Below are 44,175 nucleotides of genomic sequence, written 5' to 3'. Positions count from 1 at the left end.
TGCCGGGCGTCTATCTGTTGACGCAGGCCGCGTTGGACGCGGCCCGAACCACAAAGAAGGTTGCATAGGGCGAGCCATAACAGCACCAGACAAACGCCGGGGCCCCCCGGCGTTTTTTATGGCCGCGGAAAAAGCCGGAACGCCGACAGCGCCGAATCCTATACTCCAGATCACCGGCGTGGTGCGCGAAAGCGAATTGCGCACCGAAACCGTGCCGGAAGGGGGGCATAGCTCGGGCATATTTATTGCTCGATCTCGACACAGCAATCTGCGGAGAAGCATATGGTCGAGAGCTATAACGAGATGGCGAGCGTCACGGGCGCGACGCGTTCGCACTACCGGCGATTTGACGACTGGCTGAAGTGCCAGTCCGACGATGTCTTGCACCATAAGCGCGCCGAAGCCGATCTGGCGTTTCGCCGGGTGGGGATCACCTTTGCCGTGTATGGGAATGATGCGGGGACCGAGCGACTGATTCCCTTCGACCTGATCCCGAGAATCATTCCCGCACATGAGTGGCAGACCCTGCAGACCGGCTTGCGCCAGCGAGTCGAGGCATTGAATCGGTTCGTCCACGACGTCTACCACGAACAGGAGATATTGCGAGCCGGCGTGATTCCGCCCGAGCAGGTGCTCATGAACGCGCAGTATCGCCCCGAGATGCAGGGCGTGGACGTGCCCGGCGGCATATACGCGCACATCGCCGGCGTGGATGTCGTCAGAGCGGGAACCGGCGACGACGGTGCCTTCTACGTGCTGGAGGACAACCTGCGTGTTCCGTCCGGCGTCTCGTACATGCTCGAGAACCGAAAGATGATGATGCGCCTGTTCCCCGAGCTGTTCGCGAGGAACCGCATTGCGCCGGTCGAGCATTACCCCGATCTACTGCTCGACAGCTTGCGCGCGGTCGCCCCGACGGGCGTTGACGACCCCACCGTCGTCGTCATGACGCCGGGCATCTACAACTCCGCGTACTTCGAGCACGCCTTCCTCGCCCAGCAAATGGGGATCGAACTGGTCGAGGGGCAGGACCTGTTCGTCGAGGATAACCTCGTCTACATGCGAACCACCAACGGCCCCAAACGCGTCGACGTCATCTACCGGCGCATCGACGACGACTTCCTCGATCCGCTCGCATTCCGCGCCGACTCCACGCTGGGCGTGCCCGGCCTGCTGAGCGTGTACCGGGCCGGACGCGTCACGCTGGCCAACGCCATTGGCACCGGCGTGGCGGACGACAAGTCCATCTACCCGTTCGTGCCCGACATGATCGAGTTCTACCTCGGCGAAAAGCCGATCCTGAACAACGTTCCGACCTACCAATGCCGCCGTGCGGACGACCTCGCATATACGCTCGAGCATCTCGGCGAACTCGTCGTCAAGGAAGTCCACGGCGCGGGCGGATACGGCATGCTTGTCGGCCCGGCGTCCACCCGGGCGGAAATCGAGGCCTTCCGCGAACGGCTCATCGCGAAGCCGGACGGTTACATCGCGCAGCCCACGCTGGCGCTGTCCGCCTGCCCGACTTTCGTCGAAGCCGGGATCGCGCCGCGGCACATCGACCTGAGGCCGTTCGTGCTGTCGTCGGGCAAGAGCGTGACCATGGTGCCCGGCGGCCTCACGCGGGTGGCGTTGACCGAAGGTTCGCTCGTCGTCAACTCGTCGCAGGGCGGGGGCACGAAAGACACCTGGGTGCTCGAAAAGTAATCGCGAGAACACACCGACCAAAGCCGATCGACCAAAGCCGATCGACCAAAGCAACGCTCCGAAAGCAGCCAACGGAAGGCAGCCAGCGGAATGAAGCAGCCATCGGAAGGCAGCCCGTACTGACAAGACCGAATACCCCTCGGAAATCCATCATGCTCAGCCGCACCGCCGATCACCTGTTCTGGATGGCCCGCTACATGGAGCGGGCAGAAAACACGGCACGTCTTCTGGACGTCAATCTACAGAATCTGCTGCTGCCGCAGGATGCCATCGACGACGAAGACGACACCGAGCCGCCCGTGCCCACGAGCGCCTTCGACGACGAAGCCGGCTGGCGCGCCACGCTGCGCATCTCCGAGCTCGAGCCTGCATTCAACCGCAAACACTCGCGCGCCACGCGGGCCAACGTGCTCGACTTTGTCGTGCGTGACCGCGACAATCCCTCGAGTATTGCCTGCTGCCTCGCGGCAGCCCGCGAAAACGCGCGCGCCGTGCGCGGCACCCTGACCACCGAACTGTGGGAAACCGTCAACAGCACCTGGCTCGAGTTTCCCAGAATGCTCGACCTGCTCGAACACGATCCTGCCCACCTGTTCGAATGGGTCAAAGTGCGCTCCCACCTTTCGCGCGGCGTGAGCTTCGGCACCTTGTTCCAGGACGACGCGTTCTACTTCACGCGCCTCGGCCTTTTTCTCGAACGCGCCGACAACACCGCGCGGATTCTCGACGTGCGCTTTCATGAGGCCGTGCGCGCCGACCGGGCCGGTCCCCATGCGTCGCATCCCACCGACTTCTACTACTGGTCTGCCGTGCTGCGCAGCGTGTCCGGGTTCGAGATCTACCGAAAGGTCTATCGCGACGTCATTACCCCCGAGCGTGTCGTGGAACTCCTCATGCTCAATCCCCACATGCCGCGCTCGCTGCTCGCGTCCCTCAACGGCGTGTGCGAGAACCTGGCCACGCTCTCCAACGCCCAGTCTGGCGACGTCGAGCGATATGCCGGCAAACTGCAAGCCGAACTCAAGTACACCGATATCCGGCAAATCCAGCAACAGGGACTGCACGCCGTACTCACCGAGTTTCTCGAACGCGTGTCCGTGCTCGGCAACAAGATCAGCCAGACCTTCCTGATTCCGCTCGCCGCCTGACACCATGCGCCTGACCATCCGTCACGAAACCACCTACCGCTACGACTCGCCGGTGCGCTACACCATCCAGCAGTTGCGGCTCACGCCTGCGGCCTCAGGCGGGCAGCGCATAGTGCAATGGCGGCTGAGCGCGCCTGGCAAACTCACTGCTGCCCGAGACGCCTATGGCAACGACATGCACACCCTCGTGCTGCACCAGCCGCACAGCGAGATCCGCCTGCTTGCCGAGGGAGAGGTGGAAACCACGCCGCTCGTCGACGGCAGGCTCGGCGAGACGACTCATGCCGTTCCAGTGTTATCCTTCGCCAGCCCGACGCCGCTCACCGCGCGCAGCGAAGCCATCGATGCGCTGGCAGGGGCCGCGGGCGTGGCGACCGTTGACGACTTGCTCGCGCTTGCCGCCGCTATTTGTGACGCCGTCGACTACGAGTCCGGCATTACCGCGGTGACCAGTACCGCGGCGCAGGCGCTGGCGCTGGGGCGCGGCGTCTGCCAGGACCACGCGCACCTCATGCTTGCCGTGTGCCGGGCGCGTGGGGTGCCGGCGCGTTACGTCAGCGGATACATCGATCCCGGCGACGTACCGCACGCCGCCAGCCACGCGTGGGTCGACGTCTGGGTCGACGGCGCGGGTTGGGTCAGCATCGACGTGACGCACGCCTGCTTTGCCAGCGGCAACTACTGCCGGCTGGCCGTCGGGCGCGATTACGAATCGGCCGCGCCCGTGCGAGGCATGCGCAGCGGCGGGGCGACGGAGGCGCTGCACGTGAACGTCATCGTCGACGCCGCGCCGATCGATCGACAACAATAGACTTTCGTGCGACGCTGCCGACGCTTCGCAAGATTCGCAAGACAGGAACGACATGACGTACTGCGTGGCCATGAAGCTCGACGCCGGGCTGGTCTTTCTCTCCGATACCCGCACCAATGCGGGCGTCGATCACGTGAGCACCTTCCGCAAGATGCTCGTGTTCGAGCAGGCGGGCGAGCGCGTGCTCGTACTGCTCTCGGCGGGCAACCTTGCGGTGACGCAGGCCGTGCGCCAGCAACTCATCGACGCACGCGACACCGATACGCTGTGGAACGCCAAATCCATGACCGATGTCGCGCGCGTCGTCGGCCAGGCCATCCGCGACGTCTACGCGCGAGACGCCAAGGCGCTCGAGACCTTCGGCGTCGACTTCAACTGCAGCTTCCTGCTCGGCGGACAGATCGCCGGCGCGCCGAGCCGCCTGTTCCAACTGTACTCCGCAGGCAACTTCATCGAAGCATCCTCCGTCAATCCGTACTTCCAGATCGGCGAGTCGAAGTACGGCAAGCCCATCATCGACCGGCTCGTGACGCCGGCCACGTCGCTCGACGACGGAGCGAAATGCGCGTTGATCTCCATGGATTCCACGCTGCGCTCCAATGTCTCGGTAGGCCTGCCGCTCGACCTGCTCGTGTACGAGGAAAATTCGCTGCGGGTGACGCGCTTTGCATCGCTGGACGACGAGAACGTGTACTACCGGATGATTCACGACACGTGGGGGGCGCGTTTGCGCCAGGTGTTCAACGAACTGCCCGAGCCCCAATGGGCTGCGGTGACGCCGGGCGCCCCGACGGCCTTGCCGCCGTTCGCCGCGCCGCCCGAAGGCATTCCGGGCGCCGCGCAGCCGGGCAGCGTGCAGTCGCTCGCGCAGACCTTCTCGCTGAAGATACCGTCCTGAGCGGCCTCGGGAACGGTAGCGGAAACGGAAACGGAAACGAAAATGGCAACGGAAACGGCGTGACCGTCGGGCCGCGCCGTTTCTTCGTTGAACCGCGCCGCTCAGCGCATCGCCGCAGCGGGCAACAACTTCTCGCCGCGTGCATGGCGCCAGTAGAGCCAGACGCTGACGGCGAGCGTCACTGTTTCCGTGATCAGCAGCGTGTACCAGATGGCTTCGCCGCCGAGCCATGCGTCGAGCCACCACAGCATACCGAGCAGCAGCACCCAACTGCGCAGCATTGCAATGACCGCGGACGGGCCCGGTGCTTCCACCGCCGTCAGGAAGCCGGCCACGATCAGGTTGCCGGCCGCCGGCAGGAAGGCGAGGGCGTACCACAGCACCGCGTGTTCGAGAATCGACCACGCCTGTCCGCCCGACGGCAGGAACGCGAACGTCAGCGGACGCGCCAGCGTTGCCATCGCGATGGCCACCGCCAGCGAGAAGCCCAGTACCGCCATCACGCCGAGCCGGAACGACCCGCGCAGCGATCGCGTGTCGCGGGCGCCGCGATAGAAACTGATCATCGGCTGCATGCTCTGCACGAGGGCGACCATCGTGACAGTGGCGCCGAGCGTCATGTATTCCAGGATGGCATACGCCGCGAGACCCGGCTCGCCGAAATTCGCCAGGATCACGCGATTGAAGGCGAATACTGTTACCGCGGGGGCGATCGCGCCGAGAAACTCGGACGCACCGTTGTACATGGCGCGCCAGACGTGGACCGTGCCGCCGCCAAACGCCTGCGCCGCGGGCACGACCTTGCGCGCGAGCCACAGGTGATAGGCGAACATTGCGCTGCTCGAGACCATCATCGAGATACCCGTTGCCAGCGACGCGCCGTACATCCCCATACCGCGCACGACAATCAGCCAGTAGTCCAGCGCCACGTTGGCGAGCGCGCCGAGGAACATCGCGTAGAGGCCGAAGCGCGCGGCGCGCGCGCCCTCCACGCGAAGAAACAGCTCCATGGCGTACAGACCATTGGCGAACAGCACGAACCATCCCCAGCCCGAGAGATAGGCCACCACGTCGTTCGTGATGGCGCCTTGCGCGCCGAGCGCGGCAGCGATCTCGTGCCTGAACGCCAGTAGGCCGGCGCTCATCGCGATGCCGGAGGCGAACATCACCCAGAGCACCTGTGAGAACGCCCGACGCGCATCGGCGTGTCGCTGCTCGCCAAGCAGACGAGCGATCAGTGTGGCGCCGCCCACGCCGACCATCACGCTGATCGCGTAGGGGACGTAGAGCAGCGGTACGACCAGATTCAATGCGGCCAACGCCTGTTGGCCGACGTGACGGCCGATGAAAATGCCGTCGATCAGCGTGTAGACGGTGTAGACCCAGCCCGACAGGATCGTCGGAACCGCGAGCGACGTGAACTGCTTGAGCAGGGACGTCCTCGCGCCCTGTAGCGTGTTGGAAGCGTTGGAATGCGTGGATAGAGACATGGTCCCCCCGATGACAAATCGCCGCGTCGTGTCGGGACGCGGCTCACCGTGGCTTGCACATCGAAAAATGCCGAGAATTCGAAGCGATGGATCGCCACCCACGCGCAAGCGACGGCGTGGGCGCGCTGCCCGTAACGAACGTGCGCACGGACAGGCCGGCGGGCGTGCGCTGGCGAGCCGCGCACAAAGGCCCGCTAGCGTGGCCCGGAGAGGGACGGCGGAAACATCGCCTGGTGCAGATGCAACCAGACAACGCCTTGCCGTGAAGCGGAAAAAAGAAGAAAGCTCATGGAGTCTCGTGACGTGACGTGGACGTGGCCTGCCGGTCATCTGACGTCATGGGAGGGTTGGCCGATGCCGCCGCTGCCCCAAAACACCACGCCCGGACTGCCGGACGCGTGATAGAGACCTCTGTCCCCGAGACGAAGTTCCCGGGGGCTCGTTTCCGTGAGCCCCCCGCCGCACGCGACATCGGCCTCACGCGGGACGAGGGCGCCGCGTAGCGCACATAAAAAAGGGGCGCCGAAGCGCCCCAACATGGGTCCAGCAAGAAGGACGGTCCGGCCGCTATTGTTGCGCGCCGCCGTTGAACCAGGCGGCGATCTTCTGGCGTTCGTCGTCGGTCATCTGGGTCACGTTGCCCAGCGGCATCGACTTGAGCGCCACGGCCTGCTGATAAATGCGCTGCGCGTTCTGAGAGATCTCCGCCGGCGTGTCGAGCATCACGCCTGCCGGTGCGCTGCCCATCATCGTCGGTTTGGCCGAGTGGCAGGTGGCGCACCGTTGCGTGACGATCGGCTGGATCTCCGAGAGCTTCACCGCGGGGGCGGCGGCTTCACCGTGCGCGCCAGCGGCGGGAGCGGGCGCCGGGCGCGGCGCGGCGAACACCGCCACGCCGGCGAGCAGGGCGGCGCCCGCGACCGGCAGCGCATACAGATTCTTGCCTGCGTGACGCAGCACGAAGAACTGACGAATCATCGCGCCCGCAGCCATGATGATCGTGAGGATCACCCAGTTGTACGGATTGCTGTACGTGAACGCGTAGTGGTTGCTGATCATGATGAACACGACCGGCAGCGTGAAATACGTGTTGTGCACCGAGCGTTGCTTGCCGAGCTTGCCCCAGATCGGGTTCGGAACTTCCCCCTTCGAGAGCGCGGCCACACTCTTGCGCTGCCCCGGAATGATCCAGAAGAACACATTGGCCGACATCGAGGTGGCCATCATCGCCCCCACGATCAGGAATGCGGCGCGGCCGGCGAAGATGTGCGTCGTCGCGTATGTTGCGGCGATCACGAACAGCGCCACGGCAACACCGAGCACGCGCTCGTTCTTGCCCAGCATGCGGCACAGGAAGTCATAGACGAACCAGCCGCCGATCAGAAACGCCACCGCGAGGCCCACGGCCTGACCCGGTTGCAGATCCATCACGTTCTTGTCGATGAGATACGTCTGCGGCTGCAGCAGGTACAGCACACAGAACAGGGCGAAGCCCGAGAGCCATGTGGTATACGACTTCCACTTCGACCAGTGCAGGTCTTCCGGCATCTGCGGCGGCGAATTCAGGTATTTCTGCGCGTGATAGAAACCGCCGCCGTGCACCGACCACATCTCGCCGAACACGCCTTTTTGCTTGTCTTCGGCGGCCTTGGGCGGCTTCAGGCCGTTGTCCAGCATCACGAAATAGAACGACTCGCCAATCCATGCGATCGCCGCCACCACATGCAGCCAGCGCAGCAACAGATTGACCCAGTCGGTAATAAACGCTTCCATCTTATGTTCTCCTCAACTGCCTGACGTTCACGCTCGCGCTTGTCTTAGCTGCCGCGATACGTGGAAAAGCTCCACGGCGACACCAGAAGGGGCACGTGGTAATGCTGCGAAGGCTCCGCAATGCCGAAGCGCAACACGACGCGATCGACGAAGCGCGGCGTGGGCACTTCCACGCCCTGGGCGGCGAAGTAGTCGCCCGCGTGAAATACCAGCTCGTATTCGCCGGCGACGAACTCCTCGCCTTCGAGCAGCGGCTTGTCGCAACGGCCGTCGTGATTGGTCTGCACGTCACGCAGCGAACGGCGCTCGCCGTCCACGCGCCAGAGCTCCACACGAATGCCCGCGCCCGGCTTGCCGTGCGATGTATCAAGTACGTGGGTAGTCAGTCGTCCCATGATGTCTCCTGTGATGGATGGCTGCATTGTAGGGAGATGGCAGCCGGACAACGCGCGCAATACCAAAGATAAAAACGCGCACATACCCCGCCAAGTCGGACAGAAAGATGACAGGCCTCAATATGCCGGCAAGCGATCTCGAATGGAGGCCCGATGCACAGAACCGGGGATTTTCGTCACCCTTATTTGATTCTGTTATCCAGCTTATAACGCTTGGCGCATGAGGCGTTTTCACGGTGGGAGACCACCCGCCCGGAAAGCCCAATGCCTGCGTGCATGCTTGGGGAAAACCCGCAACGCATGATAAGCATTCATGCATACGTTCTATGAAAAAAACACTATAGCCGGCGCCGGTCTTGCCGCAAAAGGCGTCGGCCTGCACCATTGAGCCACCCCAAAAATATCAATCAAACAGCCCCCCTGGGACGGAGACGCAATGAGTGTGACAACCAAAGCCGTGGTGGATCCGGTCGACGAGCGACTGCCGATCGGAAAACTGTTCATGCTGGGCCTGCAACACGTGCTGGTGATGTATGCGGGCGCGGTAGCCGTGCCGCTCATCATCGGCGGCGCCCTTGGCTTGCCCAAGGACCAGATCGCCTTCCTCATTTCCGCCGACCTGATGTGCTGCGGCATCGCAACCCTCCTGCAGAGCGTGGGGGTGGGCCGCTTCGGCATCCGCATGCCGGTCATCATGGCCGTGACGTTCGCGGCCGTCGGACCGATGCTCGCCATTGGCACCAATCCGTCGCTCGGCCTGCCCGGCATCTTCGGGGCGACCATCGCCTCGGGCGTCATCGGCACGCTCGTGGCGCCCGTCGTCGGCAAGCTGTTGCGCTTCTTCCCGCCGATCGTCACCGGCATCGTGATCACGTCCATCGGTCTGACCATCATCGGCGTGGGCATCAACTGGGCGGCCGGCGGCGTGGGCAACCCCGATTACGGTGATCCGGTCTACCTTGGCGTGTCGTTCGCGGTGCTCGTCTTCATTCTGCTGGTCACGCGTTTCGTGAAGGGCTTCTTCTCGAACATCGCCGTGCTGCTGGGCATTCTGTTCGGCTTCGTGATCGCGTTGCTGCTGCACAAGGTGAACTTCGACGGTCTCGATCAGGTGAAGTGGTTCGACATCGTGCTGCCGTTTCACTTCGGCATGCCGGTCTTCGATCCGTGGGCGATCCTCACGCTCACCATCGTGATCCTGATCACGTTCATCGAATCGACGGGCATGTTCCTCGCGCTCGGCGAAATCGTCGGCAAGCCCGTCGACGAGAAGACGCTCGTGGCCGGCCTGCGCGTGGACGGCGTGGCCACCGTGATCGGCGGCGTGTTCAACACGTTCCCGCACACGTCGTTCTCGCAGAACATCGGTCTGGTTGGCGTGACGGGGGTGAAGAGCCGCTGGGTCTGCGCGGCCGCGGGCGTCATCCTCCTCGTGTTCGGCCTGATTCCCAAGATGTCGGTGGTCGTCGCCTCGATTCCGCAATTCGTGCTCGGCGGCGCGGGCGTGGTGATGTTCGGCATGGTGCTCGCCACGGGCATCAAGATCCTGTCGAAGGTCGACTACTCGAACAACCGCTACAACCTGTATATCGTGGCGATCAGCATCGGCATGGCCATGATTCCGGTCGCGTCGAACAAGTTTTTCGCCAAGATGCCCGAGCAGTTGGCCCCGTTGCTCCATAGTGGCATTCTGCTCGCGACGCTCTCGGCCGTGATCCTCAACGCTTACTTCAACGGCTTCAAGGCGCCGGTGGCCAACGGCCACGGCAAGCCCAACGGCGCGGGCATGGGGCTCGAGGCGCACTGAGCGCGGCGCCCCGTTCGTTCACAGGTCATCGATTCCACGTCACTACACCATGACAACCCGTTCTCAAACCAGCAAAACACTGCTCGTCAAGAATGCCGACGTCCTCGTCACGATGGATGCCGGCCGTCGCGAGATCGCCCGCGGCGGGCTTTACGTGGAAGACAACCGAATCGTGGCCGTCGGCACCAGCGACACGCTGCCGGCCACCGCCGACGAAGTGCTCGACCTGAGCGGGCACGTCGTCATCCCGGGCCTCGTGAACACGCATCACCACATGTACCAGAGCCTCACGCGCGCCATTCCGGCCGCGCAGGACGGCGAGCTGTTCAACTGGCTGACGAACCTCTACCCGGTGTGGGCGAACCTCACGCCGGAGATGATCCGCGTCTCGACGCAGACGGCCATGGCCGAGTTGCTGCTCTCGGGCTGCACGACGTCGAGCGATCATCTCTATATCTACCCGAACGGCTGCAAGCTCGACGACAGCATCGAGGCGGCCGCCGAGATCGGCATGCGTTTTCACGCGAGCCGCGGCAGCATGAGCGTGGGGCAGAGCCAGGGCGGCCTGCCGCCCGACCGCGTGGTCGAGCGTGAAGCGGACATCCTCGCGGACACGCAGCGACTCATCGAGACGTATCACGACGCGGGCCGCTACGCGATGTTGCGCGTGGTCGTGGCGCCGTGCTCGCCGTTCTCCGTCAGTCGCGACCTCATGCGCGAGTCGGCGGCGATGGCGCGCCACTATGGCGTGTCGCTGCACACGCACCTGGCGGAGAACGTCAACGATATTGCATACAGCCGCGAGAAGTTCGGCATGACGCCGGCCGAGTATGCGCAGGACCTGGGCTGGGTCGGGCACGACGTATGGCACGCCCACTGCGTGCAGCTCGACGACGCCGGCATCGCGCTTTTCGCGAAGACGGGCACCGGTGTGGCGCATTGCCCGTGCTCGAACATGCGGCTCGCCTCGGGCATCGCGCCGATCCGCCGCATGCGCGACGCCGGCGTGCCGGTCGGTCTCGGCGTGGACGGCTCGGCGTCCAACGATGCGGGACACATGATCAACGAGGCGCGTCAGGCCTTGCTGTTGCAGCGCGTCGGCTTCGGCCCGAACGCGATGACGGCGCGCGAAGCGCTGGAGATTGCGACCGTGGGCGGCGCGCGCGTGCTCGGGCGCGACGACATCGGCGTGCTCGCCGCGGGCATGGCGGCCGACTTCGTGGCGTTCGACACGCGCGGCGTCGGCATGGCCGGCGGCCTGCACGATCCGGTCGCGGCGCTGGTCTTCTGTAATCCCGGACAAGCCGCGTACAGCGTGGTGAACGGACGCGTGGTGGTGCGCGAAGGGCGTCTGACGACGCTCGACCTGCCGTCGCTCGTCACGCGTCACAACGCGCTGGCGCGGCAACTGGCCGAGGCTTCCCGGTGAAGCGTTGCCATGCCGGCCGCATATTCATGGTGTGCGGCCGAGCGTGGCAATGGGCAAGCGGGAAGTCGGGGGCGGGGTTCCTGTGCATGGGGAACGCCGCCATGCGGTTCGGCGGAGCGGTGGGGGCCGCTCCGCCGGTAAAACCGGTGCGCGGCCACGCGTGGGGCGCCGCACCGCGTGCCGACCGGCGAGCGCCCCGGCACTTCGGCGATCAGGGTTGCGCCCGGGCGTCGAGCAGCGTGCGCGTGGCGTCGGAGATCACGCTGCGCAGCCAGCGCACTTCGTCCGAGTAGTGGGTGCGCTCATGCCAGAGCTGGTAGTACTGCATCGGCGGAAAGTCGATCGGCGTCTCGAGCACGGTCAGCGGCAGAAATTCCGCGTAGTGATCGGCGAACAGCCGTGTCGTCGTGAAGATGAGATCGGACTTGAGCAGCACGTAGGGCGCGAGGTTGAAGTACGGGATCGTGACGACGACGTTGCGCTTCAGACGCTCGCGCGCCAGATGCATGTCGATGGCGCCGCGTTGCGCGACGGAGTAGGGCGTGGGCGCGAGATGCGGGCTGGCGAGATACTGGTCGAGCGTGAGGCCGCGCTTGGCATACGGGTGCGTGTTGCGCACGAGGCAGACGATCTGGTCGACGAAGAGATTCGAGAGGTGGAGTTGCTCGGGCGGTTCGGGCCAGTTGCCGATGACGATGTCGACCTTGCCGTCTTCGAGCGCATGCTCGTAGTCGAAGGCCGGGCCGAGCGAGTGCAGTTCGAGCTGGGCGTTGGGCGCCTGCTGCCGGAAACGTTCGACGACGGTCGGCACGAACAGCGTATTGAGATAGTCGGGCGAGCCGATCCGAAACGTGCGCACCGTGGTGGCGGGATCGAAATTCGACTGCTGAACCGTGATGCGCTCGATTTCGCGCAGCGCGTTCTGCGTCGGCTCCAGCAGCGACTGACCGTACTCGGTGGGCACCATGCCGGACTTGCCGCGCACGAGCAGGGGATCGCCCGTGATGTCTCGCAGACGCCGCAAGGCCGCACTGATCGCCGGCTGCGACTGGTTCAGCTTGACAGCCGCGCGCGTGACGCTGCGCTCGATCAGCAAGGTGTGCAGCACGCGCAGCAAATAAGTGTCGATCGGTTCACGGTTTTGGCTCATAGAAATATAACAATCCGAATATGTCGGACCCAGTAGTGCATAAGTAAATCATTATGAGGCACAAGGGCGGCCGACTCCATAGCGGAAAGTCCCTATCACCAAAACAGACGGCTGTCGCGCGCAATGAGACCGGGGATGCCATCTTATTGACACACGCTCGACAATTGCCCGCGAATTGGGTATTTTCGTCCCGCCCAAGCCCAGGACTCAGAATTTTCCCAGTGACATCCCATCCCGAACCGACCCCACGCCTGGCGCTCTCGGGCATTACCAAGCGCTACCCGAGCGTGCTGGCCAACGACGACGTCGCGTTGCGCGTGCTGCCCGGCGAGATCCACGCGGTGCTGGGCGAGAATGGCGCTGGCAAGAGCACCCTGATGAAGATCATCTATGGGGCGGTGCGTCCCGACGCCGGCGAAATTCGCTGGGAGGGCGAGCCGGTGCGCATCGACAGCCCGGCCGCGGCCCGCAGGCTGGGGATCGGCATGGTGTTCCAGCATTTCTCGTTGTTCGAGACGCTCACCGTTGCGGAGAACATTTCGCTCGCGCTCGACGGCGCCGGTCACGACCTGAAGGCGCTGGCCGAGCGCATCCGGGAGGTGTCGGCGCAATACGGGCTCGAAGTCGACCCCGTGCGTCACGTGCACAGCCTGTCCGTCGGTGAACGGCAGCGCGTCGAAATCGTGCGCTGCCTGCTGCAGAACCCGCGCTTGCTGATCATGGACGAGCCCACTTCGGTGCTCACGCCGCAGGCGGTCCAGAAGCTCTTTGCGACGCTGCGTCGCCTGGCGGCCGAAGGCTGCAGCATCGTCTACATCAGTCACAAGCTCGACGAAATCCGCGAATTGTGCGATCGCGCGACCGTGCTGCGCGCCGGCCGCGTGTCGGGGCATGCGATCCCGCGCGAGGAAACGGCCGATACGCTGGCGCAGATGATGATCGGCCGCGCGCTGCCGCAGATCGAGCGCCGCGCGCATCAACCGGGCGAGGTGCTGCTCTCGCTGCGTCAACTCACGATGGCGAGCGACGATCCGTTCGGCACTTCGCTGCGCGACGTGAATCTCGACGTGCATGCGGGCGAAATCGTCGGTATCGCCGGCGTGTCCGGCAACGGCCAGGCGGAACTGCTGGCCGCGCTGTCCGGAGAGGCGCGCGCGCCGCACGCCGGCGCCATTACCCTGAACTCGCGCGCCGTTGGCCGCATGGGCCCCGCCGCTCGCCGCCGCCTCGGACTGGCTTACGTGCCGGAGGAGCGGCTGGGGCGCGGCGCCGTGCCCAGCATGTCGCTCGCCGACAACGCGCTGCTGGGCGCGGCCGGCACGCCCCATCTCGGGCTGCTGCGCGGCGGATGGATCCGTCGCAAGGCGCTGCGCCGCTTTGCGGCACAATGCATCGAGCGCTTCAACGTCAAGGCCGGCGGGCCGCAGGCCGCAGCGCAGAGCCTGTCCGGCGGCAACCTCCAGAAGTTCATCGTCGGCCGGGAGATCCTGCAGGAGCCGCGCGTGCTCGTGGTGGCGCAGCCGACCTGGGGCGTGGACGTTGGCGCGGCGAGCTTCATCCGTCAACAGTTGCTCGACTTGTCGGCGCGCGGGGTGGCGGTGCTCGTGCTCTCCGAGGAGCTCGACGAGTTGTTCGAGATCTGCGATCGGATCACGGTGCTCGCGCAGGGGCGGCTCTCGCCGGTGCGCAAGCCGGAGCAGACGGACGCGCGCGAGATCGGTCTGTGGATGGCGGGGATGTTCCCCGGCGGTCCGGGCGAGCGTGCGGCGTGAGGCAGTGGGCGAGGCGCGCGCCGGCAGCGCCCGGCGCTTGGCCGCTGGCACCGTATGACGGCGGCACAACGGTATGCGGCGACGAGGCGGCACTGTCGCGGCGGCCGGCGTGTATTCATCGGTTTTCATCGATTCCCAGACAACATGTTCGATTTCACGCTTGAGCCGCGGCCAAGTCCCTCGCACGCCATGCGGCTTGTCATGCCGCTCGCGGCCACGCTCGTCACGCTGGCCGGCGGGGTGCTCGTCTTCAGTCTGCTCGGGAAGAACCCGGCGCAGGCCATGGCCGCTTTCTTCCTCGCGCCGGTCAGCAGTCTGAACGGCTGGTCCGAGCTACTGCTCAAGGCCTCGCCGCTGTGTCTCATTGCGCTGGGCCTCGCCATTGGCTACCGTGCAAACGTATGGAACATCGGCGCGGAAGGGCAACTGCTGCTCGGCGGCATCTTCGCGTCGGGCGTCGCCATTCATTTCGACGGTCGCGGCGGCGCGTGGCTCCTGCCGCTGATGATGGCCGCGGGCGCGCTCGGCGGCATGTTGTGGGCCGCGATCCCCGCGCTGCTGCGCGTGCGGTTCAACGCCAACGAGATTCTCGTGAGCCTGATGCTGACCTACGTCGCCACGCAACTGCTCATTTATCTGGTGAGCGGGCCGTGGCAGGACCCGCATGGGATGAACTTCCCGCAGTCCATCAACTTTGGCCGCGACGCGCTGTTCCCGCGGTTTTTCGGCGACTGGCACTGGGCGCCGTGGCGCGGTACGCGTCTGAACGCGTCGATCTTCATGGCGGTGGCCGCGGCGCCGGCCGCGTGGTTCTTCATGCGCAAGAGCTTTGCCGGCTACCGCATGGAAGTGGGTGGCCTCGCGCCGCTCGCCGCGCGCTATGCCGGCTACTCCGAGCCGCGCGCGGTCTGGCTTGCCTTGCTCATCGGCGGGGCGGCGGCAGGGCTCGCCGGCACCGGGGAGGTTGCCGGCCCGGTCGGGCAACTGCAGGCGACGTGGGCGCCCGGTTATGGTTTTACCGCCATCATCGTGGCGTTCGTCGGACGACTGCATCCGGTCGGCATCGTGCTCGCGAGCCTGCTCATGGCGCTGCTATATCTCGGCGGTGAAGCGGTGCAGACGTCGCTGCAACTGCCCAAGGCCATCAGCGGCGTTTTCCAGGGGCTGCTGCTCTTCAGCCTGCTGGGGTGCGACGTCTTCGTGAATTACCGCCTGCGCCGCCGCACCCGGGCGGTGGCGGGCCAGACCTGAGGAGCGCGCCGTGAACTGGATCCATCTGCTCACACCGCTCGCCGCGAGCGCCGTGATTGCCGCCATCCCGCTCATGCTCGCCGCGCTCGGCGAGCTCGTTACCGAGAAGTCGGGCGTGCTCAACCTCGGGGTGGAAGGCATGATGCTCATGGGCGCCATCGGCGCCTTCGCCGTCACCGTGCAGACGGGCAGCCTCTGGCTCGGCGTGCTCGCCGGGGTCGCCGCCGGGGTGGCGATGTCCGCCGTCTTCGCCTGGCTCACGCTCTCGCTGATGGCCAATCAGGTCGCCACGGGGCTTGCGTTGACCATCTTCGGCGTCGGGCTCTCGGCGTATGTCGGGCGTCCCTACACCGACGCCACGATCCCGATGCTGCGCGACGTGCCGATCCCGGGCCTCTCGGCGATCCCCGTGCTCGGCCCGTCGATCTTTTCACTCAACCCGCTTGGCTATCTCGCCGTGGCGCTGCTGGCGGCGATCGCGGGGTTCCTCTATCGCACGCGCGCGGGACTGGTGCTGCGCTCGATCGGCGAAGCCCCGTCCGTCGCCCACGCCATCGGCTACCCGGTCGTGCGCATCCGTTATCTCGCCACGCTCTTCGGCGGAGCCATGTCCGGGCTCGCGGGCGCATATTACTCGGTCGGCTATCTGCGGCTGTGGCAGGAAAATCTGACCGCGGGCCGCGGCTGGATCGCGCTGGCGCTGGTGGTGTTCGCCACCTGGCGGCCCGGGCGCACGGTGCTCGGCGCGCTGCTCTTCGGCGTGGTGATGGCGCTGCAGTTCCAGGCGCAGGCCATGGGCATGCGTATTCCGTCTCAGGCGCTGGCGAGCCTGCCGTATCTCGCGACGATCGTGGTGCTGGTGATCATCTCGCACAACCGTCAGACGATCCGGCTCAATGCGCCGGCGTCGCTGGGCAAGCCGTTCTTCGCGGGGTCATGAGCCGGCGCACCGTCACTGTGTCGCGCCTTGCCGGCGCACTTCAAAAAACACCCACCTGAAACAAATCGATGACGAGGAGAGAATCGATGCGACGTAAAGTCCTGATCACGATGGCGAGCCTGGCGGCCGCCATGCTGATGTCCGCCTGCGGCAAGCAGGAAAGCAGCACGGCCGGCGCCCCGGGCGCGGCGTCCGACGCGCAGGCCGCGTCGGCAGCGCCAGCAGCCAAGGGGCCGATGGGCGTGGCATTCGTCTACATCGGCAACCCCGGCGATGCGGGCTGGACCTACGCGCACGAGCAGGGTGCGAAGGCGGTCGAAGCGAAGTTCGGCGACAAGGTCACCGTGACGCGCGTGGAGAACGTGCCCGAAGGCGCCGACTCGGAGCGCGTGTTCCGCGATCTGGCGAGCAAGGGCAACAAGCTCGTCTTCGGTACGTCGTTCGGCTACATGGATTCGATGGTCAAGACCGCGGCCGACTTCCCCGACGTGACGTTCGAGCACGCCACCGGCTTCAAGACGGCGCCGAACCTCGGCACGTATGACGTGCGCACTTACGAAGGTGCCCACCTGGCCGGCGTCGTGGGCGGTCATGTGACGAAGACGAACGTCATCGGCTATGTGGCCTCGGTGCCGATTCCCGAAGTCATCCGCAACATCGACGCCTTTACGCTTGCCGCGCGTGAAGTGAACCCGAAGGTCAAGGTGAAGGTCGTCTGGATCAATAGCTGGTTCGACCCGGGCAAGGAACGTCAGGCGGCGGAGTCGCTCGTCGGCCAGGGCGCGGACGTGCTCATGCAGAACGTCGACTCGGCCGTGGTGATGCAAGTGGCCGAAGAGAAGAAGATTCATGCCTTCGGCTGGGATTCGGACATGAGCAAGTTCGGCCCCAATGCGCACCTGGCCTCGGCGGCCATCGACTGGAGCAAGTACTACATTCGCACCGTCGACGAAGTGATGCAGGGCACCTGGAAGAACACACCGGTCTGGGGCGGCATCAAGGAAGACGAGATCAACCTCGTCGCGATCAACGACAAGGCCGTGCCCGAGGCGGCGCGCAAGGCGGTGGCCCAGCGCCACGATGCCATCCGCGACGGCAAGTACGACCCGTTCACCGGTCCGATCAAGGGCCAGGACGGCAAGGAGATCGTGCCGCCCGGCAAGACGCTCAACGATGACGAGAAGCATCAGATCAACTGGTTCGTCGAGGGCGTGGAAGGCTCGCTGCCCAAGCAGTAAGGCGGCTCGCCCCGGCGCGGCTGGGCGCGCGCGCCTGTCGCGCAGCAACCGCCGGCGCCCCCGGCGGTTTTTTTCGCCGAGCGCACGCCTGCCGCCATGGGAAGGGCTGGGCGGGCAGGCGCCGGCAAGGGCACGCGTGACACGCATCGGTGCTAAAATGTCGGGTTTCGTGGCGCAATTTCGTGCCACCGCACCTCATCTCCCGGATACCGCCTGTGCTGTCTACCGCCAATATCACGATGCAATTCGGCGCCAAGCCGCTTTTCGAGAACATCTCCGTCAAGTTCGGCGGGGGCAACCGCTATGGCCTGATCGGCGCGAACGGTTGCGGCAAGTCGACGTTCATGAAAATCCTCGGCGGCGACCTGGAGCCGAGCTCGGGCAACGTCATGCTCGAACCGAACGTGCGTCTCGGCAAGCTCAAGCAGGACCAGTTCGCCTACGAAGACATGCGCGTGCTCGACGTCGTGATGATGGGCCACACGGAAATGTGGGCCGCCATGAGCGAGCGCGACGCGATCTACGCCAATCCGGAAGCGACGGACGACGACTACATGCACGCCGCTGAACTCGAGGCGAAGTTCGCCGAGTATGACGGGTACACGGCCGAAGCGCGCGCCGGCGAACTGCTGCTCGGCGTGGGCATTCCGACGGAGCAGCACCAGGGGCCGATGAGCAACGTGGCGCCGGGCTGGAAGCTGCGCGTGCTGCTCGCGCAGGCGCTGTTCTCGAATCCGGACGTGCTGCTGCTCGACGAGCCGACCAACAACCTGGACATCAACACGATCCGCTGGCTGGAAGACGTGCTCAACGAGCGCAACTCCACCATGATCATCATTTCGCACGACCGCCACTTCCTGAACGCCGTGTGCACGCACATGGCCGACATGGACTACGGCACGCTCACCATCTACCCGGGCAACTACGACGACTACATGCTGGCGTCGGCGCAGGCGCGCGAGCGCCAGATGGCGGCGAACACGAAGGCGAAGGAGCGCATCTCCGACCTGCAGGACTTCGTGCGCCGCTTCTCGGCGAACAAGTCGAAGGCGCGTCAGGCGACCAGCCGTCTGAAGCAAATCGAAAAGATCAAGGTGGAGGACGTCAAGCCGTCGTCGCGCCAGAACCCGTTCATCCGCTTCGAATTCGAGAAGAAGCTGCACAACCTCGCGTTCGAATTCGAGGGCATTGCGAAATCGTTCGACCGCCAGATCTTCAAGGATTACTCGGGTGCGGTGCGCGCTGGCGAGCGCGTGGCGATCATTGGCGAGAACGGCGCGGGCAAGACCACGCTGCTGCGCTGCCTGATGGCGGATCTGCCGGTCGACGCCGGCCACGTGAAGTGGGCCGAGAACGCCAACATCGGCTATATGCCGCAGGACACCTCCGAGGCGTTCCCGGAAGACGTGACGCTGACCGACTGGATGTCGCAGTGGGCCAAGGAAGGTGACGACGACCAGGTGATCCGCGGCTCGCTGGGGCGATTGCTGTTCGGCGGCGACGACGTGCGCAAGTCGGTGCGCGTGCTCTCGGGCGGCGAGAAGGGCCGCATGATCTGGGGCAAGCTGATGCTCGGGCGCCACAACGTGCTGATGATGGACGAGCCGACCAACCACATGGATATGGAGTCGATCGAATCGCTGCAGATCGCGCTCGACAAGTATCCGGGCACGCTGATTTTCGTGTCGCATGACCGCGAGTTCGTGTCGGGGCTGGCCACGCGCATCATCGAAGTGAAGAGCGACGGCACGCTTGTCGACTACCAGGGCACCTACGACGAATACCTGGCGAGCCAGGGCGTGGAAGTCTGACACCGGGCTTCTCCGGCATTGGCGGTCCCATGCAGGGCGCTTGCGTTGCAGGCGCCCTGTTTGCGTATACGGGCGCTGCGACACCAAAGCGAACGCGCAAGCGCACTACAATGACACGTTCGTGTCCTAACTCGTGTCCTAACTCGTGTCCTAATGGCATCAGGAGGCAATGCATGATCACGCACGACAAGTTCTATATCGACGGAAAGTGGGTCGCCCCGGTGGGGCAGGGCACGCTCGAGGTGTTTCACTCCGCTGACGCGACGCTCATGGGGCGGATTCCCGAAGGCGCCGTGCAGGACGCCGAAGCAGCCGTTGCGGCTGCCCGCCGGGCGCGCGACAGCTGGGCCGCCACGACGCCGGCCGAACGGGCGGGCTACCTGCGCAAGATCGCGGCGGGACTGAAGGCGCGCGGCGACGATCTGGCGCAGGCCATGACGGGTGAGACGGGCATGCCCATCAAGCTCGTGCGCGCCATCCAGGTGGGCGGCCCGATCTATCACTGGAACAAGTACGCCGAGCTCGTCGAGTCGTTCGAGTTCGAGGCGCGCGTGGGCAACTCGCTCGTCGTGCGCGAACCGGTAGGAGTCGTAGGGGCAATCACGCCCTGGAACTACCCGCTAAATCAAATCACGCTGAAGGTCGCGCCGGCGTTGGCGGCGGGCTGCACGGTGGTGCTCAAGCCGTCCGAAGTGGCGCCGTTCAATGCGTTCATTCTCGCCGAGGTGATCGCCGAGGCCGGCTTGCCGGCGGGCGTCTTCAACCTGGTGACGGGACTGGGCCCGGTCGTCGGTGAGGTGCTGGCGCGACATCCGGACGTCGACATGGTGTCGTTTACCGGATCGACGCGGGCGGGCAAGCGAGTGTCGGAAGTGGCATCGCAGACCGTCAAGCGCGTGGCGCTCGAGCTGGGGGGCAAGTCGGCGTCCGTGGTGCTTGACGACGCGGACCTGGCCGCTGCGGTCAAGGGCACGCTCAACGCCTGCTACCTGAACTCCGGACAGACCTGCTCGGCACACACGCGCATGCTGGTGCCGGCGTCGCGCTACGAGGAAGTGAAGACGCTGGTGAAGGAGGCGGTCGCGCGCTTTACGCTGGGCGATCCGCGCGAGGAGTCGACGCGTCTGGGGCCGTTGGCGTCAGCCGCCCAGCGCGAGCGCGTGCTGAACTACATCCGCAAGGGGCTGGCCGAAGGCGCCGAGCTGATCGCCGGCGGCGAGACGGTGCCCGAGGGCTTCGAGACGGGCTTCTTCGTGCAGCCGACGGTGCTCGGCCGGGTGGCGCCGGATGCCACCGTTGCGCAAGAGGAGATCTTCGGTCCAGTGCTCTCGATCATCACATACGAGGACGAAGCCGACGCCGTGCGCATTGCCAACGACTCGATTTATGGGCTGGGCGGCGGCGTGTGGTCCGGCGACGAGGCGCGGGCCGTGCGCGTTGCGCGTCAGATCCGCACCGGACAGGTGGACATCAATGGCGGGGAGTTCAACGTACAGGCCCCGTTCGGCGGCTTCAAGCAGTCGGGCCACGGGCGGGAGAACGGCGTGTACGGCTTCGAGGAGTTTCTCGAGTACAAGTCGTTGCAGTTCAAGGTTGCGAAGTCGTAGTGCCGTTCGCAGTGCTGTTTTCACAGAAGCGCATTGCCTTGCCTTCCCGGGCAATGCGCGCCCACACGGCCGCCTTTTCCTCTTCGGAGAAGAAGACCCAGTTCGAGACTTCGTAGGCAGTGCGCCCGCAACCCTTGCAGACCTCGTCGAAGAGGGTCGAGCAAACGCCAATGCAAGGGCTGTCGGGGCGGTCGTGCAATTCGGACATAGGGGCGGGCGGCTGGGTGAGGCAGTCAAACAGAAGGTGCCATTATCGCACCGATGGCGGCGCCGGCCCGGATTCCCCCACGGCCGACGCTAGGTATGGACTTTCGTCCGTGTTTCTGGTGTTTACCGGCAGATCGCTGCCGATATGAAGGAATTCCATGCTGCGCAGCTGGCAACTTTTCGCGCTGGGCTCGGCGTTCTTCGCCGCGCTGACGGCGGTGTTAGGCAAACTCGGCGTGGCGCACGTCAATTCGAACATGGCCACGCTGATCCGTGCGGTCATCATCTTCGCGGTGACGCTCGCTATCGTTGCCATGCGCGGCGAATGGCAGCGCCCCGCCAGCCTGAGCGCCAGCACCTGGCTGTTCCTGGTGCTCTCCGGGGTGGCGACCGGCCTGTCGTGGCTGTGCTATTTCCGGGCGCTGCAACTCGGGCCCGTATCGGGAGTGGCGCCGCTCGACAAGCTGAGCGTGGCGATGGCGATCCTGATCGGTTGGATCGTGCTGGGCGAACCGCTGACGCTCAAGACGGCGATCGGCGGCGCGCTGATCGTCGGCGGAGCGCTGGTGCTGGTGCTGTGAGCGCGCCGCCGCGTTGTCGTGCTACCAGCGGAAAACGCTGTACCCGATGCGCACCTGCGACGGCGAATGGCGGTTGTAGTCGAGCATGTCTTCACCGTAACCCGTGAAGTAGCCCAGCCAGATATAGCCGCCGGTGCCCGGAATGAGCTTGCCGAGCGGATAGGTCACCTGCACGTCCACGCTGCCGTAATTGCGTTTCATGCCCTTGCGCAGCGTGGCGCCGATCTGCCACCCGTTGGGTTTGCCCCACAGCACGAGCAGGTCCATGTAGCCGCGGTAGTCCTGGATGTCGCTGTTGTCCTTCTTTTCCAGATAGGCGTAGAGCTTCGGCGCGACCGTCCAGTGATAGTCGGACGGGTTGCCGAACGTGAGGATCGGCTTGACGAAGACGGTGTTGATGCTGCGCGAGTCGTCGCCGGCCTTGCCGTTGGATTCGTGCTCGATGCCTGCGGCCACTCCGAGCGACGTGAACCAGCCGGCGCGCACGCCGGTGTCGGGCACATAGTAAAAAAGGCTCGGGCGGTAGTTGGAGTCGCGAAACGGCGCTGACTCCGCTTCCAGGTCCCAGACGGACAACTGCGTGTAGCCGAAGTAGAGGTTGTCCAGGAAAGCCTTGGACGACGGATTGTCCGGCTTGAGGATGTGGAACTTGAAGCTGAGCTGAAAACGCGCGTTGGTGTCCCCGTTCTTGCCGAACGCGATGTACATCGGCTCGTTGGAGGAGATGCGCGCGAACTCGGTGTCGCTCGTGGGAGCGATCGCGTCAGGCGGCACGCTGCCCGCCGCGCCGGTCGCCGATGCGCTGGTGGCCGATGCGCTGGTGGCCGATGGGGGCGCCGCCGCTGCCGCCGACGTGGACGACGCGACTTCAGCGCCCGCAGCGGACGCCCGGGAGGCGGGCGCCGCGGCCACCATCGGCTCGGCAGGCGCGGCGCGATCGAGCACGATGGTCGTGGTCGAGGCGTCCCAGTCCAGCGGCTCGACGCGCACCGTGCCGCGCAACTCGGCGGGAAGCGCGGCGGCGTAGGCGACGCGCCGGAACTGTCCGTTCGAGAGCGTGAGCTGCGCCGGGGTGACGGCCGCGCGCTTCAGACGCAGCAGCGTCGGCTTGAAATCGTCGTTCGAGATGCGAACGACGATCTCGTCGGGCAGCGTGATGGTCTTGCGCCCCGGCGAGTCCTGTGTGGCGAGCAGTGTCAACTGCAGCGGGGCGCCGCCCGTGAGCGAGCGTGGCGGCTGCAAGAGGGACAGGTCGGCGTGTGCGGCGTTGCTGAGCGCCAGACAGAGGGCTGCGGCGGCCTGCAGGACGCGCAATGGCGATGGGGCGAATGTCGCGAGATTCGTCTTGGGCATCGGTCCGGTCTGGGTTGGCGACCTCGGGCCGGTGAGCCCGAAGTCCGTTACGACCCTGCCCGGGAGAGCACCCGGAGGTCGGATTCGCGGGCGCAGCGGTCGCGTCCGCGAGATTTGGCAAGGTACAGCGCTGCGTCGGCGCGTTGCAGCCACGCATTGTCGTCGTCGCCGGCATGCCACTCGGCAACGCCGGCACTGATGGTGAACTGCAGCGTGCGTGCGTCGACGACGATGCGAGCACTCCGAACGGCCTCGCGCAGTCGCTCTGCGGCCTCGAAGGCGCGCGCCTCGTTGGCGCCACTCAAGATAATAGCGAATTCTTCGCCGCCCAAACGTCCACAAATGTCATCTTCGCGTAACGATTCGTGACAAAGCCGGACGAACGTGGCCAACACCGTGTCGCCAAGGGCATGGCCCCAGGTGTCGTTGATCTGCTTGAAATGGTCGAGGTCGACGAGGATGATGCTCGTCGGCACCTCGGTCGCGCTGGCCTGCATGAGCTCCGCGCGCAGGCGCTTGAGGAAGTGCCCGCGCGAGAGTGCGCCCGTCAGCGCGTCGTATTTGACTTCGTGTTCGAGGGCGGCATTCTTGGCCAGCGTGTCGGTGAGCTGGAGCTTTTCCCGGCGCAGGTAGCGGATGAGCATGAACAGGGCGCCCGCCGAACTCAGCAGGAGCGCGAACACCAGCACGGCATAGCGGCGACGCTCGACGAACAGACTGCCCAGCGTGGGCACCTCGCTCATGGTGTAGATCACCAGTTCGCTGTCGAGTGCCGCGTCGGCTTCGAGCAGATAGGGTTGGTCGTCGGGTCTCACGCGCACGAGCCGCGGGTCGCGCACGCCGTCTTCGACGTCTTCGTTCTCCAGAAACGCCGGGGTGGCCGGCGAGAGGTCGTAGTTCTCGATGGGAACGACGGTGAAGTCTTCCTGCTGATAGATGCGTCGCCGCTCGGCCGGTGTGAGCTTGAACACGCCTGCGCCGGGCACCGCCATGCCCGTGAAGGTCGGGTCGTTGGCCAGCACGATGACGCCGTTCTTGTCGGTCACGAACGACAGGCCGGAGTCGACCCAGTGCGCGAGCCGGCGCAGCCCGAGCTTGACGACTGCCACGCCGACGAGTCGACCGTCCTGGTAGACCGGCGCGGTGAAGTAGATGCCCGGCAAACGCGTCTTGCGGCCAATCACGTATTGCTGCCCGTTGCCGCCAAGCACGGCGATGCGGAAATACTCGCGGTCGCCGTAGTTCTCGCCCACGAGCGGGTCGGCCGTGTGGGCGTCGCTCGAGGCGATCGTCGTGCCGTCGGGTGTCGCGAGCCAGACGAGGTCGGCGCCGAAGTAAAGCTGCGTCGCATGCAGCAGTTCGTTGACCGGCTTGAGCGTCGCGTTGGCCAGCAATGCCTCGCGGGCCTTCGCGGGCGGCAGTCCGGCGACCGGGTGATCGTCGATTTGCTCGGCGGCTGCCTGGATCTGCTCGATTTGCGCGAGCACCTGCGGAATGCCGCGAATCAGGATCAGGTCCTGATTGACCGTGTGGACAGTGCCATGCGCCAGCCGGCTCGCGACGCTGCGCTCTTCATAGAGCAGGCGTGCGGAGCGGTTCGCCACGAGCTGGTCGGCCGCAAAGCGGGCCAGCCCCCAGGCAATGACGACGCACGCGAGAGCGACCAGTCCGGCAACGAGGACGGGAGCGGCGCGACGGCGATTGAACAGAACGTTGGTCAATGGCTGAAGCGGTTGCAGACGCGTTTACAGGCGCCCGTGCCAATCACGAATGAACGTTTCGATATGACCGGGCGGCAGGGGACGCGTGCAATGATACCCCTGCCACGCATGACAGCCGAGCGAGGCGAGGGCATCGCGCTGGGCGCTCGTCTCGACGCCTTCGGCGACGGTCTCGATCTCCAGCTTGCGGGCAATCGCGATAATGGCGCGTATGAGTTCGGTATCGTAGCCGCCGAGCAGCACGCCGGCCACGAACTGATAATCGATCTTGACCGTGCCGAACGGCCAGCGCTTGAGGCGCACGAAGCTCGAGTAGCCGGTGCCGAAGTCGTCGAGCGACAGACGCACGCCCATCGCCACGAGCTCGTTCATCAACGTGGCGGCTTCGTCGAGATGCGAGATCAGCGACGACTCGGTGATCTCGATTTCGAGCTTGTCAGGCGGCACGCGATGATGCCGCAGTGCGTAGCGCACCGTCTCGAGCGTCTGTACCCGCATCTGCTGGGCCGACAGGTTGACCGCCACGCGCGGGTATTCTTCGCCCTCCTTGTGCCACTGATCGAGCTGGCGGCAGGCCTCGTGCAGGGTCCAGTCGCCGATCGGGCCGATCACGTCGCAACGCTCCGCGGCCGGGATGAATTCACCCGGCATGATCAGTTCGTCGTCGCGCTGCCACCGGATGAGCGCCTCCAGGCCAGTGAGCCGGTGCGTGCGCATGTCGATCTGGGGCTGGTAGTGCAGGCGGAATTCCGACTCGGACAGGGCGCGGCCGATGGCGCTGCGCCAATAGTGTTCGTTGCCCGCTTCGTCGGGCGGCTGAACGCCTTCGGTCGGCGCTAATGGCGCCTCGGTCACCAGAAAACGCGACGCACTCTCGCGGATGGCCTGGTCGGCCACGTCCGAGGTGTGTTCGAGCAACGTGGCCGGCCAGACGGGCACCTGCGGCAGATGCGTGATGCCAGCCGAGAGAATCGGGTAGAGCAGGCCGTTGCCGCACGGCACGGGCGACTCGCCGGCGCGGATGAAACGGCGGGTGACCTGCACGGCGGCCTCGCGGCTGCCCAGGTCGCGCAGCAGGATGGCGATCTGCTGATCGGAGACGCGCCCGATCAGGTCGCGGCGGCGAATGCGTGAACCGATGCGAAACGCGATGGTCGCCAGCAGATCGGCGTCCGAGATGGCCGCCTGGCTCGTTGCCGTGCGCTGGCCGCGCCCGACATGCAGAACGACGAGCGCGCTGTGGCTGCCGGCCGGGCTCGGCGTGCGCAGCTTGAGACTCAGGGCGCGCAACAGCCGCTGACGATCCAGCAGCAGATCGGCGAGCACGACTTGCCGGCGCAGCGCGTTTGTATCGTTCATCTCGGCAGGCAGGCGAACGTCGCCCGAACGGTTGAACGGTGGTCAGTGCCGCGTGTAATACCGCAAGGCTGGGCAAGCCTGCGCGTCGAACAGGTCGTGCCGCCGGAAAACCCTTGAATCATGTTCTGCATAAGACGCGTAAATGTGTCGGCCGGTGACAGGCAGGCGGCGCTCATCTCCCGGTGCGCCGCGCCTGCGTCCCCGGCAGACCGCGCGCAAGGCGTGGCCCGACAAGAAGCTCGTGCCCGGTCGCGAAACCGGGTCCTTTGACCTTTAACGGCACCCGTCCATGAAAATTGAGTTGGGGTTTCACCTATGGTCGGAGCGGCTCGGTTGCGCCAGCCATTCGCGTCCACGCAACATGAAATCCCAGTACACCTTCGGCAGCACGTACTTCTTGAGCATCCACGCGAAGCGGTTGGGGCGTGTGCCGTCGATCGGGAACGTGGGCAGCAGCCTGCCGCCGTAGCCGAATTCGGCCAGCACGATCTTGCCGTGCTCGACCGTGAGCGGGCACGCCCCATAGCCGTCGTACTGCAGGGGCAACGCGCGGCCGTCCATTGCCGCGAGCAGGTTTTCGGCGACCACTACCGCCTGTTTGCGCGCGGCGGCCGCTGTCTTGGCGTTGGGCGCCGAGATGGCGTCGCCCAGCCCGAACACGTTGACGTAACGCGCGTGGCGCAACGTCGCCGGATCGACCTCGCACCAACCCGCGGCATCGGCGAGTGGACTGGTGCGCAGCACGTCGGGCGCGCTTTGCGGCGGCACCACATGCAGGAAATCGAAAGACTTGTCGACAAACTGCGATTGGCCGTCGGCATCGAAAATCTCGAAGCGCGCCACGCGGCGCTCACCGTCGACCGCACGCAGGTGCGAGAGGTGATTGAGCGAGATGTTGTAACGCTTCACGTACTCCATGAGCGCCGGAATGTAGTCCTTCACGCCGAAAAGCGCAGGGGCCACCAGGTGGAATTCGATCCGGGTCTTGTCGAGCACGCCGTTCTGCCGCCATGTGTCGGCCGACAGATACATCGCCTTTTGCGGGGCGCCGGCGCACTTGATCGGCATGGGGGGCTGGGTGAAGAGCGCGTTGCCGCCCTTGAACTCGCGCACCAGCGACCATGTGTAGGGGGCGAGATCGAAGCGATAGTTCGACGTGACGCCGTTGCGCCCGAGCGTATCGGTCAGGCCGTCGATCGCTTCCCAGTTCAGTTGCAGACCGGGGGCGACGATCAGATAGCGATACGCGATGCGGCGGCCATCCGAGAGCAGCACCTGCTGGTGTTCCGGCACGAATGCGGTGACGGCGGCCTGCACCCAGTTCACGCCTTCGGGGATCACGCTCGACATGGGCCGCGCCGTTCGCGCCGCGTCGAACTCGCCGGCGCCGACGAGCGTCCATGCCGGCTGGTAGTAGTGCGTATCGGCCGGATCGATGATCGTGATCGAGACCGACGGGCGGCGCCGGCGCAGACTGGCGGCCACGGAAATGCCAGCCGCGCCCGCGCCCATGATGACGATGTCGGCACTGCTTTGCGTCGCAGGAGTCGGCGTTGCGGATACGTCGCTGGACATAAAGTCTCCGGCAAATAAACGAGTGTTGAGACGGATGGCGATCTATCGGCGCGCCCCCGGGCGTTGCGCGATCGCCGTTCGCAGACTCGAATGCGGCGCGGCACGACGCGTGCGGGACATTGTATAGAAACTGGGCCGATTTGCCCCTGCTTGCGCGGGAAAACACGCAATTCATCACATTTGTGATGCGATGGCGTGCGGCGATGCAACGAAAGACGTCAAACGGCCCGCGCTTCTGACGCCGGCTCGTAGGCAATGTCGTGGCGCATTGCTTCGGTGTACGCTGTGCGAGGAAAAATTTGCCTACGCATGATTACGCACGACTGCGCAAGATTACGCGGAGCCGCCCCGACGTGACGGCGATCCGGTATGCCGATGCGTATGCCCGGATGCGGGGTGAGAGGCGGGGGTGAGGGCGTGATCGCAAGCCACGCCGATTGGATCGGTGTCGTTGTGGCAGGCGCAGGCTTCGCCGTTGGCGCCTTGCATGAGGGCGCGCAGGATGCCGCAGTCGCTGGTGTCGTGGCGGCTCTGGCATTGCGCCTGCAGGTGCAGCAACTGCTGCTCGAGCGCCTGCAATTCGTGAATGCGTGCATGGACGCGCGCGAGGTGCGTTTCGATCAGCCGATTGGCGTCTTCGCATGTCACGCTCGTGTCGTGAGCGAGCTCGCCGAGGCGTTTGGCGTCGGCAAGGGGCATGTCGAGCGAGCGGCAGTGACGAATGAAGCGCAACGCTTCCAGGTGATCTTCGCCATAAGTGCGGTAACCCGAATCGGTGCGCGGCGGCGGCGGCAACAGGCCGGCGCGTTCGTAATAACGGATCGTTTCGACGTCGGTGCCCGCCGCCCGGGCCAGTTCTCCGATCTTCATGCTTGACTCCGTAGTCACTACAGGGTTTTGAATGGAGGGTAACACGAATCGGTCAACCAGGAGTGAGCATGTCCAACCCCTCGAAGCCGGCCCGCGTGACGCCCCCGATTGCGCAGCCAATGACGGGTTCGATCGCGGACCCGATGACAGCGGATTCCTCGATGCCCCGTCGCGGCGCGGTCGGCGGCGCGGTCCATCGCCACGACGCGGCACAGACGCCCCATCATGCGCACCCGCATGGTCACGAGCACGAGCACGAGCACGACCATGCCCACGCGCACGCCTCACCGGCACCCGCCGGGCACTCGCACGCCGACGGCGCGTGCTGTGCGGGAGTTGCGCGGGTCGCGGCGACCGCGCCGATTCCCGACACCGGTGCGCCGCAGGCGCGCTTTCGGATCGACCAGATGGACTGCCCGACCGAAGAGCGTCTGATTCGCGATCAGCTCGAGCGCCAACCCGGCGTCGACGCTCTCTATTTCAATCTTCTCAAGCGTGAGCTGACCGTCGTTTTCGAGGCGCGCATGTCGGCGCGCGACGCCGCTCGCCACAGCGAGTCCGTCGCCGGAACGCTTCGCAAGCTAGGCATGACGCCGGTGCCGCTCGGCGGCGCCACCGACGCGGTGCCACCGGCTCCCCAGGCGCGCCCGCGCGAGGCGTGGCGTCTGGCAGCGGGCGGCGTGCTCGCCGCCGCCAGCGAAGTCGCCGTCTGGTCGGGCGTGCCGGAGCACAGTCCATGGGTGGGCGCCATCGTGGTGGCGGCGATCCTGTCGTGCGGCCTGCCGACGTTGAAGAAAGGCTGGATCGCGCTGCGCCACTTCACCTTGAACATTCATTTCCTGATGTCGCTCGCCGTGATTGGCGCAATGTGCATCGGGCAGTGGCCGGAAGCGGCGATGGTCATTGTGCTGTTCGCCTTGTCCGAGCGGCTCGAGGCCGCATCGCTCACGCGAGCGCGCCGCGCGGTCGAGGCGCTGATGCGCCTCGCGCCCGATCAGGCTTCCGTGGAACAGTCCGACGGAAGCTGGATCGACGTACCCGCCGCCACGTTGCCGGTCGGCTCGCGGGTTCGCGCGCGTCCAGGCGAGCGCATCGCGATCGACGGCGTAATCGAGCAAGGCAGCTCGGCGCTCAATCAGGCGTCGATCACGGGCGAAAGCGTACCCGTCGACAAGACGGTCGGCGACGACGTCTACGCGGGCAGCATCAACGAGAGCGGCCTCATCGTGTATCGCACGACGGTTGCGCCGGGCGACACGACGCTCGCCCGTATCGTGCGCATCGTGGAGACCGCGCAGCAGCAGCGCTCGCCCACGCAGCGCTTCGTCGACAGGTTCTCGCGCATCTACACGCCAGTGGTGGTGCTGTGTGCGCTGCTCGTCGCGCTGGTGCCGCCGCTTGCGTTCGGTCTGGCGTGGGTGCCCTGGATCTACAAGGCGCTCGTGATGCTCGTCATCGCTTGCCCGTGCGCGCTCGTGATCTCGACGCCGGTGACGGTCGTGAGCGGTCTGACGGCAGCGGCGCGCGCCGGCATTCTGATCAAGGGCGGCGCGTTCCTGGAAAACGGGCGCCTGATTCGCGCCGTGGCGCTCGACAAGACCGGCACGCTCACGCGCGGCGAGCCGCGTCTGACGGATGTCGTGCCGCTGGGCGAGACCTCGCGTGACGGTGCGCTCGCGCTCGCCGCGGCGCTCGATGCCCAGACGACCCACCCGATCGCCCGTGCCGTCGTCGACGGGCATCGCGACGCCGGGCTGGGTCCGCTTGCACCAGTGACCGACTTCGAGGCGCTGCCCGGCATGGGGGTGAAGGGCCGCGTGGGGCAGACGCTGTACTACCTTGGCAATCACCGTCTGGTCGAGTCTCTCGGCGTGTGCCATGCGGGCGTGGAGGCCGAGTTGACGCGTCTCGAGTCGCAAGCGCGCACCGCCATCGTGCTGGCGAGCGAAACGCAGGCGATTGCCGTGCTTGCCGTCGCCGACACGTTGCGCGAGGAGAGCCGAGCCGCGGTGGCGCGGCTTTCCCAAATGGGCGTGCGCACGGTCATGCTCACGGGCGACAACCGGGCGACGGCGCAGGTGATCGGCGAGCAGGCCGGCGTGAGCGACGTGCGCGCCGAGATGCTGCCCGAAGACAAGTGGCGTGCGGTGTCGGCATTGCGCGAGCAGTCCGGGCACGTGGCAATGGTGGGCGACGGCATCAACGACGCTCCGGCGCTCGCGGCCGCCGACGTTGGTTTCGCGATGGGCGTGAGCGGCACGGACAGCGCGCTGGAGACGGCTGACGTCACCCTCGTGGACGACGACCTGCGCAAGCTGCCCGCGTTCATCGATCTGTCGAAACGGTCGGCCGCGGTGCTCAAACAGAACATTGCCGTCGCGCTGGGCATCAAGGGGGTGTTCTTCGCCCTGGCGGCCGTGGGACTGGCCTCGCTGTGGATGGCCGTGTTCGCAGACGTCGGCGCGAGTCTCCTGGTCATCGCCAACGGGATGCGCCTGCTGAGGACCAGGGTGGTGTAAGGCTCACGGGCGAGGCGCGGCGCATGAGCGAGGGGGAGCCCGAGAGACCGACAGCGCGAAAGGGGGCGGCCTGGCCGCCCTCTGTGCTTTTCGTCGTGGCCGTGGTGACGAAAGTCAGGCCTTGCGCAGGCCGCGCTCGAGCGTCTGCGCATCGGGCAGATGGCAAAGCACGTGCGCGGCGCGGCTCGTGGCGTTGACGATGATCGTATCGAGCCGGCCCGTCAGCACGGCGCGCTGCTCGGCGCTTATCGGCAAGTCTTCGCACAAGCGCTGGGCAACGACGGCGTCGTTGAGTTGCCCGAGCAAGGCCTGCGCGGCGCGAAGCGTGTCCTGATACGGCGCGCGCATCGATCTGCGCAGCCACGGCGCGAGCAATTCGGCGCTGTAGCGCGCATGCTTGATTCGCACGCGCAGGGCGTGCAACTGCCCGGTGTCGAGCATTGCCAAACGTCGGCAATCCGGGAACAAGGCGATGTAGCGCTCCCGAACCACGTTATGGACGTGCCTGGCCAGCGTGCGAGGCCGCTTGCCCGGCGTGCGCGATGCGCGTCGCAGCGCCTTCGCGTTGCGGACGTCGGCGCGGCCGTCTTCCGCAACGCCAAATGCCTGGCGTAACAACCCGTACAGCGCGACCCGACGTTCGCTGCTCAGCGCTCGCGCGGCTTGCGCCTGTGCGTCACCGCGCAGCCTGGCGACGTGTGCGTCGAGCGCGGGCCATTCGATGTCGGGATGCTCGATGCGCAACGCGGGCAGGGTCGTGGTGGCCAGCACGTCGGCATCGCGCATGGGGCCCATCTCGAGGCGGAGCCAACGGAGTTCGTCGTTCAGACGCCGCCGCCAGCGGGGCTTCAGCCAGGCGGAGAAGACGTCGATCAGCGCGCGCAGGCGCCGCGTGGCAATGCGAAGCTGATGAACGGTCTCCGGCTCGATCGCGCCGGCGGGGTCGGTATGGCCGGCCGAATCGGGTTGCGGCGGCCAGTCGGCGATCACCGCGGCGGCGAGCATCACCAGCACACGCGGGGCCGACAGACGACGCGCCTGGGCGGCGTCGGGCAGTGCGGCTGCGACGGCCGTGTCGCCAGCGTGCGAAACCTCGGGGGAGGCGGCAGTCGCCGCAGTCGTCGCGCGTGTCATGTCACGCAACATAGCACAGTTGCCGCGGCGAAAAATTGTGCCGGACGATGCGAAAAAGGGGGCGCAACCAGAGGGCGCAACGAGAGGGCGCAACCAGAGGACGCAACGAGAGGGCGCAACGGGGGTACAACCAGACGGTGCAATGCGACTGGCGAAACGGAAGCGACGAGACGCGCAAGGAGCGAGAAAGCGCGAACGTGAGGAAACGTGAGGGAAGAAAGGCGAGCGAAGAAAGGGGGGAGCGGGTGACGACGCCAGGCGGTGGGGGCTTTCGTCGCGGGCGCCCGGTCTCCGAAGGGATCGGTGTGCGGGACACCCGCGAGGCACGCGGCGTCACATCAGTCGTGGACCTCGCGAGAGGATGACGTGACGCTCATCCGTTTGCCGCATGTCGCAAAGCGATGGCGCGAGCAAAAAAGATAGGCCGGCACGGAGGCCGGCCTGCGCGCAACTGGTTTTACTTCTTGTTGACGGCGTCCTTGAACGCCTTGCCAGCCGTGAACTTCACGGTCTTGGCGGCCGGGATCTTGATCGCTTCGCCGGTCTTCGGGTTACGGCCGGTACGCGCAGCGCGCTTGCCCGAACCGAACGAACCAAAGCCGATCAACTGAACCGAGTCACCCTTGGCGACAGCCTTCTTGACGACCTCGAGCACAGCGTCGATGGTTTCGCCAGTTTGAGCCTTGCTTGCACCCGTAACACCGGCGACGGCGTCGATCAGTTCCTGTTTGTTCATGTGTGTTTCCCTTGAGAGGTGGTGAATACCGGCGACAACTCTAACACTTTCGTCATTTGACGAGTGTCGGTGTTGTATCCGCGCCATAAGGCACGCGGCACACGCCAGAGGTTCGCCTTCGCGACGCGTCATGCAGGCGCGATCCGCGGATCTGCCCCGTCACGCATCGAGAGGGCGCCGGCACTGGCCGGGCAGGCGCATTATAGAGCCTTCGACGGGCTGTGGGCCAGTCCTGACAACGGTTTGCGGCGATTTTGTTATGGCATGCCGCGTACTTTCTCGTTTTTGATTGCAAAATCCCGGTATCTCCGGCCATCTCCGGGCATGCCTGCGCGCAATCCCTTGCCAGGCGGGCTTTGGGGGTTTCCCTAGCCTTCCGGGGGCTTGCGCACGAAGACGACTTTTGGTTGGCATCGGCGCGCTCCGTGCTGGCCCCACGTGACGTCATCGCGGCGTCATTCGTGCCGGCTAGCGTGACGCCGCCCGGCGCACGCCGCATCTTTTCGAGGAATTGCCCCATGCTGCTATGTCAGATCACCGATCTTCATGTCACTCGTCCCAACACGCTGGCGTGCGCACGCGTCGATACGGCACGCGCGCTGCGTCAGGCGATCGCTGCCATTGAGCGTCTCTCGCCGCGCCCGGACGCCGTCATCGCCACCGGCGATCTGGTCGACACGCCGTATCCGTCGGAATACGAAGTACTGCGCGAATGCCTGGCCGGATTGTCCATTCCGCTGTATCTCGTCGTCGGCAACCACGACCATCGCGAGTGGCTGCGCGAGGCGTTTCCCGACCACGCCTATTTACGGACGGGCGGCGAGTTCGTGCAGTACCGCGTCGACCTCGGGCCTCTGACCGTGCTCGCCCTCGACACGCAGAACCCACCGCGGCCCGGCGGCCGTCTATGCGAGACGAGACTCGCCTGGCTCGACGAGCAGCTGCATGCCTGCGCGGCGCGACCGACCGTCGTGGCGATGCATCACCCGCCGTTTGACACGGGGATTCACTGGATGGACGGCATGGGCCTTTGCGCGCAGAGCCGCGAAGGTTTCGCTCGCGTGATGTCACGCCATCGTCATGTCGAGCGCGTCATCTGCGGCCATCTGCATCGCAGCATTCACGCAAGCGTGCAAGGCGCGCCGGGCGTCCTGGCGAGCACATGCGTATCGACGGCGCATCAGATCACGCTCGACCTCGCGGCCGACGCCCCGGAGTCCATCATGCTCGAGCCCCCCGGTTTTGCGCTGCACCTGTGGCAGCCGGGAGCGGGCCTGCGCACGCACATGGCCTGCGTCGGGCGGTACGACGGTCCGTACACGTTCGAAGGCGAGCCGGTCTCCTGAAGGAAGGCCGTGGGTTTTCGCACGATGAAAATGGGGACGAAAGTAGGACCGGCCGTGTGTAAAGTGCGGTCCCATCAAACCTGGGAGACCAGTTCGGATCAGCAGTGACAGGGCATGACACGTCGTCCCGGCCTGTGCCGGGAAGGGCGGATCTGCGATCCACTGCCGCCCCTCCGGTGCCACCATTGCGGCCCGGTGTGCCGGGGCGAGACGCCGTCCGATGACGGGCAACCGTGCATACTGCCATCGCGCATCAGTCGCGCGTGCGCCCTTGCCGCATTCAGGGCATTTCGATGGCGTGCGACGACGCGCAGCCGAGGGCCCGACACCCGGGGCATCCGGCCGCACGACCCGGCTGAACTCATTTTTCCGCGAGCGCCACGTGACTACCGCCACGCCAGAAGACGCCGAACCGGCACGCGACGCGCCATCGTCGGTGCGCGTGCGTCGCTCGCAGCCGCTCGGCAATCTCGGGCGCTGGGGGCGATGGGTCGCGCCTGCCATGGTGCGTCCGTTCGCGCTGCTCGAAGTCGTCGTCGGCACCGTGCTGGCGCTCTTGGTGGCCTGGCGGCTTCGGCCCGACGATCCGCTGCTGCTCGCCACGCAATTCCCCTGGTTGTGGCTCGTCGTGCTCGTCTTCGCATTGCGCTACGGCGCGCTCGCCGGCGTGGCCAGTTCGCTGGTGCTCGTGGCCGGCTGGTATGGGCTGAGCGCGCGGCCGGGCATGCCGTTCCCCACCGTGCACTTCGCCGGCGGCACGATCGTCGCGCTGGTCGCCGGACACTTCTGCGACATCTGGTCGAATCGCGCGCATCGCGCACAGGGCATCAACGCCTATTACAGCGACCGGCTCGTGGCGATCACGCACAACCATTATTTGTTGCGCGTCTCGCACGAGCGTCTGGAACGCGACTTGCTGGCCCGGCCGGTGACGTTGCGCGACGCACTCACCCGCTTGCGCGATCTGAGCTCACGGCGCGCGGGCGACATCCACACGCTTGGCAGCGGCCTGCCCAACGCACAGCCGATGCTCGAATTCGCCGCGCTCACGTGCCAGATCGAGGTCGCGTCGCTTTTTCCCGTGCGCGCGGGCCGGCTCGTGCCGACCGCCATTGCACGGGTTGGCGAAGGGTTCGAGCCGAATCCGGACGACCCGCTCGTGCAGCATTGCCTGAGCGAGGGCACGCTTGCCCACGTGCGCGCCGACGATGCGGCAAGCGACACCCGCGCGTGCCTCGCGTGTGCGCCGCTGCTCGACGGCGACGGCACGCTGGTGAGCCTGTTGATCGTGCGTCGCATGCCGTTCCTGGCGCTCAACCACGACAATCTGCAACTGCTGCTCGTCCTGCTCGCGTATTACGCCGACGGCGTGGCGCATCAGCCGCTCGTGGCCGCCGTGCGCGAATCGGTGCCGCAGGCGCCATACGACTTCGCGCTCGAACTTGGCCGCCTGGCGCGTCTGAAGCGCGCGAGCGGCATCGAATCGTCGCTGGTCGCGCTCGCGTTCCCGCGCGGCGCGCGAGGCGATTCGCTGTTCGAGCAGACAGTGCGTCAGCGGCGCGCGCTCGACGCGCTGTGGACCATTGGCACGCCGCGTCGCCAGATTGCGATTGCGCTGATGCCGATCACGGACGAGCACGGGATCGACGGCTACCTGATGCGCGTCGAGACGCTGCTGCGCCAGCAGTACGACGTCGACTTCGAGACCGGCCACATTGCGGTTCATACGGCCCATGTGGACCCCGAGTCGCCCGGCGAGGGACTGCTCAAGCTCATGGAGCGGTGTGTGGATCATGGCTGAGCCGCCATCCGGGAACTCGCGCATGGCCCCGAGGTGGCACGCCCGCCGCAGCGGAGTGACGCACTGTCTGCGCGTGGTGCGCTGGCTGACGCTGCTGGGCGGTGCGGCGCTCGCCATCGCTTGTCAGTTGCGCGCGCTGGAGCTCGTGCTGACGGCCGGCGACGCCGTGGCGTCGGGCGCGCTGCCGGTCGTTCTGGCATGGCAGGCCGTGGCGGCCGCGCTGGCCGGCCTCTTCATGGTGCGGGTGCTGCCGGCCCGCTACCGTCAGCGGCGAGGCGTCTTTCTGCATGCGGCGCTGATCGTCTTCTTCCTTCCGATGGCGGGCCTTGCGGTGATGTTGGGCGTCCTGCTGCTCGGCTACCTGTTTCCGCCACCGCGCGAGGCGCCCGAAGCGTTGCGGGTGAGCGCACCCGGCTTCGTGTCGCATCTGATGGCGCGCGTGCGGCACGGCGCGGGCATGCGCCTGCGCGCGCGGCTGCGCAACGTGCGCGGTGAGCGCGACGACCGCGTCGCGGCGCTCGTCTCGGTGCAGGCGCTGCCCTCGCGCGTGACGAGCGAAATCGCGCGCGACTTGCTCGCCGATCCGGTCGAGGAGGTGCGCCTGCTGGCCTACGGCATTCTCGACGGACTGGAAAAACGCATCATGCAGCAGATTTTCGCCACGCGAGCCTGGCACGAGGCGGCCCAGGACGACGACGAACGCGCCCACGCCGCCCGGCGGCTCGCGCAACTGTATTGGGAACTGGTCTATCAGAATCTCGTGCGCGGCGAAGTGCTGCGCTACACGCTGGAGCGCGTGGAGACGTTCGCGCGCAATACGCTGGCGCAGTATGAGGATGACGCGTCGATGTGGTATTTGCTCGGCCGTTGCGCACTCATGCGCGAGCAGCCCGACGCGGCGCAAATGTATCTGCGGCACGCGCAGTTCCACAGTTTCCCGACAGAGCGCCTGCTGCCCTGGCTGGCCGAAGCCGCGTTTCAGAAGGGCCGCTACGACCACGTGTCGCAGTTGCTCGGCGGCATTGGCGAGAGTGCCGTGACGGGCGCTGCCGTCTCGCCGGTGGTGCAACCTGCCGTGCGCTTCTGGACGCGGCCATGACGACGCCCGGCGATTTCGCACCCGCACCTCCGGGGTCCGATCGGGTGGCCAGCGCGGTGGTGGCCGACGTCGCGCTGCTGCTCGAAGGTACGTTTCCGTATGTGAGAGGGGGCGTGTCCTCGTGGGTGGATCAGCTCATCCGTGCGTTTCCCGAGTTGACGTTTGCGGTCGTGTTCATCGGCAGTCGTCGTGACGACTACGGCGAACCGGTGTACGCCATGCCGCCCAACGTCGCGCACTTCGAAGCGCACTACCTTTATGAAACGCCGGCGCCGTCAGCATCATCGGCACCATCGGCGAGCGCCCCCGGGCGGCCTTCGCGAACGCGCCCGAAGTCCGGCGAGGCCCCGGCATTCGCGGACGTCGCCCGCATGCACGACATGTTTCGTCGTCGCCATGCGTCGGGCGCCGACGGCGGCGCGTCGCTACGCGAGCCGTCGACCGGGGCGGACGACACAGTGCGAGACCTGCTCTCGCGGCTTGTGCCGCAATTGCAGGACGGCCAGCCGCTCGCGCAAGCGGCGTTCCTGCATGGCGAAAGCGCGTGGGGCTTCATCACCGAGCGGTACGAACGGCATTGCCACGACCCCTCGTTTACCGATTATTTCTGGACGGTGCGCGCCATGCACAGGCCGATCTGGCAGCTCGCGCGACTCGCCCATGCGCTGCCCGCGGCGCGGATGTACCACACGGTGTCGACCGGCTATGCCGGGTTGCTGGGCGCGATGTTGCGCATGCGCAGCGGCCGGCCGCTGCTCGTGACGGAGCACGGCAGCTACACCAAGGAGCGCAAGCTCGACCTGCTGCAAAGCGAATGGCTGCGCGACAACCGTGGACCGTTCGAGCGCGACATCTCGCAGGTGGGCTATTTCCAGAACCTGTGGATGCGCTTCTTCGAGGCGATCGGACGCGTGTGCTACGACGCCGCCGACGAGATCGTCGCGCTGTACGAGGGCAATCGCCGGCGACAGGTGAGCGACGGCGCGCCGGTCGGCAAGACGCGCGTCATCCCCAACGGCGTCGACGTGGCGCGCTTCGCGGCGCTGCGCCGGCCGTCGCCGCCCTGCGCCGGCGATGCGGACATTCCGCCCGTCGTGGCGCTCGTGGGCCGGGTGGTGCCGGTCAAGGACATCAAGACGTTCCTGCGCGCGGTCTTCATTGCGTACCGCGCGCGCCCGGACGTGCAGGCATGGATCGTGGGGCCGGACACGGAGGATCCGGCCTACGCGCAGGAGTGCCGCGACCTTGCGGCAAGTCTCGGCATGGAGTTTCAAGTGCGTTTCATGGGCTATCGCGCCGTCGAATCGGTGCTGCCGCAGATCGGCGTGCTCGCGCTCTCGTCCGTGTCCGAAGCATTGCCGCTCGTCATGCTCGAAGCGGCGGCTGCGGGCGTGCCGGTTGTGGCGACGGACGTGGGCGCATGCCGTCAGGTGATCGAGGGGCAGGGTGCGGAAGACCGGGCGCTGGGCCGCGCGGGGCGCGTCGTGCCGATGGCCGACCCCGAGGCGCTCGCCGCGGCCATCGTGGACGTGCTGGAGCCCGCCGAGTGGCATGCCGCGCGCCAGGCCGGCATGACGCGCGTGGCGCGCTACTACCGGCTCGACATGATGTGCGACGCGTATCGTTCGCTGTATCAGGGGCTCTGTTGCCGCCGTATGGCGGGGAGTGCGGACTGATGGCCGGCATCGGTTTCGAGCTGCGGCGCCTGCTGCGCAGCGATACGCTCTCGGGAACGCTCGCCGCGTACAGCTACGCGGGCATCATCAGCGCAGGGCCGCTGGTCCTCTCGATGGTCGGGGTCGTTCTGGTTGGCCTGATGAGCCTCGCAAACGTTCACCCGCCGCAGGTTCTCATGCAGTTCCAGGTGTCGGTCACGTACCTGATCGCGTCGAGCGTGATCGCCACCGGTCTGATCCAGCTTGCGTTCACGCGTTATCTGAGTGACAGGCTTTTCGCGGGCGAGCCGCAGGCGGTGATGCCCTCCTTCAACGCGGTCACGCTCGTCACGACCGTCGCGATGGGCGTCGTCGGCCTCGTGCTGTCGCAGACGCTCTTCGCGGGCCAGCCGCTCGCATATCGCTGGCTGATGTGGGTCGGCTTCGTGCTGCTGGGCAATCTGTGGATCGTGGTGCTGTTTCTCACGAGCGTGAAGCAGTACCGCGCCATTCTCGGCGTGTTCTGCGCGGGCTACAGCCTGTGCGTGGTGAGCGCGGTCCTGCTCGGGCGCTACGGACTTGCCGGACTGCTCGGCGGTTTCGTGATCGGCCACACCTGCCTGCTGCTGGGCCTCACGGCGATCGTCGTGCGCCAGTACCGGACGACGACCTGGCTCTCGTGGGACGTCTTCGTGCCGCGCAATCTCCGTCTGTCGCTCGTGGGCGTCGGCGTGTGCTTCGGGCTGGGCGTATGGATCGACAAGCTGATCTTCTGGGCGTCGCCGGCGACCGGCATGGCGGTGATCGGTCCCCTGCGCGCGGCGCCCGTCTACGACCTGCCGATATTCCTCTCGTACCTGTGCGTGATGCCGGGCATGGCGGTGTTCCTGCTGCGCATCGAGACCGATTTCGCCGAGGCTTACGCAGGCTTCTTCGACGCGATCCGCCATGGCGGCACGCTGCGCCAGATCTCGGCCTCGCGCATATCGATGGTGCGCGCCGTGCGCGCGGGCCTCTACGAGATCCTCAAGGTGCAGGCGGTGGTGACGCTGCTCGTCTTCGCGTTCGGCGACGACCTGTTGCGGCTCGTCGGCATGCCGGCGGCCTGGCAGCCGCTGTTGCGCGTGGATGTGATTGCGGCGGGGTTGCAAGTCTTGCTGCTCGGCGTGCTCAACGTCCTGTTCTATCTGGACCGGCGGCGCGACGTGCTGCTGCTCACCGGTCTGCTGGTGGTGCTCAACGCCGTGCTCACCTGGGCCACGTTGCATTACGGCCCGGCGCTTTACGGCTACGGATTCGCCGCGGCATTGCTTGGCGTGCTGCTGCTGGGCGCACACCGGCTGGCGCGCCGTCTTGCGGCGCTTGAATACGATACTTATATGGGACAGCAGGGGGTGAGGGCGCACGCGCCGTAACGGATATCAATCCCCATGCCGAAAATCCCGCGCGTGCGCAGGGGACAAATGAAGCGGACAAATGAAAGCCATTCCCAATTGGGGTAAAATAGTGGGGTTTTCCCGCCCTCGACCGACAGTGCGTGCACCCGACACGTCCGGGGCCGGGCATCGGGGCCATCACGGACGGCCCGCGCAGGCACACCCCAGGCGGGCCGGGAGACTCCCGGCCAGGCCTGTGCACCGCGCCGCCGCCCTCCGTCAAACGTCAACGCGAATATGAGTTCACAGAATCAACAGACCGTGCTGGAAGTCCACCACTGGACTGATACGTTGTTCAGCTTCAAGACGACGCGCGATGCGTCGTTCCGCTACGTCAATGGCCAGTTCACGATGATCGGCCTGGAAGTCGAAGGCAAGCCGCTGCTGCGTGCCTACAGCATGGCGAGCGCCAATTACGAGGAAGAGCTGGAGTTCCTGAGCATCAAGGTGCAGGACGGTCCGCTCACCTCGCGTCTGCAGAACATCAAGCCCGGTGACAAGGTCATCGTGGGCCGCAAGCCGACGGGCACGCTCATCAACGACAACCTGCTGCCGGGCAAGAACCTCTATCTGCTCTCGACCGGCACGGGGCTCGCGCCGTTCATGAGCATCATCCGCGACCCGGAAGTCTACGACCGCTACGAGCACATCATCCTCGTGCATGGCTGCCGCTTCGCCAGCGAATTGGCGTACCGCGAGCTGATCACGCAGCACCTGCCCGAGCACGAGTACCTCGGCGAGTACGTCCGCGACAAGCTGATCTACTATCCTACGGTCACGCGCGAGGAGTTCGAGAACCAGGGCCGCATCACCGAGCTGGTGGAGTCGGGCAAGCTCTTTACGGACATCGGTCTACCGGAATTCACGCCGGAACACGACCGCGTGATGCTGTGCGGCAGCCCGGCCATGCTCAAGGACACGCGTGAATTGCTGGAAAAGCGCGGCTTCGTCGAAGGCCACAACCACGCGCCGGGGCACTACCTCGTCGAGCGCGCGTTCGTGGGCTGAGCCGCCGTTCGCGCGACTGCCCGCCAGCGGCGGGCAACGAGAAAAGAAAAAAGGCCGCTCATTCGAGCGGCCTTTTCCTTTTTCCTATCGTTTTCCTGCCCCGCGTGTGGCTCAGAAGTCCATCGTGGCGCTGGCGAGGAAGGTCCGCGTGGAGCCCGGCAGCACGAAGCCGTTGTACGTCGTCGTCCAGTAGTGCTTGTCGGTCACGTTGTTGACCGCTGCGCGCAGCACCACCGCCTTGCCCGCGATGCGGGTCGTGTACCTCGCCGACAGGTCGATCGTGGTGTAGGCGGGCACCGAGAGCGTATTGGCGGCATCGACTTCCTGCTGGCCGGTCACTTTCACGCCGGCGGCCACCGTCAGGCCGCGCACGAACGGCGTGTCGTACTCGACGCGGCCGGTCACCACGTAGCGCGGCGTGGCGAAGATGCGTTTGCCGGCGACCACCGGATCGTCCACGTCCACGGCCTTGGTGTTGAGCAGCAAGACGCCGCCAATGACGCGCCAGTCCCGCGCCAGACGCACCCAGCCGCTGGCGTCGAGGCCCTGGAAACGCTGCGTGCCGTCCTGCACGTAGTAGCCCGCCTGGTTGGTGTAGCCGTAGCCGCGCTCCACGCGGAACAGCGCGAGATTCGCCCCCCACGTGTCCTTGTCCGCCTTCCAGCCCACCTCGTACTGCTTGCTCGTGAGCGGGCCGAAGGTCTGCGGGTAGTTCTTGTCGGTAATGCCTGCCGAGCCGCCCGGTTCCATCGATTCAACGTAGCTCACGTAGGCGGTGGAGTCGTTGTCGGTCTTGTACATCAGCGCAGCCGTCGGCGAGACCGGCTTCGCGCGGTAGGACGACGTGGTCTGTGCGCTGGTGTCATACACGTCGTCATGGAACTCGGTGTAGCGCAAGCCGGCGAGCACCGAGATACGCGAGGTAATGCCGATCGTGTCGCTCGCATAGATCGCGCGCTGCGAAATCTTCTCGCTGCGGTACGGCTGATAGTCGAGCCCGATGTCCTGGTTCGGCAGCAGCGACGGGTTATAGATGTTGCTGGTGCCGAGCGCAATGCCGTTGCCGCCGATGCCGTTGTCGTTGAGCTTCGTCTGGCTCTGGTAGCCCACGCCGAACACCACGTCGTGCTTGAGGGCGCCGGTGCTGAATTTGCCCTGCACCATGCCGTCCCACGCCTGGTAGTAGTAAGCCGTCTTCCATTTGTACTGCGTGTCGGCGTAGTCGCCGGCGGCATTGAGCACCGACAGGAAGCTGTCGCCGTTCAGGCGGTTCTGACGCGCGAAGCGATACTTGAAATTGGCCTTCCATTGGTCGTTGATGCGATAGTCCGCCGACGCGCCCGCCGAGAGCGTGTCGCCTTCGTAGTAAGTGAAGGGCTGGGCGAGATTGCGGGCCACCTTGTTCGCGTCGGCCACCGCCCCGGCGCCGGCGAAGTTCATGCCGAACAGCGTGCCCGTGGTCTGGCGCTTCCAGTACATGACGTCGGCGCCGATCGTCAGGTCGGGCGTGACGCGAAAGTCGGTCGCGAACGAAATCGTCTTGCGGCGCACGTGGTTGTTCGGCTCGGCCGTGTTGCCTTCCTCGTTGACGAGGTTCAGGCGGTAGCCGAAGCGGTTGTCCGGGCCGAAGCGGCCGCCCAGATCGACCTTCTCGCTCCAGACGTTGCTCGCTTCGTAGCCCACGGAGATCTGACGCAGCGGCTCGTCGGTCGGGCGCTTGAGCACATAGTTGATGATGCCGCCCGGCGCGCCGAAACCGTACATGAAGCCCGACAGGCCCTTGAGCAACTCGACCTGCTCGAACGGTTCGAGCGGAATGTCGGCCTGCCAGGAGACGAAGTTCTGCCCGTCCACCTTCGTGCCGTCGAGCATGTCCACGCGAATGCCGCGCACGGCGAAGTACGAGTTTTCGTTGCGCTTGTTCTCCGAGAGCGTGCTGACGGACGGATCGTACTTGAAGGCGTCCGTGGCGGTCTGTGCCATCTGGTTCTTGATCTGCTCGCTGTTCACGGCCGTGACCGAGAATGGCGTGTCGACCGCGCGCCGCGTGCCGAGCGCGCCGCTCGAGACGCGCTCGACCTTGACATCGTCATCGCGCCCGGCGGAGACGGTCGTGGCCGGCAGCGCGGCCGCCGCTGCGCCATTGGCCGCAGGCTGCGCGTCCGGCGCCTGCTGGGCGAAGGCGCTGCCGGACGCGAGCGAGAGCGAGGCGGCGCACACGGCAAAGACCCCGGCGATGGCGCGCGTCATGGAGGAGGGCGACGGGTGACGAGTCGAAGCATGCGAGGCGCGCGCGAGGGCGGCGCCACGGCCTGTGAACGGGCGGTGGTGCAACATCGGTGTGAATCTCCCTTGTGTAAAGCGACGTGTGTTCTGGTCTTCTCGTGGGGCACCACGCTCGTCACGATGGGTGCAACAGGCGCAGCATTCGCGAGGGGCGCGGGTATCGAACCGTCGTGCGGCCCGCGCCCGCGCTCAGGTCCGTGCGGCGGCGTCCGGCGGCTCGGGCAGCGCTGTCGCGGGCGTCGAGATCGGCTTGCCCGGCGCG

The 44,175-nt window shown here is 66.0% G+C and carries 33 protein-coding genes; 20 read left to right on the top strand and 13 right to left on the bottom strand.

Annotated elements, in window-relative coordinates; all coding sequences use genetic code 11:
- Nucleotides 1-282 precede the first annotated feature (282 nt).
- The 4 genes from PNO31109_RS21170 to PNO31109_RS21155 all read left to right on the top strand — a co-directional run bounded on the left by PNO31109_RS21170 (nucleotide 283) and on the right by PNO31109_RS21155 (nucleotide 4,564).
- On the top strand, nucleotides 283-1,707 hold the full coding sequence (locus tag PNO31109_RS21170) for a circularly permuted type 2 ATP-grasp protein (protein WP_174966492.1): 1,425 nt from the start codon (nucleotides 283-285) through the stop codon (nucleotides 1,705-1,707).
- A 152-nt stretch (nucleotides 1,708-1,859) separates the two neighbouring features.
- The gene (locus PNO31109_RS21165) at nucleotides 1,860-2,855 is read left to right on the top strand and encodes an alpha-E domain-containing protein (protein WP_150557417.1); all 996 of its coding nucleotides are present in this window, start codon (nucleotides 1,860-1,862) and stop codon (nucleotides 2,853-2,855) included.
- Nucleotides 2,856-2,859: 4 nt separating this feature from the next.
- Nucleotides 2,860-3,666 (top strand): transglutaminase family protein, encoded by an 807-nt coding sequence (locus PNO31109_RS21160; RefSeq protein ID WP_150557416.1) that lies wholly within the window; start codon nucleotides 2,860-2,862, stop codon nucleotides 3,664-3,666.
- A gap of 52 nt (nucleotides 3,667-3,718) precedes the next feature.
- Complete coding sequence (locus tag PNO31109_RS21155) at nucleotides 3,719-4,564, top strand: proteasome-type protease (RefSeq protein WP_150557415.1); 846 nt, start codon at nucleotides 3,719-3,721, stop codon at nucleotides 4,562-4,564.
- A gap of 101 nt (nucleotides 4,565-4,665) precedes the next feature.
- Here PNO31109_RS21155 and PNO31109_RS21150 read toward each other — a convergent pair whose 3' ends face one another.
- From PNO31109_RS21150 to uraH, 3 genes are all read right to left on the bottom strand, one after another.
- A complete protein-coding gene (locus PNO31109_RS21150; RefSeq protein ID WP_150557414.1) occupies nucleotides 4,666-6,054 on the bottom strand; it encodes an MATE family efflux transporter in 1,389 nt (462 codons plus the stop codon).
- Nucleotides 6,055-6,621: 567 nt separating this feature from the next.
- A complete protein-coding gene (locus PNO31109_RS21145) occupies nucleotides 6,622-7,827 on the bottom strand; it encodes a urate hydroxylase PuuD (protein WP_150557413.1) in 1,206 nt (401 codons plus the stop codon).
- A 44-nt stretch (nucleotides 7,828-7,871) separates the two neighbouring features.
- Nucleotides 7,872-8,222, bottom strand: a complete 351-nt coding sequence (gene uraH / locus PNO31109_RS21140) for a hydroxyisourate hydrolase (RefSeq protein ID WP_150557412.1) — start codon at nucleotides 8,220-8,222, stop codon at nucleotides 7,872-7,874.
- Between the two features lie 436 nt (nucleotides 8,223-8,658).
- On the opposite strand from uraH, the gene PNO31109_RS21135 reads away from it, so the two are divergent.
- Together PNO31109_RS21135 and PNO31109_RS21130 are read left to right on the top strand one after the other, a co-directional pair.
- Entirely contained in the window at nucleotides 8,659-10,029 is a 1,371-nt protein-coding gene (locus PNO31109_RS21135; RefSeq protein WP_150557411.1) for a nucleobase:cation symporter-2 family protein, read from the top strand.
- A 49-nt stretch (nucleotides 10,030-10,078) separates the two neighbouring features.
- Nucleotides 10,079-11,458 carry an 8-oxoguanine deaminase gene (locus PNO31109_RS21130; RefSeq protein WP_150557410.1) on the top strand — a complete coding sequence of 460 codons (1,380 nt, stop codon included), beginning with the start codon at nucleotides 10,079-10,081 and terminating at the stop codon, nucleotides 11,456-11,458.
- Nucleotides 11,459-11,669: 211 nt separating this feature from the next.
- Here the strand turns inward: PNO31109_RS21130 and PNO31109_RS21125 are convergent, their stop codons facing one another.
- On the bottom strand, nucleotides 11,670-12,608 hold the full coding sequence (locus PNO31109_RS21125) for a LysR substrate-binding domain-containing protein (protein WP_150557409.1): 939 nt from the start codon (nucleotides 12,606-12,608) through the stop codon (nucleotides 11,670-11,672).
- A gap of 53 nt (nucleotides 12,609-12,661) precedes the next feature.
- On the opposite strand from PNO31109_RS21125, the gene PNO31109_RS21120 reads away from it, so the two are divergent.
- From PNO31109_RS21120 to PNO31109_RS21095, 6 genes are all read left to right on the top strand, one after another.
- Nucleotides 12,662-14,380: an ABC transporter ATP-binding protein gene (locus tag PNO31109_RS21120; RefSeq protein ID WP_150557408.1), complete on the top strand. Its 1,719-nt coding sequence runs from the start codon at nucleotides 12,662-12,664 to the stop codon at nucleotides 14,378-14,380.
- 144 nt (nucleotides 14,381-14,524) lie between these two features.
- Nucleotides 14,525-15,631: an ABC transporter permease gene (locus PNO31109_RS21115; protein ID WP_150557407.1), complete on the top strand. Its 1,107-nt coding sequence runs from the start codon at nucleotides 14,525-14,527 to the stop codon at nucleotides 15,629-15,631.
- 19 nt (nucleotides 15,632-15,650) lie between these two features.
- A complete protein-coding gene (locus PNO31109_RS21110; protein ID WP_206111498.1) occupies nucleotides 15,651-16,571 on the top strand; it encodes an ABC transporter permease in 921 nt (306 codons plus the stop codon).
- A gap of 86 nt (nucleotides 16,572-16,657) precedes the next feature.
- Nucleotides 16,658-17,809 carry a BMP family ABC transporter substrate-binding protein gene (locus PNO31109_RS21105; protein WP_150557405.1) on the top strand — a complete coding sequence of 384 codons (1,152 nt, stop codon included), beginning with the start codon at nucleotides 16,658-16,660 and terminating at the stop codon, nucleotides 17,807-17,809.
- 215 nt (nucleotides 17,810-18,024) lie between these two features.
- A complete protein-coding gene (locus PNO31109_RS21100; RefSeq protein WP_150557404.1) occupies nucleotides 18,025-19,620 on the top strand; it encodes an ABC-F family ATPase in 1,596 nt (531 codons plus the stop codon).
- Between the two features lie 173 nt (nucleotides 19,621-19,793).
- Complete coding sequence (locus PNO31109_RS21095; protein ID WP_150557403.1) at nucleotides 19,794-21,227, top strand: aldehyde dehydrogenase family protein; 1,434 nt, start codon at nucleotides 19,794-19,796, stop codon at nucleotides 21,225-21,227.
- On the opposite strand, the gene PNO31109_RS21090 is transcribed toward PNO31109_RS21095, so the two are convergent.
- Complete coding sequence (locus tag PNO31109_RS21090; protein WP_150557402.1) at nucleotides 21,208-21,435, bottom strand: DUF1289 domain-containing protein; 228 nt, start codon at nucleotides 21,433-21,435, stop codon at nucleotides 21,208-21,210. The two genes, PNO31109_RS21095 and PNO31109_RS21090, sit on opposite strands and share 20 nt — an antisense overlap.
- A 157-nt stretch (nucleotides 21,436-21,592) precedes the next feature.
- Between PNO31109_RS21090 and PNO31109_RS21085 the strand changes: the two genes are divergently transcribed.
- The gene (locus PNO31109_RS21085) at nucleotides 21,593-22,015 is read left to right on the top strand and encodes an EamA family transporter (protein WP_150557401.1); all 423 of its coding nucleotides are present in this window, start codon (nucleotides 21,593-21,595) and stop codon (nucleotides 22,013-22,015) included.
- Nucleotides 22,016-22,036: 21 nt separating this feature from the next.
- Here PNO31109_RS21085 and PNO31109_RS21080 read toward each other — a convergent pair whose 3' ends face one another.
- The 5 genes from PNO31109_RS21080 to PNO31109_RS21060 all read right to left on the bottom strand — a co-directional run bounded on the left by PNO31109_RS21080 (nucleotide 22,037) and on the right by PNO31109_RS21060 (nucleotide 28,893).
- Complete coding sequence (locus PNO31109_RS21080) at nucleotides 22,037-23,368, bottom strand: phospholipase A (RefSeq protein ID WP_150557400.1); 1,332 nt, start codon at nucleotides 23,366-23,368, stop codon at nucleotides 22,037-22,039.
- Between the two features lie 47 nt (nucleotides 23,369-23,415).
- Nucleotides 23,416-25,089: a sensor domain-containing diguanylate cyclase gene (locus PNO31109_RS21075; protein WP_150557399.1), complete on the bottom strand. Its 1,674-nt coding sequence runs from the start codon at nucleotides 25,087-25,089 to the stop codon at nucleotides 23,416-23,418.
- A 24-nt stretch (nucleotides 25,090-25,113) separates the two neighbouring features.
- Nucleotides 25,114-26,448, bottom strand: coding sequence for a putative bifunctional diguanylate cyclase/phosphodiesterase (locus PNO31109_RS21070; RefSeq protein WP_150557398.1), 1,335 nt, complete (start codon nucleotides 26,446-26,448; stop codon nucleotides 25,114-25,116).
- Nucleotides 26,449-26,757: 309 nt separating this feature from the next.
- Complete coding sequence (locus tag PNO31109_RS21065) at nucleotides 26,758-28,023, bottom strand: NAD(P)/FAD-dependent oxidoreductase (RefSeq protein WP_150557397.1); 1,266 nt, start codon at nucleotides 28,021-28,023, stop codon at nucleotides 26,758-26,760.
- A gap of 333 nt (nucleotides 28,024-28,356) precedes the next feature.
- Nucleotides 28,357-28,893: a Cd(II)/Pb(II)-responsive transcriptional regulator gene (locus PNO31109_RS21060; protein ID WP_150557396.1), complete on the bottom strand. Its 537-nt coding sequence runs from the start codon at nucleotides 28,891-28,893 to the stop codon at nucleotides 28,357-28,359.
- 68 nt (nucleotides 28,894-28,961) lie between these two features.
- On the opposite strand from PNO31109_RS21060, the gene PNO31109_RS21055 reads away from it, so the two are divergent.
- Nucleotides 28,962-31,412 (top strand): heavy metal translocating P-type ATPase, encoded by a 2,451-nt coding sequence (locus PNO31109_RS21055; RefSeq protein ID WP_244958223.1) that lies wholly within the window; start codon nucleotides 28,962-28,964, stop codon nucleotides 31,410-31,412.
- Nucleotides 31,413-31,526: 114 nt separating this feature from the next.
- Here the strand turns inward: PNO31109_RS21055 and PNO31109_RS21050 are convergent, their stop codons facing one another.
- On the bottom strand, nucleotides 31,527-32,546 hold the full coding sequence (locus PNO31109_RS21050) for a CHAD domain-containing protein (RefSeq protein ID WP_206111490.1): 1,020 nt from the start codon (nucleotides 32,544-32,546) through the stop codon (nucleotides 31,527-31,529).
- Nucleotides 32,547-33,003: 457 nt separating this feature from the next.
- Nucleotides 33,004-33,282: an HU family DNA-binding protein gene (locus tag PNO31109_RS21045; protein ID WP_150557394.1), complete on the bottom strand. Its 279-nt coding sequence runs from the start codon at nucleotides 33,280-33,282 to the stop codon at nucleotides 33,004-33,006.
- A gap of 518 nt (nucleotides 33,283-33,800) precedes the next feature.
- Here PNO31109_RS21045 and PNO31109_RS21040 point away from each other — a divergent pair.
- The 6 genes from PNO31109_RS21040 to PNO31109_RS21010 all read left to right on the top strand — a co-directional run bounded on the left by PNO31109_RS21040 (nucleotide 33,801) and on the right by PNO31109_RS21010 (nucleotide 41,627).
- The gene (locus tag PNO31109_RS21040; RefSeq protein WP_150557393.1) at nucleotides 33,801-34,628 is read left to right on the top strand and encodes a phosphodiesterase; all 828 of its coding nucleotides are present in this window, start codon (nucleotides 33,801-33,803) and stop codon (nucleotides 34,626-34,628) included.
- A 382-nt stretch (nucleotides 34,629-35,010) separates the two neighbouring features.
- A complete protein-coding gene (locus PNO31109_RS21035; protein WP_244958222.1) occupies nucleotides 35,011-36,429 on the top strand; it encodes a PelD GGDEF domain-containing protein in 1,419 nt (472 codons plus the stop codon).
- Between the two features lie 22 nt (nucleotides 36,430-36,451).
- Complete coding sequence (locus PNO31109_RS21025; RefSeq protein WP_174966491.1) at nucleotides 36,452-37,528, top strand: tetratricopeptide repeat protein; 1,077 nt, start codon at nucleotides 36,452-36,454, stop codon at nucleotides 37,526-37,528.
- Nucleotides 37,525-39,204: a GT4 family glycosyltransferase PelF gene (pelF, locus tag PNO31109_RS21020; RefSeq protein ID WP_150557390.1), complete on the top strand. Its 1,680-nt coding sequence runs from the start codon at nucleotides 37,525-37,527 to the stop codon at nucleotides 39,202-39,204. The genes PNO31109_RS21025 and pelF overlap by 4 nt, the downstream gene beginning before the upstream one ends.
- A complete protein-coding gene (gene pelG, locus PNO31109_RS21015; RefSeq protein WP_150557389.1) occupies nucleotides 39,204-40,598 on the top strand; it encodes an exopolysaccharide Pel transporter PelG in 1,395 nt (464 codons plus the stop codon). Before pelF ends, pelG begins: the two co-directional genes overlap by 1 nt.
- Before the next feature lie 258 nt (nucleotides 40,599-40,856).
- Nucleotides 40,857-41,627: a ferredoxin--NADP reductase gene (locus tag PNO31109_RS21010; RefSeq protein ID WP_150557388.1), complete on the top strand. Its 771-nt coding sequence runs from the start codon at nucleotides 40,857-40,859 to the stop codon at nucleotides 41,625-41,627.
- A 111-nt stretch (nucleotides 41,628-41,738) separates the two neighbouring features.
- On the opposite strand, the gene PNO31109_RS21005 is transcribed toward PNO31109_RS21010, so the two are convergent.
- Nucleotides 41,739-43,877 carry a TonB-dependent siderophore receptor gene (locus PNO31109_RS21005; protein ID WP_150557387.1) on the bottom strand — a complete coding sequence of 713 codons (2,139 nt, stop codon included), beginning with the start codon at nucleotides 43,875-43,877 and terminating at the stop codon, nucleotides 41,739-41,741.
- Nucleotides 43,878-44,175: the final 298 nt, after the last annotated feature.

Origin of the sequence: Pandoraea nosoerga (genome assembly GCF_902459585.1) — a bacterium.
GTDB lineage: Bacteria > Pseudomonadota > Gammaproteobacteria > Burkholderiales > Burkholderiaceae > Pandoraea > Pandoraea nosoerga.
The sequence above is the reverse complement of the archived record's forward strand: the minus strand, read 5'-3'. Positions and strand labels throughout refer to the sequence as shown.

Bases quoted from the DNA above. Each gene is read 5' to 3' on its own strand.
- PNO31109_RS21170 (WP_174966492.1), top strand. From the start codon at position 283: ATGGTCGAGAGCTATAACGAGATGGCGAGCGTCACGGGCGCGACGCGT.
- PNO31109_RS21165 (WP_150557417.1), top strand. From the start codon at position 1,860: ATGCTCAGCCGCACCGCCGATCACCTGTTCTGGATGGCCCGCTACATG.
- PNO31109_RS21160 (WP_150557416.1), top strand. From the start codon at position 2,860: ATGCGCCTGACCATCCGTCACGAAACCACCTACCGCTACGACTCGCCG.
- PNO31109_RS21155 (WP_150557415.1), top strand. From the start codon at position 3,719: ATGACGTACTGCGTGGCCATGAAGCTCGACGCCGGGCTGGTCTTTCTC.
- PNO31109_RS21150 (WP_150557414.1), bottom strand. From the start codon at position 6,054: ATGTCTCTATCCACGCATTCCAACGCTTCCAACACGCTACAGGGCGCG.
- PNO31109_RS21145 (WP_150557413.1), bottom strand. From the start codon at position 7,827: ATGGAAGCGTTTATTACCGACTGGGTCAATCTGTTGCTGCGCTGGCTG.
- uraH (WP_150557412.1), bottom strand. From the start codon at position 8,222: ATGGGACGACTGACTACCCACGTACTTGATACATCGCACGGCAAGCCG.
- PNO31109_RS21135 (WP_150557411.1), top strand. From the start codon at position 8,659: ATGAGTGTGACAACCAAAGCCGTGGTGGATCCGGTCGACGAGCGACTG.
- PNO31109_RS21130 (WP_150557410.1), top strand. From the start codon at position 10,079: ATGACAACCCGTTCTCAAACCAGCAAAACACTGCTCGTCAAGAATGCC.
- PNO31109_RS21125 (WP_150557409.1), bottom strand. From the start codon at position 12,608: ATGAGCCAAAACCGTGAACCGATCGACACTTATTTGCTGCGCGTGCTG.
- PNO31109_RS21120 (WP_150557408.1), top strand. From the start codon at position 12,662: ATGAGGCACAAGGGCGGCCGACTCCATAGCGGAAAGTCCCTATCACCA.
- PNO31109_RS21115 (WP_150557407.1), top strand. From the start codon at position 14,525: ATGTTCGATTTCACGCTTGAGCCGCGGCCAAGTCCCTCGCACGCCATG.
- PNO31109_RS21105 (WP_150557405.1), top strand. From the start codon at position 16,658: ATGCGACGTAAAGTCCTGATCACGATGGCGAGCCTGGCGGCCGCCATG.
- PNO31109_RS21095 (WP_150557403.1), top strand. From the start codon at position 19,794: ATGATCACGCACGACAAGTTCTATATCGACGGAAAGTGGGTCGCCCCG.
- PNO31109_RS21090 (WP_150557402.1), bottom strand. From the start codon at position 21,435: ATGTCCGAATTGCACGACCGCCCCGACAGCCCTTGCATTGGCGTTTGC.
- PNO31109_RS21085 (WP_150557401.1), top strand. From the start codon at position 21,593: ATGCTGCGCAGCTGGCAACTTTTCGCGCTGGGCTCGGCGTTCTTCGCC.
- PNO31109_RS21080 (WP_150557400.1), bottom strand. From the start codon at position 23,368: ATGCCCAAGACGAATCTCGCGACATTCGCCCCATCGCCATTGCGCGTC.
- PNO31109_RS21070 (WP_150557398.1), bottom strand. From the start codon at position 26,448: ATGAACGATACAAACGCGCTGCGCCGGCAAGTCGTGCTCGCCGATCTG.
- PNO31109_RS21065 (WP_150557397.1), bottom strand. From the start codon at position 28,023: ATGTCCAGCGACGTATCCGCAACGCCGACTCCTGCGACGCAAAGCAGT.
- PNO31109_RS21060 (WP_150557396.1), bottom strand. From the start codon at position 28,893: ATGAAGATCGGAGAACTGGCCCGGGCGGCGGGCACCGACGTCGAAACG.
- PNO31109_RS21055 (WP_244958223.1), top strand. From the start codon at position 28,962: ATGTCCAACCCCTCGAAGCCGGCCCGCGTGACGCCCCCGATTGCGCAG.
- PNO31109_RS21050 (WP_206111490.1), bottom strand. From the start codon at position 32,546: ATGACACGCGCGACGACTGCGGCGACTGCCGCCTCCCCCGAGGTTTCG.
- PNO31109_RS21045 (WP_150557394.1), bottom strand. From the start codon at position 33,282: ATGAACAAACAGGAACTGATCGACGCCGTCGCCGGTGTTACGGGTGCA.
- PNO31109_RS21040 (WP_150557393.1), top strand. From the start codon at position 33,801: ATGCTGCTATGTCAGATCACCGATCTTCATGTCACTCGTCCCAACACG.
- PNO31109_RS21025 (WP_174966491.1), top strand. From the start codon at position 36,452: ATGGCCCCGAGGTGGCACGCCCGCCGCAGCGGAGTGACGCACTGTCTG.
- pelF (WP_150557390.1), top strand. From the start codon at position 37,525: ATGACGACGCCCGGCGATTTCGCACCCGCACCTCCGGGGTCCGATCGG.
- pelG (WP_150557389.1), top strand. From the start codon at position 39,204: ATGGCCGGCATCGGTTTCGAGCTGCGGCGCCTGCTGCGCAGCGATACG.
- PNO31109_RS21010 (WP_150557388.1), top strand. From the start codon at position 40,857: ATGAGTTCACAGAATCAACAGACCGTGCTGGAAGTCCACCACTGGACT.
- PNO31109_RS21005 (WP_150557387.1), bottom strand. From the start codon at position 43,877: ATGACGCGCGCCATCGCCGGGGTCTTTGCCGTGTGCGCCGCCTCGCTC.